Here is a 57,671-nt window from a genome sequence, read left to right as displayed (position 1 = left end):
ACATGTTGAACGCGGATACGTTGAAAGAAGACTTGAAAACAGCGTCTGACAGTGCCGATACTTTTTATCAGGAAAATGTCAAGCTGGCTGAGGCTAAAGTGAAAGAAGCTCAGCAAAATGTCGACAATCTGAAAACAAAAATAAGTAATTTTGAAAGCACCATCCAGAGTATTGAAAGCGGAGAATTTTATCGTGGCCGTAGTGCTGATATAAATTCGATGAAGAATACGATCGAAAGCACAAGACAAGAACTTGCCGTAGCTGAGGAAGTGGTCGTTCAACGTCAAAATGCGGTCGATGTAGAAAATGAAAAACATGACCAGCTCAAGAAAAATATTGAGAAAAATATTGAGGACAAGAAATTTGCATTGGACGTATATAATGAAGCTCTGCAGAAAAACGTCGATATGCTTTCAAAGCTCCATGAATCTCCTAAATCCGAAGATATTAAGCGAAATATTGACGTAATAAAAGATTGTAAAGAGCTTTTTAAACAGAATATATACAAGCATCAAATACCTGAGCACCTCAGCAAGCTTAAAGACAAGATGGTTTATATAAAGAATAAACTTGATAACAAGCACACAGAGAGGGGTGCCTATGAAGGTGATACATCAAGCTTCGAATATCAAAATCTTTCGAGGTATATAAGCTCTGCAGAAAGAGTATACAAGAAAGCGGAAGCCGAATTCACAGCGGCCGAAAAGGATTACGCAGCATTTGAAACTGCAAAGAGTGCCTATATTAAACGCCTGAAGGGTGTGAAAGACGCTTATACCGCATATAAAGACCCTAGTGTGGCCGATAAAGAGACGGCTTGGAACAGTGTTGCCGATAAAATCGGCTTTGTATCAAACCTTGCTAGGGCGGCAGACTATTCGTATAAAATCATGCTCAAAGGCATAAATTATGAAGGGCCAAACAGAGATAAAGTTAGAGAAGTATGTAATTTATACTTAGCAAGAGTAGAGCCCCTTTCGAGGACGGGAACTACAGAAGAGATAAAAAATCTAGCGAGTGACGGTCAAATGCTGTTAGGTAAAGACGGTTTCTTTGCAGTAGTAGAAACCAGCAAAAACAGCGCTAAAAAAATCGATCCGAAGCCTGATAGTTTTAAAGGCGATAAGAGTGCGTATCCAAAGGCGAAAAAGTGCCAGGATATGGGCGAGGGATATATTGCAGATGCAGCGGATAAGGCGCTTCTGCTTATTATGGGTAAGGACAAAGAAGGTGTAGCACTCAGCGAGAACAAACGTGAAAAACTTCTAGAGGGTCTTCAGGAAGATGTCAAACATGCGGCCCGTGTTTCAAGTGCTTCAGAACAGTTTCTGGGTGTCGCGCATAATGCTGATCCAAGACCTGAAACAAGGGCAATGTTGAAAGAATTTATAAAATCGCCTAAAGCATTCCTTAATAGTGATAAATTCCGAGATCTGAAACCTTATCAAAAAGCTGCACTTCTTAAAGCGCTCGATACGCTCACCGACAAAGAAATCGTAATGAGCGACGGTACGAAGAAAAAAGCGACGCATAAAGATCTCTTAGCGGCACATTTCAAGAAAAACTTTAAAGAATTCTCTAAGAATTACGGTTCGATGAAAAAGAATCTGGATACTATATGGGGAGAGCTTAATAAAAAGGATATAAACTGGGATATTGTTGGCCAGAAACTAAAAGAGAATAAAGAATATCAAAAGGGTATCGGTAAAAGTAATGATTTTAGTAATTTTGTCGCAAATCTTGCGGTTCTTCCTTTATCAAATGTTAAAAAAATCAGTATTATCAGCGATCCCCCTGACACAAGTATGGATTTGCATAAATCATCAAAACACAAAATGGATGAAAAATATACAGACTTTAATTTCGGCAGTGTCAGTGATATTGCGGCACTTGCAGGTATAGGAGTAGATTTTACATCTGCCGATGGCAAGAAATTCGATTCGAAAAAAGGCAAGGAACGTGGTAATTATCTTAGCAGGAGGGCCAAGGCATATACTATTGGGATGGGACATGTATCTAATTACAGTAATGACAGCAGCAGAGAGCAGGGAGTAGCGAAGCGTAACATTGTTAAGGTTACATATGATGGCGTAGATTACACAATAGATGTGTCTAACGACGATATTAAGAACGATAACATGTTTAAAAATAAAGTCGCCGGAGGCTTTTGGTTCCATTGGGATCATGAATGTACAGTGACAGTGACAGGTCGGGGTGAGCCGGTAAAGAAATATATTTCTGAGGAATATATAAAACAGCTTATTCAACGGGGTCAGAATGTAAAGAGTTCTCGAGGTGAACAGCTCGTGAGATATACAGACGCTGACGGCAAAGTAAAAAATATGCTTATAAAACGTGATGAGCTTTTGATAGAAACACCGGCATGGTTTGTTTCTGAGCATGATTTTAATTCTATACAGAAGCTGGGTAGAGATACGGCCGCAGGGGAAAAACCTTTGGTTCCTAAAGATTTTAGACTTGTTGCGACAGTTGATTATGCTGACAGCCTTAAAGAACGTGAAACGGTTACCGGCGGTAAGACAACGTATTACCTTATTAAAAATAAGACACTTGATAAATATTCGGTAAATCTCAACATACATTATAAATCTACCGTTCTTAATATGAGCGATGTTGAAGGTGATATACTTACTTATAAGGCCGCAGAAGGCCGTAAAAATGACACATGGGAATCTATAAGCAGTGGAAAAGACTTTTCCGAAGTAGCTGATGATAAAGGAAGATTTAGTGCTGCATGGGCGGGATTTGTCGCCGGATTTAAAGACGCTGGCAGAAAAACTGTCGGGTTAGTTTCAGATGATGAAGCAGAATATTTCTTCGGTATTAATTACGAAAGGCCGGATTTAAATCTTATAGAGAGCGCGGACAGGACCGAGAGCAGTTATGACGCGTCAAAGAACGGTGCTGTAACAAAAGTACAGGATGCTCAACGGTTGATAGATCTGTTTGATTATCTTGATAAGAGCAAGGCCAATGAAACCGCTAAGGCCATGGTCGAAGAGAAAATAAACAATTATGTTAAGGAAGGGATCATTGATCAAAAGTATATTAGTTATGGGTTCTATAACAATGTTGTGCCGTGGTTTGGCGGTGGAGATAAATATGCGGTTTCAGCTATGGCTAATGAAGGCAGGGTAGGTACGGAAATCCTTAAAACAGACATAGGCCACAGTGATATTGTTTCTCTACTGAAGGAAAAGGGCGGTAAGCTTGACGCAAAATTGCTCGACAATCTGGAGAAATTCTCAGAAGGTCTTGATTTGCGTGCCGGCAAGAATACTCAATTTGAGGCATCTAATAAACTTGGACTATATCTTACAGCAGATGCCTTGAAGTCAAAACAGACTCAAAACAATCTGTTTTGGGATGCGCATAAACTGCAAGTAGAAGGCCAGATAAAGCTGCTGGTAGGTGATTATAAAGCGGCAGTCGGTCTTTTTGAAGAAGCCGAAAAAATCGCTAAAAAATCATCCAAGATTTCTTCAAAGGTTGATCCGTTGTTTGAACAGCTTAAGTCGCTTAATGCTTCGATCGGTGACTGGGGATATACAAACAGGACAACAGCCGTACTTTTTGATCCTACTCTTCGTAAAGTTTCTATCGAGTACAGAAATAATCTTATAGAGGCCGCATTACAGCTTCGTTATGACAATGATGGCATGCTTGACCTTGACTCAATAGATGCTATGGAAAGTAAACTCAAGGATATAGCGGGAGCTTCGGTTGTTGGGTTTAATACAAATACAAATGATATTCTCGCGCGGTTGGGTGCGAACAAAGTGGTAGCGGAAATTGGTTCAACAGTAATCGAATTTGTTGCGGTCGTCCTTGTGACATTGGGAGTGGGTGCTGTTGCAAAAGCCATTGTTCAAGTAGGGGCGAAATATAGCAAATTCTTGTTTGCTGTATCGCTTATGATTGAAGGGACAACGATTCCTCAAGCGATGGCGTTAGCAAAACTTACTACTGAAACGGGTATGAAAGCAGAGCTAATCCGTAAAGCTCTTCAGGTGATGAATAAGTTTAGAGGGTTATTAGGTGCGTTAAAAGCGGCGGAAACATATGGCGATGAGGCGGTAAAACTATTTAATTCAGGTGCAGATCTTGGAGCTATATTCAAAGTCCTTAGCGCTACGCAAAAATCCAGTCTTTTGGCTAATCTGGGAGTTGGCGCTAATACGCTTGACAAGATGTTTGATGTGTACAGAACTATTAGTACACTGGTTCAGAGCTCAAAAGGATTGGCTATGTTCGGTTCAGCAGCAGCTGAGACCGCACGAACGGGTGGGGCGCTTAGCGAAATAATAACTTCGGGCGGTAAGCATTTATTGAACCAGGGATCTTGGATCAGTGCGGGCGGTAGGAAATGGGGTACAAAGATCGGATATGAAATGATGTTGAGATCTTCTTTGAAAGGTGCATTATATAGTACCGGGCATGGTGCTTACAATATGGCTAGGATAGGTGTTGCGACCGAGATATTCACAAGTATTGCTAATGGGAAAATGCCAACCTTTGCACATTTGGTAACAACATTTGCTAATGGCCTAAAAAGCGGTATTTATATGGCGCCTCTATTTGCGTTAGCTCCACCCATGGATTTTTATATGCATATGGCTAAAGCAAAAGGATTTCTTGGGATAGTCCCGCGTTTTGTTGGAAATTATGTAACTGCTGTTGCTGGAAAAGGTTTTGTCAAAGGGACAGCAAGTTGGATCGGACAAACTACGATAGGTAAAGCTGTTACAGCGGGATTCAATGCAATTACCCGTAATCTCTTGGCTAATCTTGCAAATAATAAGTTAATCGGATGGGCTGTGCGTGGGATAGGAGATAAGGTTATATTTCCGTTAATATCAGGATATAAGGCTTTTGCGCAAAGTGGGTTAGGGAGACTTCAGGATCAGTTTTTCTCTTTTAATTCAATCCAGCGTTTATGGACATTTAGTGCGGCGCATGCGGTATTACACCAAAGCGCGAAAGTTATATTAACACTTGTTGCCCGTGTTATTAATAAGGGGGATAAATTAAGTAATTTTCAGAAGAATTTTATTGAAAATGTTGCCATGAAGATAGGTGAAATGTCAATCCTTCTGATTCCTATGGCTACTTTGGTGCAGATCCGTCAGCAGTATGTTTTGGGCGAGTTCACACGAAGAATAAAAAAGAGTACTAAGATGAAAAAGATAAGCAGGGTGCAACAGAGAGAAATCTTAAATAAGATTGCAAGTCCTGAAAATCAGGGATTGACACTTGAACAGGTCTTATCAAAGAAACAGGCTCAGGAAATATTCGGTGAGATGTCAAAGATGGTAATTGACAGGCCGGTATTTGATCAGATATTAGACTCTGATTTAGCGAAAGGATTTAAAAAAGAATTTAATAATAAACTTAGTGGAAAAAGCAATGGAGAACAATTAATAATTCTTGAAAAAATGCAGGAAAAAATTCTGGAAAAGCACAGTGAAGGTAAAAAAGCTGATTGGCTGGAACATAATTTTGCACAAGCGAAACAGGCTCAGATAATGCATGAGCAGGGTTCGTGGAATACCAGATATATGACTGAAGATAAAAAGTTGGATTATCTTAAAGACTTGTCGACCGGCAAGAATAAAACTTTTGCGATTGATGGAGTTGAGGTAAAACTGCATCTTAATAAGCGCCTGAGTTCTGCGGTAGAGAAATTTGCAAAAGGCGAATATAACCGTCTTAGCAGGATCAGGTATGAAAAAGTAGTAGAGTTAGGAAGTAAAGAAAAAGGCCATGAACAGGAGTTGATCAACCAGGCGATTACAGAAGAAATTACGATGGAGAAATTTAAGGAAGACATGACAAAAATTAAAGGCAAAAAGAAGACCAAAAGAATTAGTGATACGATAGAAAAAATACTGACAGGTGAACATAAACAGCATAAAGAGGCTTTTAAGACATTAGCTGAAAGTGCACTCAGCGATTATTATATCGCACAGCAAGTAAGTAAGATGGCTGAGATTACTGAGGAGCATACTAAAAATAAAGACATAATGACACATAGCGATAAAGTAAAATTGGCTGAAAAACAGGTTGAAGCGTTGAAAACAGAACTTGGTAAAACTTCTGAAACAGCGCAGATTAAAAGACGGGCACTAAATAAAATGCGTAATATGGCCGAGGTTAATGAGATACTTCTAAGAATATCCCCTCTTGGAAGAACGTTGAGTTCGACTCAGAGAATTCAAATACTTACAGAATTGAAGGGCGCCCTTAAAGGTGATGCTAAAGCAGTAAAACAGCTGATCAAAAAAATAAATCAGCACACCAGGGTTAAATCTAAGCTTGAAATGAATAAGGAAAAGGAAACCAAACTCGATACAGACATAACAGAAACAACGAAGAGCCTGAAAAAAGCCGAGAACAAGTATAAGAAACTATTGCAGGATAGATCCGTCCCGCAAGAAAAGGTAAATGCTGCTGAAGCAGAAGTTAAATTATTGGAAAAACGTGTCAGTGAATTAAACGGCCAGAAATCCAGGGCAAGCAGAGTTTTGAAACGCCTTAATAAAATTATTGAGATTATTGAGACAATTGATAATTTTAAGGCGCAAAAGAATGCATTTGAAGGTCTTACTGCACGAAACAAGATAATTGATATGCTGATTGAGGTCGAGTCAAGTAAAATGGCCGAGGAGAGTTTTGAAACCAAGCTCGCTCAGGAAGCTAAGGGCACGCAGGCATATACCAAGTATAATGCGGAACGTACCGAGTTAGAGAGAAACATAGAAAAATCTCAAAGAAAGATAAATGCTCAGGAAAAAATCCTTAACAATGAAAAAAAGAGTACTGCTAATAGGTCTGAAGCATTGAAAAAGATCCAGCTTGAAACCACAAAAATAAATATGATTGAGAATGCAATATCTAAGTTAAATTCCAAGTTTAAATCAAAGTTTTCTGAAACAGCGCTTGAAAGAAGGACAAAAACAGCGAATAGAAGGTTAACGAAGGCTAAAAAACGTGCTAAAAACTACAACGCTCAATTGGAAACCATTAATAAAAAAGAATCCAGCGGCACGAAACTTACACCTGAGGAAACAGCTAAGCGTAATAAAATCAAAGAAAATATTAACCGTCAAAATAAGATTATAGAGTCATCGACATCCAAGTTAGGAAAGCTAAACACCTTAAATGAAATTCTTAAAAATGCAGGAAATAATAGTGCCTTAAGGAGCCAGGCCTTACAGCTTATTGAGGCAACATTTAAAATGAATTACTTAGCTGAGCTAATCAATAATCCTGGCACTCTTGAAGGATTGAATATCAGTAATGTAGGCAAACGTGTGGCAGAAGCCGCATTCAAAAAACTTTATAGTGAAACACTCAACAATGTTGAGGATATTGCTTTAAAGTTAGAAACTCAGCAGTATCAAAGGGATACTGTAGGAAAACAGATAAAGGCATCGGAGAAAATATATGAAGAAAAGGTTAAAACAAAAACGGAATTGAAAAGCAAACTTAAAAAGGCAATTGACTCAAATAATATGAAGGACATAACTAAATATAAAAACAAGCTAAATGGATTAGAAAAAGAGATGTCTAAAAAGATGGCGGAGATAAAGGTATTAGAGGGAATAAAAGAAAGAATTGATAGTGGTGATGTTAGTATTATTGAAAAGATAGAATTTCTCAATAAGTTCCGTGACGGGGATATATCATTTTTGGGGCAGTCTGTTGGAGAAAGTCCCGGAGGTATAGATATTGTAAAGAGCTATGCTCGTTCAAAGATGAATAAACTTTCTATTGAATATCGTCAAAAACAGCTTGATGCGGCAAAGACAGTTGGTGAAAAAGCAATGCTTTTGAATAAGTGGAAACAATCGGGGCGGCTTGATTCTGAAATTGCCGATAAAGTGAGGACTAACGGTGAGCTAAACAATGATAGGATTGCCGATCTTACAAATGCTGTAAATGATTTTGTGGGAAGAGAGCTTTCAAAACTGTCTTACGAGCTTTTCGGTCCAATGGAAGTAGGGCGTTTAGCAGGGCTGCTTGCTGGTGCGCAAACAAGAAAAGTATATGTTGAAGGGGCCAATAATGAAAAGATCCTTGTTAACGAAAGTCTTAGAGTGGAAGCACATAAGATCCTTGATTATAAAGTGCAGGTAGAATATGAAATAGTCCTGTATAAAAAATCACTTATCAATAAAAAGAGCGCTGTTATTGCTGCGGCTACGGAGATACTCGAAGGAAAGGATTCTCATCGATTTCATCAACTAGTTAAAGAACTTGCTGCATCATCAATAACAGGTGTTATCTCTGAAGCCAGAGAAAATGCCGGCGGGGCAAAGACTTCAGACGTGGAAATAGCAAGAAAAGCGCTCAATCTTCTTAAAGAAGCTAGAGCTCTAAACGTAGAGTTGATTAAGGAAATTGCCGATTCTTACGGTGTTACAGTGAAGACAGTTAAAAATCTGATTAAAAATAAAACTGTTGATAAAGCTATTAAGAAAGGAATCCGCGAGATAGAAAATAATATATTTAAAAATGATATTACAGATATCGCATACCGTGTATCCGTTGAAGTAGTGAGTTATATGGGATTCATTGCCGCTGCTCCAAATATGACAGAAGCCCAGAAAAAAGATGCAATTGAAGAATTCAAGAGCGAAATAGAAAAGTTAAAAAGCGAAGATGGTAAAACAGCTAAAGATGCAGAGAATGCGCTAAAAGAAAAAATGAAGAATAAAGGCATGGATGCTCATGCAATTGAAAGGGCTATTAAGAGCCTGATGGAAAACGGCAAGTTGGTGATTGAAGGGCTTAAAACTGACATGATCAATAAGAACTTCTTGAAGATGCTTTCTGAGAATGCAGATACAATTATCCTTAATGTAGCGGAAAGAAAACATGCTGAAACACAGACTGAACAGTTTACGGAAGTGCTTAAGAGCATACTAAAAAATAAAAATATAAAAGTTAGCTCGGTTCAACAACTTCGAAAAATGACTAACAAACAGTTGGAAGAGATTCTAACAGTTGAAGAATATAAAAAGATAGTTGAGGAACTGAGAAGCGAAAGAGAAACTGCAAAAAATGAAATTGATACGAAACGGGCGGAAATGCTGAAAAGAGAAAACAAAGTAAAAGAAATGGACAAAGGATCTGAAAAAGACGCGGCAAAGAAAGTCCTTGAAGTTGATCAAAAGGCTGCTGATGAGTATATTGAAGCGCGTGCAAGTAAAGCAGCGTTTGAGTTTGAGATCGCAAAAGGTCTGGAAGGTAAAGGTCTTGAAAAGCTGTTCATGGAAAGATTTAAACAGTTTAAATCTACTTTGAAAAACCATATGGAACATGTAAAAGCGGGAAGAAAAATTAAATTAGAGATCTTAAGGAAAATAAGGAGTTCTGACAAATTGAAAGAGATCTATAGGCGCGTTAAAAGAAATAAGGAAGCAGTGTTTAAGAGCGATGAGATTGGAGAAATATTTAAGTTGCTTAAGGGAGAAGGAATAATTACACCTGATAAAACAATGAATTTCCAAAAGGCCAATGCGCTTGTCGATGCGGTGTTTGAAACTTTCTTATTGATAGGTGGCAAAGGATTTAAAATGTCCACTGTCGGTAACCGCGTTGTTGACGGTCTTTTAAGAGGGTGTGATGTTGCTGCGTCTACGGGCGCCGGGAAAACCATTGCCGGTTTAAAGGCCATTATAATACAGAGCTTAACTAGACAGGGGGGAAGCAACTCAATATTCTCGGTTGAAAATTATGACGCGGTATTGAAGATTACTGCTGGTAAACCGGGAGGCCCGGCACAGTTCTTGCATAAACACATGCTGGAATTATTTGGCATTGAGGTAATGGACGTAAGATCTCAAATAAAAGCCGCGAGGAATGGTGATCCCACAAGTCTTCTCGAGGCATTGAAGAATAAAAATGTAGTTGTTGTAATGGATTATCTGACTCAGTCCCATCTTAATAATATGTATGCGGAGCATCCAGATATAGTCAAGGCGTTAAAAAAACAGGATCTGGTCATTTTTGATGAATTTCAGCGCGTGGTAAATGAACAGACATCGGTTGTTCAGGGAAGCGGTAAACAGGGCCTTACCGTGACCCAGATGAGGACACTTGATATGGCTATTGATATTATTGATATAGCGGAACTGGGGACAGCAGAAGAGGTAAACGAGGCTTTTACAAAGGGTAAAAAAGCGCAGTATAAGATTGAAGAAGGTGAGGTCCATATAAATGAAGCCGCTGCACTTAAGATCCTAAAAAAATTAGCCCGCGCCGGTATTACCAATCTTTCCGCGCAGAACATTAGATCTATAGTAAAGGGAAAAGTACTTAAATATAAGGGACAGAAGGATTTGATACTTTCTAAAGGTGAGCTGTTTCCAACAAATGAACTTTATGGTGTGCAGAGAGATCAGATAATGCATGATTTTGAATATATTTATACTATCGGTAAAGGATTAAATAGAAAAGCTGCTGCCAAGGGTAAAGAAGCGCCCGTAAACCTAAAAAAGATCGGGACCTCAACAACATCACGTGAAAGTTCAGTTTTAGATCTTTTTAAAACAAGCGGCCACAACCAAATACGTGTTGGTATGTCAGCGACTATGCCTGAACTGGGACGGTATATTACCGGCAACGAGCAGGTTGTGGTCAACCGTTCAATATTTGAAGCGTCTAAGTTTAAGGTGAAACTAACTTCAGGCGGACAGCCGGAAATAATAAATTCTTTTGCTAACCGTATTATGAAATCTGCGAATAGAGGACAACCTGCCGGGGAATATAACGGTACGATAGTTCATATAAGCGATAAAGGAATGCGAAAGGCGTTTATAAATGAACTGAAGAAAAGAGGTGTGTCCTCAGAAAAAATACGTTCGATTGATGATCTGTCAACTGCTGAACAGATAGCCGGTGATATTGCCCCTAAGATAGCTGAAAAAGGATATATCGTTGTAACAACTGAACGTGGTGGTACAGGCGTTGACTATAGCGGTAAAGTAATAGATTCATTCAGACTTAATGCGGAGAGAGGGACATCATCCAGTCTTGCGCAGTGGCGCGGTCGTATCAACAGGGGTGGTGCCGCGAGATTGGCTCTTGGCCAGGCAACGCTTTTGGTTAATGGAAAAGCACTTGGTGAAAGTCTCACTAGGTTGCTGTCATCTAAGAGTGATTTTGCAAGTATTTCAAATAAGTGGAAAAAACTTGGAAAAACTGATGCGCATATGAAGAAAATGCATAAGAGTCTAACCCAGCTCCAACAGGATTTTGTTACTAATAAGGGGAAGATCAACATTACGGAAACAGGACTTAATAAACTCCTTGAAATAAATGCTCAGTACCTCGAATCGAAAGCTACATCTCTTGCTGTGGATTCTCTGAGAACAAAGATGTTGCGTGGTGAGCTGGTGTTGAACCCTTTTAAAGAGCTACTGATGTCGGTTGCGAGTAGTGATAGGGCCATGGTACAGAGTATGATTGAGGCGACTGTTGGCGGGAAAGGCGGATCGGACAATATCTTCCTTTCAGAGACAATGAAAACGGGTGAAATGCTTGGTAAGGAATCTTTCCAAAAATACAAGCAGGAAGCTATTGAAAAAGCAGAGTTGTTAAAAAAACTGTTTAAAGGAAAGGGTAAAAATTATGATGCGCTGATAGATCAACTTTTTAGAGTTGAGCAGTTAAGAGAATTTGAAAAGGAAGGCGTATATGAGTCGGTGAAAACACGAGAAGATGCATCAATCTTAAGAGCCAGAACCATTAGAGATTTGGTGTCAGTAAATAGAACATTGAGTACTTATCAGCTTAAGACAAGAGAAACAGGCAAGGCGCCTGAAAAAGCTAGTGTCTGGACAGAAACCATTGCGAGGTCAGCGGTCTCGCGTCTGCATGGTATTGATACCTCTAATATATCTGAATCGGAATTTAGCGAAGTTGTTGAAAGTCTCAAGAAGACAAATAATCTGCAAGGTGCACCGCAGTTTGTGAATAAATATATAATCCCCGCCCTTTCCAAGTCCGACAAGGAAGAAGACAAGAAACTTCTCCAGGGATATAATGAATATCAAAGATTACAGCTACGGGAAGATTTTGCCACTGCGGACATATCAGTGCAGTTACCAATGCTGTTAGAAAAAATTCCTAATGCATCTGTTCTTGCCAAGATATTGTTCACAGGCACGATGATGGAACCCGACCAGATCGCCGATCTCTTAAACAGCGACAATATTGCCAATATAGACAACAATGATGACCTGCTGATACTTATGGATGTTGCAAGAAAGGTATCTGATATGGCTGATCAGTCAGGGTTTGTCGGGGTAAGCTGGATAAATACCGATAATATGGGACAGATCGCTGACAGGCTGTCAAACCTTATTGATGTTAACGGGAACGTAAAGGTTGATAAATCGCTGAGCAAAAAGAACCAAGATAGCCAGAGAGAACTTGTTCTATCGGCAACAGCAAATTTCTTTAGAGGGATAAATAAGGATACGGATATTGCTTCAGATACAAGGGTTATGAATTTGTCGGCAAAGGCACTAAATATGGCATCGGTTGATACAGGGACAGATGAAGGAGATCTGAACCGTATGGAGTTGCTTTCAGCTATGGCCAGTAACCAGAGTGCCTTGAAAGATCATCTTGCAAGTGTAGAGGCGCGTATAAATGATCAAATTACAAATGTTGAGCTGCAGCTTACCGACGCAACGCTGGATGCGGCTGAACGAAGCAATCTTAATAAAAACAATATTGAGCTTAACAAACAATTAGATAATGTGAGAAGACAGCAGGATGAAGCAGGAAAGATTGTTGGAAATATGGTAAAACTTTCCAATAAGCTTAATCCTACAAAAATGAATCCCGCACAGCTTGAGAAGGCGCTTAACATATTTAATGCGATCGCTAGAGATGACCTGCCGGGTTTTGCTATTACCTATGACGTACAACTGCTGGTTGGTTCACTTACTAGGCAGCTCACCCTTGCTATGAGTGCTGTGGGCGGAGTGATGGATGTTAATGTAAGAAGCGGTTCTCTCGAGACGGCCTTACGTGTGTATAAGAACTTAAAGTCTACTGTCGAGAATACGCATTTAAACAAAATAATAGATAAATCTCAGTTGAATACAATTGCACGTAAGATTGTTTTGCAGGCAAAAAACCTCTCGGATGCAGATACCATAAAAGAAGCGCCTGATAGAGAAACAATTATGGCAAACGCGATAAATATAATGGTCGAATTAAGTGGCATTGCTGATACAAGCGGTATAATGAACAATGTTACCGCGTTTATACAAGATACTAAAAATTCCAGGCAGGATAGAATTGTTGTTGCCGCGCAGTTTGTTGCCGCTGATCCTGACGCTGCTTTATCTCCTATAATACAGTCAATCATTACCGATTATGTTTCTTATTTCAGTGATGAGGAAACTCTCAGGGATCCTGAAAGATGGACAGCTAGAATGGGTAAATCCTTAACCGCGATTATTAGTGCTACACCGATCGAATTTATTATACCGTCTGTTTTAACTGGGATACATAGCCTTAATTTGAATGAAGAGCAAAAAGAGCAACGGGAAGACCAGCTAGAACAGTGTCAAAATGTATTGATTATTGCCCGAAGAGGAAATAAGGATCTTGTAAACGCGCTGGTATCTAAATTGTCAGGCCTTGACGCAGGCACCGCATCTGTTAACCAGATAGCAGTGGCCTCAGATATTATGGATACTGTGTTGGGAAGAAAAGATATAAATAAAGATACGCTTAATGCTGCGGCGATAAATCTCATTAAGGTAGCCGCAGAAGCTAAAGGCCAGGAAGGCGAGAAACAGGTTGAGCTTTATAATACAAAAGCCCGGCTGATCGTTGCTGTTTCTAACACAGTCAATGTTCCGGCTTTAATCTCAAGCGGAAAACTTGATAAGGAAGGAGTGGAACAGCTTGCTCGCGCTTCCAGAGAGACTTTTGAGATTCTTGCTCGTCAGGAAGCAAAAACACCTGATCAGGTACTATTGATGGGTTATCTGGTAAATGCCATGATAAAAACCGGAGCGGTAAAGGATGCAAAGGAACTGGTTGAAAATAACATGGTTGAATTGGTAATGGCAGTTGATAACGGATACGATACAGCCGATTCAGCAAAGAAGAGGGAATTCATAAACGTATGGTCAGAACTGAGAAACTGGATAAATTCAGACTGTTCTACCGATGTGTTCGGGGAAACAACTGTTGCTAAATGGAATGATTTGCTGGAAACATCTCCGATGAAAACTATTGTCGCAGAGGCAGAGAAAACTAAAGTTGATCTTGCATCGCTCTCGCTGGCAGTAAAGCTGGCATTTGACAGTGAAGAAGGATTATCGGATGAATTGATTGAAATGCTTGAAAAATTTGGGGTAAAGGTAACTGAAGATACAACTTATGCAGATATCGCACAGCAGATCAATACGAGTGACGCGGCAAAAGATAAGTCGTTCAAATCCGCTGATTTTGTAAACAGTATTGTTGAGATGGCGGCACAGCCTGAGAATTCAGTTGAATATGAAAATGCTGTTAAAACTCTTACAAAGGTATTTGGTTTAAATGAAGCTGATGTTAAAGCTGCTATTAAAAAAGCAAGGACGATTTCTAAAAAGCAAAAGATAGATTTTAAGACACTTCTTAGAGACACAATTGTTGCAAGCATTGTTGATAGTGATGTAGTTAAGAAGATTGCCGGAAATGAACGTAATCGTAATGTAACCGTTGAGATAAGAGACCTGAGCAAAGGACAACGTCAGGGAAAGACAGGAGACGTGGATCTTGATCTTAACGAGGTAACGCCGGAAGCTTTCAGGGATAATGAGACGTATTTATCTTATGTGCTGAATGCAAACGGTTATAACGATATTATGGCCATTCTTCGTGGGGCCGCTCTTGACGATTATACATTCGATGAAATGGCACTTTTCTTAAATGAATTCATTGACTTTAATGTAGGAGAGGTTGGAATACCTCCTGAATTGCTTACACAGCTTCATATATACGATGATCAAACCAAACAGGTGTCACAGTTAGCGCTGGCAAAAAGAGATGTAGCTAAAGCTATAAATAATGCCAAAAAAGCGAATAAGAAAAGAATTGGCAGTGGTAAAACAACTGATGGCCGTACATACAAAGGTATTGGTGATCTGTATATAGGCGAGATCATCGATATCGCGGATAAAAGAGGTGTTAAGACGGAAGATGCATTAATGTTTGCCGGTTACGCTTCTGCTGAGGCAAAGGCCATCGTTAAGGCGCTTAAACGTGTGTATAACATACAGAAAATAATGGGTAAAGAAGTTGTTATAAAGAAGGTAATAAAGAGCATACGACTTGAAAGCCTGAAAAACGCCCTGAAAAAAGGCGGTATGGAGGACTTGATAGATCAATGTATGTTTGGCCTCAAGGATGTATTTGCAGATCGCGAGAAACTCAGCGTTGATGATTTTATAGTGAAGTATGAGAAGAAAAATCCAAATGCCATTAAGCTTGTTGCGTATCTGGAAGCACTGGAGAAAAAAGAAAAAGCTGTTGAGAAACCAAGTGTACGTAAGATTGCTGAAGTGGTAAATCTTGAAGAATATCGTAAAGAGAGAGGTTTTGCAGCTGGTTTGATAAATAAGGTATACAAAAATAATAAACAAGTCGCTGGTTGGGTTGCGTGTGCAGGTATTGTTCTCGGTGCATTGTTCTTAACTGCAACGCCTGTTTTGGCTGCGACGGCTGTGGGTACTGCTGTAGGTTCTATTGTGTTGGATAAAGTGTATACATCACCGGTTACATATGTAATGGGTCTTGCTTTAGGCGGGATTGCAACTCACTATGCCCGTCAAATTGTGCTTAATGCCGATTTGGCTGTTGTAGATACTGGTATTGCTGATGTAAAAGGTGATTTCGAGGAATTTATCAAAAAAGAGATGAGAAAAGACAAAGATAAACGTGCTGACCTTACGCTTATGGTCACATCCGGCCGTTATTTTAAACAGATAATACACACACTAAAGACAAGTAAAAATATTGAAGTTGTTCAGGAACTTATGGATATTATCTGCGGTATTCCGGATGTTGCCGTGAAGACAAGGGGACTTGTTGAAAGTGCTGTTTCTGCTGTAAATAATAATGAAAACTTTACGGAAGGTGATAGAGAACAGATTATTGCCAATGGTTTTACTTACGCAAAAGATGGTTTTTCAGTTACGATCGATTTTGCCGGTACCAGTCGTGAGGATTTACCGAATATCATTGATGATAGGGCAAATGTCAATGCACGGAAAATTGGGAAAGAGCAGATAAGGCAAATAAGAGTGGCACTGAAAGGTATTGCCGATGTTGATAATATGGATATCAGCGAACTGACAGCATATCTTCATGCTGAATTTAAGAAGGAAAGCAGTGCCGCTATCGATGCGATTAAGAAACTGCTCGGGGCTCGTACAGATGATCTTGAAAAACGCATACAAGAGCAAAGGCAGAAAGGCGAAGAGCTCACGGATGAAGAAATAATCGATGCTTCGGTAAACGTTAATATTGCTTATATGCTTGCAAACGGCTGGGAAGGTTTGCGTCCATTGCAGTTATTAGGCGGCGCTCTTATGGGGCAGGGTAAAGTGGCAAATATAGGTACGGGACAGGGGAAAACTGAAATCTATGTATTGCCGCTGTATATTAATGCGCTTACCGGTGATCCTGCTGTACAGGTAACAGTTACAGATGAATTTGCAAGATCGGATTCCGGTAGGAACAAGCCGGTCTTTGAACTTTTGGGAGTTAATGTGAAGGCCGTAGATAAGAAAGATAAAGATGGTATGAGAGAACTCTTTAAACATGGAAAGAAAGGCCGCACAGTTGTATATATCGGCTGGGCGGATCTCAACTTTACTCATGTTGAGGATCTTGATAGAAGTGATGAAGAAAAAATCCTTCCGGAGATGTTCTCTTATGTAAATTTAGATGAAATAGATGCGTTGATATGTGAAGGCGGCGCGACAGCGTTTATACTTGCTGTCGGAGGGCGGCCTCTTACAGAAGCTGAAAAGGCGCCGGGTATTGCCGCTGATGATACCGCTTTGTCACTGCTTCCTCATGTCACTATGACAAGACCAAAGTTTGAGACTGCGGAAAAGAGGATAAAAAGATTAGAAGCAGAAAAAGCACTTACTTTAGAGAAAAAAATAGCGAAAAAGCACATGGATAAACGCCTTGAAGATGTTGGCGATCTTGTTGATATTAATCCGGCAAACCAGTCAATAGAGTTTAAGTCTGCCGCTGAGAAATTCTTAAAGGAGCGCTATGAAGACGCAAAAGCGCTCGGCGCTGATATGCCGAGCTTTGAAAGGTTTAAGAGTCTCGTAAAAACGGCTATTCACGTGAGAATATTTACTTTAAAAAATACCGATTATAATCTTGCCTATAAACCAAAGACGGTAAACGGTGAGGTGCAGAAATATGAAAACGGTGAGGTTATTTATGAGACTGATTCTGACGGAAAACCGATCATGGTAATACGTCTTATCAATAAGGGATCAGGACAAAATACCGATCAGCGCCAGGAGAGAGATCGCGGCATAATGCTTGACATTAAGGAACGACATGAGGGTGTTGTTGTATATAGCGATAACAAGACATCGGGTAAGGTAAGTGGACGAGATATACTTAATAAAATAAAATTAATCTCAGGGTCTAGTGGATCAGCTATAAGCGAGGCGTTTGAAAGAGAGCTTAAGGGGCTCGGGATAGTGAGCGCTTATGAAGGGGTGTTTGACGTTCCAACGTTTAATTCGGTTATACGAAGGTTTGACGGTACAAGGTTCTCACAAACCGTGGAGGAGAGATTTGAGCAGATTAAGAAGGAAGCGGATAAGATGTTTGAGAACCATAAACAGCCCGGCCTTAACTTTTATAGCACGGGCGGGCAGGCTGTAAATGACTATATTAAATATATTGATGAGATGGTTGAAAGGACGCTGAAAGACGCTGGATTTGAAAAAGATACGGAAAAAGGCAAGAAAGAATGGCGTGAAATGGAGATAAAAGTCAGAACAATGGTTGCTCCGCATATTGATGTTGATGCTACTATTGAGAAGCTGCTTAAGGAATCAGAATTTGATGAGGGAACAAAGGAATGGGATACATTGAAAGAGAAATTGACAAAAGACCTTGAGCCATACAGAACATTTGAAATACCGGTATCTCCAGCTATAAAAGATGAGTTGGCGAAAGCATATGGAACACAAAGCCTGGATGCCATAGAAAAAGCGCTTAAAAAAATGAAGCAGGCACGGGATAAACACCGTAAAGAAAATATTGATGAGCTTGTTAAAAAAGGGTTAGACAAAGGGCTTTTAACAAGATTAAGCCGTATCCATGTTTTAGATGACAGACAGAGCGATATACAGCGGTATGAGGCATATAGCGGTGAACCCGCAAGCATGGTTTTTGCGACACCGATTGCGGGCCGTGGTAATGATTTTGGGCTTACAAAATTTAAAGAAATTAAAGAGCGCTTAACGAAATTTCTTAAGGGAAATAATATGCCGGTCAGTATATCAGAAGATCTTGAGAAATTGAGAGATGAGCTTTATTCAATCAGGGATGATGATTATGATACCTGTATGAGGTTAAGAGAACCGGTTATGAAGAAGATAAAGAAATTGTTTAGTGCGTTAAAATCTGATCCTAGATTGGCCGGTGTCCTTGAAGATCTGCAGGACCTGGAAGACAGGTTCTATGGCGCGGAAGTGAATGGGTATCATGTCATTATTTCCGGTCCGCCTTTATCTGACCGCGTATATTTGCAGAATATCGGCCGCGGTGGTCGTGCCGGTGCCCCGACTTCTACAGTGACACTTTTCTGTTACGAAACTGACAATCCGGGTGTTATTCACAAAGGCTTGCTGGTAGAAAATAAGAAACTTGCCACTAAATTTGAGACTAATTTCGGGAAATTGAAAGGACTCCGTGACATTTATATGATCCCGCAGCTTGAAGAAGAAATGGCACTGCTTGAGAAAGAAATGGCACCGCTTTGGAAAGAAATGGCGTCTCAAATTGACAAAAAAGCTGCTGATAAGTTAAAAGCGCTTTATGAAAGGCTGAAAACAGCTAAAGAAGTACTTGATGAAAGGCTGAAAACAGCTAAAGAAGCATTTGCAACAATATATAAGAATAAGAGTGATAGGGAAAAAGAAAAGAAAATACAGCTGAGTGAGTCTGATTTGAGCAATATTATGCTGTGGAAAGATCTTAAAAATAAAATAGAAACAACAAAAATCGTGTCTACAAGAAAATCCTTAAAGAAAAAATTAGTATTACTTGAGAAGAAAATGACGCCTGTGCATATTCAAATTGCTTCAATTGAAAAAGACTTGGCTGATATTGTAAAGCAGGGTCAGGATGCGATAGATCTCTTAGAAACTGAACGGCGACTTGCCGATAAGCGTTTTGAAGAGCCGGAATATGCCAAAGCTGAATTATTTGGAGAGATAAAGCGTGGGGTTGTTAGTGATTCGGCGTCTGCTTCAAAGGCGTTGTTAGACTACGTATTTGGCAATTACGAGAAATCAAAAGATATTAATCAGCCTAAGGCTCTTAAGTCTCTTAAGGCTGATCTGGCTGTCCTTGGAGTGGATACCAGGGGTCTTACGGCCGACAAGGTAAGTGAGCTTAAGGATAAATTGGTCGGTATGCAGCTTCCGCTGTTAACTTCTAAAGCCATAGAGAAGACGTTTGTTGATATTAAGGATGAGATACTTAAGGAACAGGGTAAATTAAGTAAGTATGATCCGTCAAAATTGGGTAAGATCTCCGATAAGAAAATGAAAAAGCTGGTAGAGAAATTCAATAAAAAACTGGATGAGATTTATTCTAAATTGCAGGGCGATGTCTTTGAACGTGTTGCGAGAATTGCCTTTGAGATGTTGAAGACACAGCAGGAAGAAAAGGAGACCGAAACACGCTTTGACGAGGATAAATTTGTAAAAAATACCAAGAAAGCAGCCGATGACCTCGCTAAGGAAACAATCAATAAGCGTAAAGAAGCGATTGCTATAGCTGAAAAAGAACCTGTTAAGGTTACACGTCTTGAAAGGTTAATTGATAGTATTACGCGTTCCCCTGTAGTTCTTGGAATTGTTGCACTGAAAAACCGGATATTTGGTGAACCGGTTATAGGGGGTAGCATACAGACATATAAGGAGAAACTATCAGAGAAAGAGTTTCAAGCTTATCAGAAGGTATTGGATATCCAAATGGGAGAAATTGCAAAGATCAATCCTATAAATGCGGTCAGGATAATTGCAACGGCTGAAGAGCAGGAGGACCTCGAATTTGCCGGAGCAGGTATTTCAGTTGACCTTACAAGCGGCGAGATTGTTGTCACGAAAACCGAGAAGGCCGCTGAAAAAACGGCTGCAAGAGAGATTGAAGCCCCTGCTGTTGAAGAAGCAGTTGCACCGGTTGAATTAATGGGTGTTCCAGAGGTTAAGGGGGCGGATATCACTGTACGCGTAAGTAAAACAGAAACTCGCACGGGAAAGATTGCGCAAGAAATGTTGAAGAATAGAGACTTAACTGAAGGCGAAAGGGTGGAGATAAACATTCAGCGTGAGAATGAAAAAGGCGAAGTTGTGGGAGAAGAGAATATCAGTATTGTACTTACTGACGCAATGATCAGTAATTTGCATGATGATCCTATGATCCTTGAAAAGGTGCTTTCAGGTGAAAATTATACTCTGAATGAGACTGATAAAGGTACAGAGCCCATGAACCTGATAGTTGTAGAAAAAGACGGTGTGAGAACCGTTGTAGATGTGGGTCCTGAGGTAAGCACTGAATACAAACAGGCACTTGATATGGTTAGAACGGGCAAGGCAGGCAAAGTTACCGTAACTGATAATGGCGCTATACTTGTTGGTGATGTGCTGATTACAAAAGATGCGAGTATCGCCGCTGGTGCGATAATAATGAATTCACGTCTCTTGGGCAATGTCAATGTTGCTCCTGGAGCCGTTGTTTGGGATTCTGAGATTACAAGCGGAGAAATAGGTATGGGGGCCGTTGTAAAAGGTGTTACGTTTACAAATGTAAATATTGGGGCTCAGGCGCTGGTAAGAAACGGAGCCGGAGGAGAAGGCAGCGAGATTAAGGTCGGGGAGAGATCTCATGTCGTAAATGTTCGCGGTAAGAATGTAACGATAGGTATTGCCGCCACAGTTGAAGACCTTGAAGTCGATGAAGAAAAGGGGTCAGTTACAGTCGGTGATGGAACAACTGTTAGCGATGTGAAATCGGAAGAGGATGTGCTGGAGCTTAGTGCAACAAAAGACGAAATCATTGTCGGTATATTTGATGAGAAAGGATTCAACAGGCCACATACTATTAATCTGGCGGATAAAGCATTGACTGAAAAGGCATTGAAAGAACGTATGATGCCGGAAGTTGATAAAGATGAAGAAAAATTTCGCAGACGGTTACAAGAACTGCAGTTTAAGTCACAGCTCGGAGAACTCAAGGGAAAGAAAAAGTTCATTGAGTATTTAAAGCTTCTGAGGCAGTTCAAGGGCCTTGCGAAGTTAATTGGCAGATCTGTTGCCGATAAGATTGGCGCTTCTGACAAAGCTGTTGAAAAGAGAAGTGAATTTAAAAAGGAACTTGCCAAAAAGATTAAAGCACCGGTTGATCTTCTTAATAAAAACTATGAGAAGTCGAAAGCGTCTTATGAAAAGTTGGTCAAAGAAAGTCCTACAGCAGGTAATCTGCTTGGTCTTGCAAAGTCTATCTTTGGGCAATGCATAGCAACTAAGCTATCAGGATTGATCTCTCTCTTTTCTGAAACAGATGAGAAGGCAATGAAATCCGCTGAAGCTGAAGTTATCAGGCAGACCGGTATCTTGAAGGCAAATGAGGTAAAATTGGCTGAGATGGAACACATGCTTGCTAATCCTAGTGCAGCAATAGAGGCTGAACGCAAATCGATCCAAGAGGAGCTATCGGCAAAGATTGCCGAGCTGCAAAAAATTCAGCAGGAAATAAACAGATCGAGCGAAGGGGTCAAAGACTGGCGTGAAATGTTGAAAGCGGCAGGAGAAAGGGTTGAGAATGCTCGTATTGCAATGAATAAAGAAATACAGGCTTATAATAAAGAGCTTGAGAGATTGAAGTCTATTTACAAATACACTGAAAAGAGTGATGGATCGACATTGTTTACGAGTGAATTACAGCCGTTTATAACTGTCCCGAGCTATTATAAATTCCGGAATCGTCCAGAAGAGTTGCGCGTTCAATTCGAAAAAGATTTAGCAAACGCTAAAGCCATAGGTAAGCAGCTCGATGATATGCGGAGTGAATATGACGCAGCCAAAACAGCATATGATGAAACATCAAAGAAGGTTGACAGCCTGCAGGAGTTAAGTAACAAAAAAGCGTCGCTTGACCGCGAGATAAAATTGCTACAGGAAAAGAATGAACGACAAGCCGATGTGGTTAAAAATTCACTTGAGAAGCAGTTGGAAGCCAAGAAAAACGAGATTGCTGCTACACGTGAAGCGTTGAACAAGGCTGTTGAGAACAAAAAGAAGGTTCTTGCCGACCGTGCAGGAACGAAGAAGAAAATAGAAGAGTTTGAGAAAGAGCTGTTCGAAGCGGAATTAGCATTTAGGAAAACGCTTGATATCGATCCTGAAAATGCCGAGGCGCTTGAGGGAATTGCCCAAATTACATTGATACGTGCATATATTGAAAATCCCGGTAGTGTCTCTCTTATGGATATCCAGCAGGCATTTATCAGTACTGAATCAAAAGAAATTGCCCGTCATAAAGAGCTGGAATTGATCAAATCGTTGAATGTTGGGGTAACAGATAAGCAGGCTGAAAAGATGTACGCGTTGATTGATGCACTGGAGAAAGCGGGCTGGAGCAAAGAGAAGCTCTATGAGCTCAGTCTTGATAAGCTTGTTGCGACCGTGACAGACAGTACAGAAAATAGAGTAAAGAATATTGTTGCATTACTCTCTGAGACACCTGAGATGACACAAAATAATAAAGACATGATAGAATTTTTGGTTACTCTCGGTGAAAATCTGACCTATCCTCATAATCGAACGACTGGATTTATCAGAAAATCTATTGCGGACAATCCTGAACGAGAGGTATTTGTCAGTATGCTATTTACTAATGATCCATTCTCTAAATCTCATGTTGACAGTCTCTATAATAAGATGACAAAGGATGGCAAAGTTGACACAGATAGATTAACCATAAGCGATGTGTACGATGTGTTGAGTGATCTGGGTGATAACGAAATCGAAAGAGATGTGTTTGCGAATGCGTTGATTCAAAGACTTGGCGCAAATGAGTATGAAGCGCTTGATGTTAGAAATACTGCTCAAAAGATGAAAGAGGCAGGATATACCTGTTCATTGACTTCAATTCTGCAGGCAATGAATATGCTTAAAGGCGATGAAGAAATGGAGAATAAGATCGTTGATGAGTTTATGAAAGACAGACCTAAACTTCTCGCCAGGTTAAAAGTAATGTCCGGCGGTGTTTTTGATCCTGATACTCTGGTCAATAAGCTTGAAGATATGCGGAAAAAAGGATTGGCTACAACTGCTCTGGCTGAAATACTGCTTGCGCTTGAGCTTTCGCGTGAAGCTTCGCTTGCATCAGTTGTGACAAACCAGGTAGCGGGTATCACTAGTAGCGTAAAAGATGAGGTGCCTGAGGGTGATTCTGCGTTTGTCATTGATATTGATGAGGCTTTACAGAAAGATTCATTGGTTTTAAAGAATATGAAAAATGGTGTTATGGACAAGTCACATATTGTATGGTTCTCATCTACAAAGACAGCAGTAGAAATAGAGGCATTATTAAAAGAGAATGAAATATCTCTTGTTAGAGAAGATGTTGAAACGTTTGTTGTAGGTGTTAAGTCGAAGGCCGAAGCAAAACTTCTTAAAAATAAGATGAATAAGAGAGTAGCGGCAGCTTTTGCAGATAGAGTATTTAATGCGATAAGTGCAATAAATGAGAATTTGCCATCGGGCAAGAAAATACCTGATAGCAAGGTGTTTATACTAACTTCAGCGGAGAACTTCAAAAACTTATTCTACACTGCCGCAAAAGAGTTCCTATATGCAATATTCTCGAGTGACGGTAAGGAATTTATTGTATCATCTGAAGCAATATCGCTTTTGGAGAAGATAGCTCCTGACACCTATAATGAAATAAAATCTATTGTCGGGGATGCTCCAGTCTATTTCTTACCCGAGATGACGAAGGATTCCGACGCAATAGATGAATATGAGAAGATGAAGACAACGGAGAGACACGCGTATCTTTGGTTGGAGACGGAGCTGAGAGTGGCATAAACCCGGCTTCGCCACCGCGCAGGAGTCACTGCGTGCCACCTACGCGGTGAAGGGTGAGGACGCGGTGAAAGAAAAGAATGATGAAGGGCGGCTGAAATGCCGTCCTTTTCTATGCCCGCTTCGCCACCGCCCCGATTTATCGGGGCGGTGAAGGCGGGGAAAGACGTGGAATAAAATAGGTGTATATGCTATAATATACGCTGCATTATGAGGTAAAACATTAGTATAAACCTTTAAAAAGTTAGGTGCGTTATATGAAAAAGAATATGTCTATTGGAGTTGGTATTGGCATAGCTGTTTTAGCGGGGGTTGTATTGGTCACGTTATTTCTTTCAAAAGAGGAATGGAAATCTGGCGGGAAAGAAGCAATTCAACCGGCTGCGTTGTCAGTTAAAGGAAAAAACTATCAAGTTGTGTTGCCGTCAAAGCTGACAAGAAAAGATGTTTTACCCTCTGCGATCACTATTTCTGATATTGAAGTGCTTCCTCTTTTGGATAACGAAAAAAATGATGTTGTGAAAACATATGAAACACTTAAAAAGTCGTTGGCAAGCAAGGATACCTCAAATGTTGTTAATGCCGCCAACAAGCTTCGATATTATGGGCTTAAAGAAATATCAGATTCAGGATTTAAAGCCATTGCCGCAACGTATCCTGACATAAAAGATAAAGAAAAGCTTGCTGACGATCTTGATAAAAATACAAATCCTGGTGCGGGAGTTATTTACGGGTGTGTTGTCAAAGAAGCAATAAAGAAAAATGCCTTTGATACGGTCTCGAGAGTTATAAAGAAACTGGCAGTGCTGCCGAGCGAAAGAGAGTCATGGCATAGCGGTATGATGTATCTTTTGGGAGAAGCGAAGAAGAGAAAAGATATCGGGATAATAACTGATCTTTCGCGTGATATGTTTTTTAACGCTGATTATGACGGTGCGCAGGCAGGATTTCAGGCACGTTTATCACTTGCTAAGGATAAGAGCCAAAAGCTTGATACGGCGTTGGAATATGAGTCTTTTGGCTACAATATTTTTTCTAAAAAAGATCTTATGATGTTTATTGATGATGCACGCGAGATGAAAAATAATGAGGCCGCGATACGTTTTATTGGCCAGCTGTATGGTAAGGACAAGAAAAAGGCGGTAGAAGTTATGTTTTCTTTTGTTGATACAGCGGTTAAGGAAGATGTGCCGATTGAGGACATTGCCGAAATGACAATGCCGCTTGCGTATTCGACTGATGATGATGCCAGGTCAAGTCTTTTTAAAATGTGGCGGACACTTGGGGCCTCATATGTAAAGGCAAAGGATCCGCATGGTATTGAGATGGTTGCTGAGTTTGTGGGTGCTCTTCCCGGTGATGAAGGAAAAAAATATGCGTTTGAATTGATGAACATACTTTTAAAAATAGAACCAAAAATAGATATACAGCAAAAAGTAGCGGTTTTACAAAAAGCGGTGTTTTTTGGAGAGTCATCCAAACAGTTTCTTGAAAAGCAAGCGCCTGATATATTTAAAGAGGCCATTAGAGATAATAATGCGCAGGATATTGAGTCGCTATCATGGGATTTTATTAATTCTGATTCAGAAGCGTTGCAATCGCTGGGGATCGAAGGGTATACCGAAATTGCTGAAAAGCTCACTGCTAAAGGGGATTATGTTGAAATAGTAGGGCTTTCTAAAAGGTTTGTTGGTTTCAAGGATGACGAAAAGATCAAAAAGAAGGCTATGGAACTATGGAAAAACGCATTTAAAGAAATTGTTGCAAGTGGTGCGAAACCCGAAGATATTATTTTGGAAGCTGTTGATGGTGCTGCCTTTTTTAGGGATCCGGAGGTTTCTAATACAGCAAAAGAGGGTGTTAATAGCTGTAGGAATAGTATAAAAAATGACAGTGTGTTTGAGAGGTGCGATTATGCGGGGCTTCTTATGAATAGCCGGGATAAAGACATGGAACAAATTGGCAGGACAATATTAAATGGAGCTGTTCTGGATATGAAAAATGAGGATGATCCCGACCAATTGCTGAGCTTTGCCGAGCTTTTAATACAAATGAATGACCCTCAATATAATAGAGAGGGTATAGATATTTTGAAGAAGTTGTGGGATATTAATGTTAAAGAAAAGAGTTTTACGAATACCTTTGTTTCAGAATTAATAAGTGTGATTTATAATTCTGAAGACGAAGCTCTTATAAAAGCAGTGAAAAAGACGATGGAAACGGCCAAATCAAATGAACCTGCGGATGATGTTTTGCGCCTTTTGCCACAGGAAAAAGCGGATACGGAATAACTTTTACCCCGCAAGGGATAGGGATTTAATGCTAGGAAACATCACATGTTTCCTGAGGGCGACAAACAAAAGCCGCTATGCTTTTAGCGAGTGGTCTTTTGAGTCTCATTAAAAAAGGAGGAATTATGATAAAGATTGCAGCGAAACTTTTTTTTATAGGAGTATGTTTATCGATTGCTGTTATATCGTATGCGGAAGAAAAATCTGGTCCTAATGAAACTGTTGCAAAAGTTAATGATACGGTTATTACGGTAAAACAGGTAAATAATATTATCGACAGTGTCCCCGGCGATTTTAGGAGTATTATTAAATACAAAAAAACCGGTTTAGTTAATGATATTGTTGACAGAGAGATTCTCTATCAAAATGCCATTAAGAAGGGATATGAAAATGATAGTGATGTTCTTAGTTCCCTTAAGATGATCAAAAAACAGCTTATTGCCGAGTGGTACTTGAAGAAGGAAGTTAGTGATAATGCTGTGGTGAGTGATGTTGAAGTAAAAGAATATTTTGATAAAAATCCGGATGAATTTGGTATTTCAAAAGGTCAGGCTCAATCATATATTGATAAAAAATTTATGAAAACAAAAGACAGTATACGGGAAAGCCTGCTTATGCAAAAACGGGTTGATACAGTAAGACTATTTATTGATGAGTTAAGATCAAACGCCGATATTACGATCAATCAAGATGTGATCGACAGAATAGAATAATACACACAAATAACAGCAGCGACCATTGCGCATAGAGGGCGGCATTTCTGCCGCCCTCTATGCGCAATCTTAGCTTACATCGCCGCGGTGGGTGTGTGTGTAAATGGGTTGCAGCAACCATTTAGGAGAGGGCTCGATTAGAGAGCACCTTTAAGGGGCGAACTGCACGAGAAAGACCGCGGAGTAATCAAAAAGAAAAATTACTCACAATGCTTGATAAGGCAAGATGGCAAAAAGCGATCAAAGAGGGAAGTATAAAAATAATGGGTAGAAGAAAGATTGCCATGACTATTTAATAAATATGGGATAATTAGTTTATGAATAAAGTGGATGGTGTAAAATATTTATACATAAAAAGCTTGACTAATTTGCGTTTATAAAGTAAATTGGCCATATGTATAAAAGAAGATATTTAGAAGATATTATTGTTAAACTGCATAAGGGCTGTAAAGTTCTTTATCTTGCGGGTCCTCGCCAGGTTGGCAAGACGACTCTGTTAAAACATCTTTCTAAAACAATTGGCATGAACTATGTGTCTTTAGACGATCTTTCCATAAGAAAGCTTGCACAGGAAGACCCTCAATTGTTTCTGCAAAATTATTCGGCACCTTTGTTAATAGATGAGGTGCAATATGCTCCGCAGCTATTCCCTTATATAAAGATTAACGTTGATAATACAGATAAAAATGGCCGGTACTGGTTAACAGGGTCACAGCAGTTCTCAATAATGAAAAATGTGAAGGAATCTTTAGCGGGTAGGATTGGCATTGTTAATTTACTTGGTTTCTCTGTGGCTGAGGATAGACAATTACCAGGCAATAAAAGTCCTTTTACCCCATCAGCGAAAAATCTCAACGAGAAACCTATAGATGTGAAAAAGTTGTTTAAGATTATTCACCGGGGCTCGTTTCCACTTTTAACCCACAAAAATCATCCTCCCTTGGACGTGTTTTATAATTCTTATTTACAGACGTATATAGACAGAGATCTGAGGGAGATTTTCCATATATCAAAAATATCTTCCTTCCATAAGTTCCTGCAGCTGTGTGCAGCTCGAACGGGTCAATTATTAAATTATAGTGATTTAGCACGTGATGCGGATATCTCAGTAAATGCCGCAAAGGACTGGATAAACATATTAACTGCCAGTTTTCAAATCTATTTACTTGAGCCGTATTACAAAAATATATCGAAAAGAATGATCAAAAGTCCCAAGCTGTATTTTCTAGATACCGGACTTGCCGCGTATTTGACAAGATGGAAAACTCCGGAAACATTATATCATGGAGCTATGGTGGGTGCATTTTATGAAACCTTTGTTGTAACGGAAATAATAAAAAGTTATTGGTATCATGGACAGGAGGCTCCGATATATTATTATCGTGACAAAGAGGGACATGAAATCGATGTATTGATTGAGAGGGACAATATACTTTTTCCTGTTGAAATTAAACTGGCTTCTGCTTTTCATAAAAGGGACTTGAAGAATATTTCGTATTTCAGAGAAAGGTTCTCCGGTGTTGGAAAGGGAGCAATAGTATCATTATCTCCTCGACGTATACCGATTGATAGAGAAAATGATGTTATTCCTTCCTGTATGATATCATGATCTGACACCCACAGCTTTTATGCTGATATAAATGGTTGCTGCAACCATTTAGGATTATTTTCGCAAAACATGTAAAATAGGCTTGACAACTCCATATATATATGTAAAATGGAGTTATGTATTCCAGAATAATTAAATATCAAAAAGAGAAAAGTTTCTTCTTATTTGGTCCTCGTGGGACTGGTAAGACAACGTGGGTGAGGTCTACGTTTCCAAAGGCGATTTACATAGATCTCTTGGAAGCCGAAATATACAATGATCTTTTAGCAAGCCCGCAAAGGCTAGAAAATTTTATAACAAAAAATTTTAAAGAGTACATTATTATAGATGAAGTTCAAAAAATCCCTGAACTTTTAAATGAAGTCCATAGATTAATTGAAAAGTACAAATATAAATTTATCTTAACAGGATCAAGTGCCAGAAAATTAAGACGCCATGGGGTGAATTTGCTTGGGGGACGTGCTTTAACATGTGCTTTGCATCCTTTTACGGTTATTGAACTGGGAAGAGATTTTGATATAAGTCATTCTCTATTGTATGGGCATCTGCCATGCGCATGTACGGAATCTGACCCCAAAGGATATCTGGAAAGTTATGTAAGGACGTATTTGGACGAGGAAATACGTCAGGAGGGGCTTACAAGAAATTTGAGTGCCTTCTCAAGATTCCTTGAAGCTGCTAGCTTTTCTCAGGGGAGTGTGTTAAATGTTGCAACTGTCGCGCGGGATTGCGCAGTTGAACGAAAAGCTGTCGAAAACTACTTTACAATACTAGAAGATCTATTGATAGCATATAGATTGCCTGTCTTCACGAAAAAAGCAAAACGTCGTTTAGTTTCGCATCCTAAATTTTATTTTTTTGATGTTGGAGTTTATCGTACGTTGCGACCAATGGGGCCGCTTGATATGCCTGAAGAAGTAGAAGGCATTGCATTTGAGACACTATTTTTACAGGAGCTTATTGCGATTAATGATGCACTTGATTTGGGGTATACCATATATTATTGGAGAACGTCAAATAATATGGAAGTAGATTTTGTGTTATATGGAAAAAGAGGTATCCTTGCATTTGAAATTAAACGTACAGGTAAAGTTAAAAGTCATATGTTGAGTGGCTTGAAATCTTTTCTGAGAGATTATCCTATTGCAAAAGCTTACTTTATCTACGGCGGAAAACGTTTAATGAGAGAAGATAGAATAGAAGTTCTTCCCTTAGAGAAGACATTAAAGGAGCTCCCAAATATTCTGGCATGAATATGTAATATTGGATAAAGAAAAAGGGGTCTTGAATTGTGAATTTGATTTTATTACAAAACCGGTAGCCGCAGGTCTTTAGCCTGCGTTGAAGAAATAAATCGGGACACTCCTTTAAACTTGTTAACAAGCAAATAGTTACAACGTAATTACAATAGTGATCGGTTACTATTTTCTACAAAATCAGATAAACCTCAAATGAATACAGTTTGATTGCACATAAAAAAAATGAATGACACGAAGTGTCTTATTGGGGATTTAATTATTATGTATCGTGACTACATAAAGAAAATAGCAGTTGTATCGTGCATGCTGTTTATCCCGTTTGTGCCATTTGGCGATATAACTGATTCACACCTTGAAAAACGATCTAAAGAAGTATATAACACACCGCTTTCCGATAATGAGGTCAGCTTTCAATGGCTTGGTACCGCTGGATTTAAAGTGCAAAAAGCAGATATGATACTGCTCTTTGATCCCTATGTTACCCGTGTGCCGCTCATATCGTTATTTATCGAACCATTAAAGCCAAACAAAAAACTTATAGAACAGATGTTTCCAAGAGTAGATTATATTTTTGTCACTGATACTCATTTTGATCACTTTATGGATGTTCCTGATATAGCTCTCAATACAGGCGCTAAAGTTATTGGATCTGTTATTTGTGCGAAACTGCTGCGCATATGTAAGGTTCCTGAAAGCCAGATAATCGAAGTGAAAAGCGGTGATGAAATCACACTCGGGAATATGCGTATTAAAGTGGCATTTGCAGAACACGGACTTGTGTTGTTTCATAAACCGTTTTACGGAGATCAGGTTAGGGATACACTGCGTCCACTACTTAGAGTAGGTGATTATGTGTGTAAAGATACGCTTAGCTATCATGTATCCATTGATGGATTTCGTTTTTTTGTGATCTCGGGATTGAAATTCAATGATGATGAGATGGTAGGTGTTGAGTCCGACGTTGTCATATCAAATGTTATGACCCATACCGAAGGCTTTGTTGAAAAATTGTTACAGGCAACCAAGCCGCGTATTTTATTTCCTTCACACTATGACAATTTCTTTGAGTCATATTCATCCGGTGTTATGACCTGGCCGATAATGGATTTTTATACCTATTGTGAAAAGGTAAAGGCTTTTGACCCAGAGATAGACATTATCACTTTGGATTTCTTTCAAGAATACCGTGTTTCGATCAACGATGCTTCTCATGTAAATAATAAACAGTGATTATAGTATTCCCAAATGGATGGTATTGGTGCCGCTCGTTTTATACGTAAAGATGAGCGAACAAAAAATATTCCTATTATTTTTGTTACCGGTTATGTTCACGGGCAAGATACTAATGAAGTAAGAAATATCCCAAACTGTGGGTTTCTTCCAAAACCTTTCCAGATGCAACAATTATTAGATATGGTAGGGCAATATATTGGCGGATAACATTAAATAACGGGTGTAAAAGGGCATATTCATTTTTTCTGAATATGCCCTTTTTTTTGTTTAATTTAAAGATTAAATTATATTTATATGCTATACTTTCTACATATAAAGAGGTCTTTTAATGGCAGATAGTAAACGATCAATGAGTAGTAAGATCATCAAGGAATTAATACTACCGGGATGTATACTCGTATTATTAATTGCCTCATATATATATTATAAAATAGAGTATTATGGATTGCTTTCTAATGAACTGCAGCTTGAACTGGTAAGATATGAGACGACATTTTTCATCCTTTTTGGCGCATATATTCTGCAAAAGGTTTTAAAAGCTGTGGCGAGTTGGTATCACGAGAATATTGCGTTAAAAACACAAACATCTTTTGATAATGATCGACAGGCCGTTTCGGGTAGGTGACAGGATCAGGCTTCTTTCGGGAGAGAATGTTGTCGTAAAAGATATTGGTATTCGGCGCAGTAAGTTCGTTTTTGATGACGATAAGGCGATTATTATTATGCCAAACCAGGATCTTAGTAAGAGTAAAATTGTAAACTACACATTTGCAGAAGAAAATAGTAATGAATCTTGAGGGGGGTCTCGTATGAAGAATATCTATTCATGTTATGGGGATGACGAAACGTGGAATATCAGAGAATCTGAATGGGTGACCAAACTTCAAGCTGTTCGTGAATCTCAATTCGCACTTGGAAACGGATACCTCGGTATGCGGGGTGTCTTGGAAGAAATTCCGCATGGAGCGCAGCCAGGAACCTATCTTTCCGGACTCTATGACAAGATGGCTTCGCAAGTGGATGAGCTTGTTAATCTGCCCAATCCGATCAATTTTAAATTCACCGTTGAAGGAGAGAAACTCGATCTTTATGCAATGGATGTTACTGACCACACCCGTGTTCTTAATATGAAGAAGGGAATGCTTCTCCGTCAAACAATGTACAGTGATACAACAAAAAGACGGTATGACTATCAATCTGTGCGGTTTGTATCAATGCATAATAAACATATCGGTGTTATGCAAATGACGCTAACCCCGCTTGATGGTGCGTGTGTTTTAGATATTAATACAGGAATTGATACATCGGTGGATAATGTTGAGATCTTAAGTGAGGGGAGTAAAAAACATTTTAGAGTAAAAGAACTTGGCACATCTCATAAAGCAGGGTATCTCACCGTGGACACTATGGAGAAGCATAATACAATAGTTTTCTGGAGCGGTTTCTACTATGAAAAAGATGGGAAGAAAGTGTATGCAAAAGATAATATTTTTAGGCTTAAATTAAGGAAAAATCAGACGGTTACTTTCACAAAGATATTTTGTATAAAACATTTTCCGTATAAGCATGACTGTGAGAGTTACAGAAAAGAAACATTCAAGGTGTTTTACAATGCTTTTCACGGTAATTTTACGACACTTGCCGCAAATCATATCAAGGCATGGGAACGTACATGGAAAAAAGCCGATGTTTTAGTGTTTGCAACAGAACATTTGCAGATGAGAATCCGGTTTAATATTTATCATATGCTGATATGTGCCCACTACGATAGTGGGTTTTCAAGCGTTGGCGCACGAACATTAAGCGGAGAAGGATATCGAGGCCATATCTTTTGGGATGCTGAGATATTCAATATGCCCTTTTATCTTTTTAAGTTTCCTAATATTGCCAAAAATATGCTGATGTATCGTTATCGGAGACTTGACGTGTCACGTGAGATTGCCGAGCGAGATGGTTTTAAGGGTGCTCGCTATGCGTGGGAATCAGCACGTACCGGAGAAGAACAAACACCTGAGTGGGCTCGCGATTTTGATGGAACGGTCATTAAGATTCATACGCATGATTATGAAATACACATAACGGCTGATATCGCCTATGCATTATATAAATATTATGTTGTGACCGGTGATGAAGAGTTTATGAATCATTACGGGTATGAAATGCTATTTGAAACCGCACGGTTTTGGGTGTCCCGCGCGCAGTATAATAAACGCAAAAAACGTTATGATATCAATAATGTTATAGGACCGGATGAATTTCATGTTGATGTAAACAATAATGCGTTTACGAACATGATGGTAAAGTGGCATCTCCTTACCGCCGCAAGAATGTATAAAGCCCTAAAAAATAACAAAAAAGTGGCCAAGACATTAAAAGAAAAACTAAAATTAAAAGATGTAGAAGTGCGTGAATGGGGTAAAGTCGCTCGTGGGCTGTATTTTAATATCAATAAAAAAACAAATATCATCGAGCAGTTTGAAGGATATTATAAACTGAAGAATGTTGAGGTAGAAGAAACGGATGAAAATGGCATGCCGATTCTTCCCTCGCGATATAAAGCCGAAGATTTAGATAAAACCAAGTATGTGAAACAGGCTGATGTTGTTATGCTCTTGTGCTTATTGGATGATGTTTTTAATCTCAAGACAAAAAAAGAGAACTACAACTATTATGTACCAAAAACATTGCATAAATCTTCTTTGAGTTGTTCTATGCATGCGCTTCTTGCCTGCGAAGTCGGGGACATGAAACGCGCGTACGATCTTTTTAATGTTGCCCTCAGAACGGATATTAGCGATTCCTACGGTAATACAAAAGAAGGGATACATGCGGCATCACTCGGTGGGACCTGGCAGGTTCTTGTGCACGGTTTTGGTGGGGTTGGAATTTTTAAAGAAACGCTGTCAATAAATCCTCGCATGCCTCGATCATGGAGCAAAATGTGTTTTGCCGTTTCATGGAAGCATCATACTGTAAAGTTAGAATTGACGAATAATCTTATTAAAGTACGTATAGGAACAAAAGATAAAAAAATGATAGAGATAGGTATATTTGGAAAACGTGTACAAATAAAACCTAATAAAGTCCATATCTTCACACGTAAAAACCTTAAATCAAATGAGGAGTATTATTACTAATGAAAAAGAAATTATTACATATTATGCATTTGCATTGGGCATTTCCACCGATCATTGGTGGCGTTGAAACACATCTTACCGTTATTCTTCCTGAGTTGGTAAAAATGGGCCATAGCGTTAGCTTACTTACCGGTTCTGTAGCTGGAGCAAAAGATAGGGAAGATTATTATGGCGCTACTGTTTTAAGGACGCCTCTTATGGATTTAAACTGGCTCTATAAAAGAGGGTTAGATGCGCTTGAAGATGAGCTGTATGAATTATTCTCATCATTTTGCAAAGAAATGAAACCTGATATTATTCATGCGCATAATATGCACTATTTTAGTGAAGTACATGTTATGACACTCAAGCGTGTTGCAAATGAACGCAATGTCCCACTCATTCTTACCGCACACAATGTATGGGATGATAATTTGTTTCTTGAATTAACTCATAAAGTCGAATGGGATCATATTATTGCGGTAAGTCATTTTATAAAAAGAGAAATTATCGGTATCGGAATAGATGACAGGGACATTACTGTTGTTCATCATGGTCTTGATCAAAATAGGTTTTCTCCGAACACAAAACCGGGAAATATCCTTAAGAAATTCCCACGACTCAAAGGAAGACGCATTATATTTCATCCTGCGAGAATGGGCTTGGCAAAAGGGTGCGATACAAGTATTAAAGCAATTCAAATTGTGCGAAAAAAGTTTCCCGATGCGCTTCTTGTTTTAGCAGGGTCAAAGAATATCGTTGATTGGGGAGAAACACAGCAAAAAGATATAGCCTACTTTGTAAATCTCATAAAGCATTTTAAACTTGAAGATCATATTATGATCGATTTTTATTCTCTAGACGAAATGAAGAAAATATACGCACTTACGGAAGTAGTTCTCTATCCATCAACGGCATCAGAGCCATTTGGCCTTACCATGCTTGAAGCAATGGCCTCAGAGCGCCCGATCATTGTTACTCGAGCAGGCGGAATGCCGGAAATTATAAAAGATGGTATAAATGGATTTGTTATTCCGATAAGAGATTTTGAAATAATGGCTGCAAAAATCAATACGCTTCTTGAAGATAAACGCTTGAAAGAACGTCTGGGGTATACCGGAAGACAGATGGTAATGTCTCAGTATACAAAAGAAAAAGTAACTGAAGATACGGTTCGTGTATACGAAAATGTTTTGAGAGATAGAAAAAAGAAGAAGAAAAAATAATTAAGCGGTATTTCATATAATTCATTGGTTCTCAAATGTATGCGAGAATATCTATTGTCATATATCTCATCAATATGGGGTAAGGAGACTCGTCCCTATGCAGGGTCTGCAAAAAGCAGCGCAAATGATCCGTAAAGCAAAAACTATCATGGTTGCGTGCCATATCAATCCTGATGGTGACACCATAGGATCGCTTTTATCTCTTGGTTTGGCGTTAGAGAAGATAGGTAAACGTGTCCATTTTATCAGTCAAGACGGTGTTCCTCACAGGTTTCGGTGTTTACCCGGCGCACGTCGCATCAAAAAAAAGCTCTTAAAGAAAGTCGATTTGGCTATATCTGTTGATTGTAATTGTCCGGAAATGCTTGGCAAGCCGTTTGATAGTGTTATGATTGCGGATCAAGTATTAGAGATTGATCATCATGAGTATCGCAGACCATACGGTGATTTTGCGTTAGTTGATTTGAAGGTATCATCTGTAGGTGAATTGATCTACATGCTCCTTAAGAAGCTCAATATAAAGATAACATGCGATATTGCACAAAATATACTGACTTCAATTATAGTTGAAACAAATTCTTTTTCATTGCCAACTACTAATTCTTCTACATTCAGAGTGAGCGCAGAACTGCTTGAGACCGGTCTTGATTTTTATAAACTGACTGATATGGTGTATTGGTCAAGAACAAGAGAAGTAGCACTCTTGTCAGGAATATGTCTTGCACGATGCGCATTTTTAAAATGTGGAAAGATTGCATGGTCGATTGTGCGTGCAGAGGATTTTAAACGTATAAAAGGTAAAGACGAAGATGTTGACGCAGTTGCTGATGAAATGCGGTCAATAAAAGGTGTGAAGATCTCAGTGTTGTTTAGAGAAAAAGGCAGGGGTCTTTTGCGTGTCAGTCTTCGATCCAAAGGAAAGATAAATGTCGCGCACCTTGCAGAACTCTTCGGTGGCGGAGGACATGCCGATGTAGCGGGATGCTATATTTCTAATAGGCCGTCTCTTATCCAAAATCTTTTAAAACAAGCGGCAAAACTTGTTCGTTAAGAATCTACGATTTCAGATTTGTGACAAAATCTTCATATTAAGTGGTTTTGCGACTGCTAAACATTAAAGAGATAATTAAGTATATATTCCACATCTTCTCGAGTTATTTTCTTTGGATTTGCCGCAGTTGATCCCGAGGATAGTGTTTCGGAAATTATCATTTCCTTTTCAAGAATAGCCATTCCTTTTAAAGGCGAAGAAATATGTAATGTCTTTAAGAGTTCCTGGCAACGGATAATAATGTCGTTTTTCATTACCGAGGAGAGAATATCATATTTTTCCCCTATAACACTTTTGTTTATTTGTATTGAAGGGATAAAACAAAGTGAACAGAGTAATCCATGTGGAATTTTGTATAGATAGCCAAGCGGATGGACAATGCCGTGTATGACGCCTAAGCGAGAGTGAGAGAATGCGATACCTCCCAGATAGCTTCCCAAGAGTAATGCCGAAAGGTGTTCAATAGTCGGTTTAGTATATGCAGGAATGATATTATTGTTAATGAGCTCTATAGATTTAAGGGCATATGTTTCAGTGAGCCACGAGGCATTTTTAGATATATATGATTCATAACTTTGAACGAGTGCATCCATGGCAGAATAGGCAAGGGATTCTTTCGGAATTCCTTCAAGTAGTGATGGGTCGAGAATGACGGTCTTTGCCATAAAGCTTTTATCTCGTATAGAAAGCTTTGTTTTTCTTTCAGGATTACTAATGACAGAGTTTGAGGTTGCTTCTGAGCCAGTTCCAGCAGTAGTTGGGATTGCAATAAAAGGGATGCCGGGCTTTTCCAGTCGTTTGCCCTTCTGATACACAACGGGTGACTCTTTTGCATTAAAGAGTCCGGCGGCAGCTTTTGCGAGATCTAAAACACTTCCTCCACCTATTCCGATAATCCACTGTGCTTTTGATTCTTTTGCTTTTGCGATAACCGTTGATACTTCCTCAAGTGTTGGTTCTCCTCCGTTTCGGCAGAACAATGCAATATGTTCGGGGTGAGAGAAATTTTTCAGGATGCGTTCTTTTTTGCCATGAGCGTCAAGAGAGTTTCCATGGACAATAAGGCCGTGTGAACCGTATGATTGTGTTGCTTTTGCAATTTCGCAGGCAGCATTCTTTCTAAACAATGTTTGTTCCGGTAGAAGTATGTTTTCAGGTATAATCATATTATGAGTTATATTCAATAATTAATGCCGTTATAATAAGATCGGTAGGGGACGTTCATCTCATCTTTTTTGAAATAATGGTTAATAGTAACCTCACCCGGCGCGACACGCATATTCTTTCTTATTTTACTTACACGTTCATCTTTACGTTTTATCATGGTAAGTTCCTCCTTGTAATGACTTATATTATAAACTGTTATATAAAAAAAGAACATTTCAAAATAAAAAAAGTACGCTATTATTGAAAAAAAGGGTATGATTATAAGGGTCGAAGGGAGGACATATATAATGAAAGATGTATTAAGTGTTATTTTAGGTGGTGGAAGAGGTACTCGGTTATATCCTTTAACAAAATATCGTTCAAAGCCGGCTGTTCCTTTAGCAGGTAAATATCGGTTGATTGATATTCCTATTAGTAATTGCCTTAACTCCGGACTGCGTAAAATTGCAATTCTAACACAATTTAATTCAGAATCTTTAAATAAGCATATATTTCGCGCATACAAACTTGATGCTTTTTCACACGGTTTTGTGGATATTATTGCAGCCGAACAGTCTCCTGGTCAGCAAGATTGGTTTCAGGGCTCTGCGGATGCGGTAAGAAAGTGTTTTAAGCATTTCAGCGATCCGCGGGTAAAGTATATCATCATATTGTCCGGTGATCAGGTATACAAAATGGATTTAGCAGCTTTTGTGCAATTTCATATTGAAAAAGATGCGGATATAACAATTGCGTGTAATACCGTTCCTAAAGAAGAAACTCCTGATTTGGGAATAATGGGTATTGATGATAATTGCAAAATTAAAGAGTTTATTGAGAAACCACAGGGAAAAGTACTCATTGACCATTTAGCAGTTGATGTTGACGGAAAAGAGTCGTTTTTGGCATCTATGGGTATTTATGTTTTTAAGAAAGATGTCCTGCTGCAATTGCTTACTCACAATAAAAAGGCCGATTTTGGTAAGGAAGTAATCCCTGATGCGATACAATCCAAAAACACATTTGCATTTACCTATAAAGGTTACTGGAGAGATATCGGAAATGTAAAAGCGTTCTACGAGGAAAATCTTGCGTTTACGAAATATATACCGCCGCTTGATATGTTTGATGAAAACTGGCAGTTTTTTACTCGGCCGAGATATCTGCCGCTGTCAAAAATTCAAGATAGTTTTATTGATGCTTCAAATATCGCTGAAGGTTCAATTATTGAGAAATCCCGTATTACTCACTCTATAATTGGATTAAGAAGTATTGTTCGTGAAGGATCAACGGTTGATGATTCAATTATCATGGGTAGTGACTATTATGAATCACCTAACGATCAACCTGCGGGTGTTCCTCCTCTTGGTATTGGTAAAAATTGCGAAATAAAGAATGCAATTATTGATAAGAATGTCAGGATAGGGGATAATGTAAAAATTGTAAATAAGGACAATCTCGATGAACTCGAGAATGAATATTGTATGATACGAGATGGTATTACCGTTATCTTAAAAGGTACAGTTATTCCATCTGGAACAGTAATATAACAAAGGGGGCTATGAATGGTTCATTATACTGATGGCGACGAGAAACTTATTTGTGCATTTTCACACCGGCTTGACAGTGTCAACTGCACAAAGTGGGAACAAGGTTTATATGAAAAAGTACGTAACATAAATAAACCTGTTGTATTTGATATGACCGAGGTCAATTATATAGCATCAGCGTTCTTACGTATTTGTATCGCAGTATCAAAAGAGATCGGGGCTGAGAACCTTACCGTTATCAAGGTACATGATAATGTGATGAAAGTGTTCAGATTAGCCGGGTTAGACAGACAATTAAAAATTAAATAATATTTTAGTGGTCAGAGTTTTATATCGAGCAACACAGTAAAACTCTGACCATTTTTTTTTATGTATTGGGATACAAGATGAAAAAGCTTCCTTTCTTTATTCTTTTAATGGCCGGTTTCTCAGCGATGCTTGGCCTTGGTATCATCTCACCCTTTCTTCCCGAATTTTCCGAACGTCATGATGCAAATGGTTTCTGGATGGGAATGATATTTGCAGGTTTTGGTATTTCCCGCGGAATTATAATGCCCTTTGTCGGTAAAATGTCTGATAAGAGAGGAAGAAAAATATTTGTTGCCTCAGGACTGCTTCTCTACGCAGTGATATCTTGTTTTTATCCGTATACGGATTCGGTATTCCAGCTCACCCTTGTTAGAGTGATACACGGATTTTCAGCTGGGCTTATTATTCCTATTGTAATGGCATATGTCGGTGATATAGCTACCGAAGGGAAGGAAAGTATTGTTACAGGTACGCTTAATATGATGTTTTGTCTTGGGCTTGCTACCGGGCCATTATTTGGCGGCATACTTTTTAAATTGTACGGGACTCATGCCGTATTTTACATGATGAGCGGTTTGGGAGTCCTGAACTTTTTGATTGTTGTTTTTTTCTTACCCGACTGTAAAAATGTAGAGCTTGCACCACCGGAAAATCCTTCTGATTTTCACAGTCTCATAAAATATAATTTCATTAAAGCGATACTCATTATTACCGTAATCATTACATTAATAATGGTTGTCTTTATGTCGTTTTTACCATCTCTTGCTGAAAATATACATGTTGATGCATCACATGTCGGTATCATATTGTCAACGGGTGTATTGCTTGCGGGGATTTTACAAATACCGTTTGGATGGGTTGCTGACAAACTGGATCGCGTGGAGAAATTAATTCAAATAGGTGTAGGGACCACAATTAGTATGTTTGCACTCGTTGGAATGCCGTTTTGTCCTGATTTTATCGCATTATTTTTTGTCGGAGCGTTTCTTGGGGTAGGGCTTGCAATTGCGTTACCGCCACTTACGAGTCTTTCGGTAGGCATTGGGAAAAAGACAAGTATGGGTGCTTGGATGGGTATATTTAATGCAGCCCGCAGTATTAGTTTTGTAATTGCCCCGATATTGTTTGGCATAATTATGGACTTCATAGGGATTAATTATGTGTTTTATTTATCTGCTCTTGTAGTATTCTTTGGGGCGTTAAGTTTTGGGCATTATATACGAAAACGTTTAAAAGGATATAAGACAGGATAGCATTCTCATCTCTGACATTGTGATTGAAAACTTTACATATATACGGTATACTGTGTACGTGAAAAAAATAAAAGCATCTATCTTAGTAGCATCCTTTCTGTTTGCCGCAATTTTGCCTAATATATCTTTATCTGAAAATATCCAAGAAGAAGATCCGTTTGGTGCTGTTGAACAGATTGAAAAAGCGTGGGGGCTGGTTGCTTCCGGGCAGTTCAAAGAGGCCATTCCTTTATTTGCAAATATCATTAACGATTATCCCGATTTTAGTGATGCATACAACGGGAGAGGGTTGTCGTATCTGACCATTGGTGACTATGATAATGCCATTAAGGATTTTAATAAGGTAATACAATTAAATCCGGATTTTGCGGATATATATGAAAGCAGAGGGTATTGCTTTTACGCAAAAGGTGATCTTGATAAGGCGTTACTTGATTATAATAGTGCAATCAGTATAAGTCCTACTATGGCAAGCGCGTACAGTGATAGGGCGAACATCAAACGGATGAAGGGGAATATCAATGAAGCCTTAGATGATTATACAAAAGCAGTAACACTTGACCCAATGCTTGATGAGGCATTTTTTTATAGGGCGCAGTTGTATTCAAGTATTGGTGGTATTGATAACGCTATAAAAGATTATAACCAGGTTCTTACACTAAACCCGAGATCAGCGGAAACATTTGCATGCCGAGGTCTGGCATATCAGCGTAAAGGTGATATGCAAAAGGCTTTGGATGATTACAATGCGTCACTTGAGATCGATCCAGAGTTTGATCCGGTATCGATCTTTATTAATCGTGGAAATGCCTATAAAGCGGTTGGGGAAAACGAAAAAGCCTTTGCAGAATTCAATAAGGCGGTGGTTATCGATCCTGAAGATGTTGATGCCGTTGTGTATCGCGGTATTGCGTATAGTCAAACAGGTAAGATTAAAGAAGCAATTACCGATTTTAATAAAGCGATATCTCTTGATCCAAAATCCGCGGGTGCATACTACAATCGCGGTAAAATGCATGCGGTGAGAAAAGATTATAACAAGGCGATAGCTGATTATACTAAGGCCTTAAAATTTAAGCCTGATGCGGCAGTTTTCTATTTTAGGAGAGCTCAAGCCTTTCTTTTAAAGAAACGCTACAAGAAAAGCTATGATGATATGAAGAAAGCCGAGTCGCTTGGCTACAAAGTGCCGAAAGAGTTTTCTGAAAAACTGAAACAAGCAATGCAATAAAGAACGTTTATCGATTTTCGTTGTTCGTTGTTCGCAAATACCATAGAAAAAAAAGGACTATCGCGTTAGCGATAGTCCTTTTTTTTAGATAAAGTCAAAAAGTTAGTCGTTCGGATATTCTAAGAATATCAATTTACATTTAAGAGCGTAATCAATAGCTATTTGTGTGGGACCAAAATCATATGGGCCACCGCCATCGATCCAACTGTTCGGGCCATATTCCCAGCAGTTACCCCAACCTCCGAAACCGTTATATGGGTAATCTTGCATGCCCCACGTAGTTGCACCGGTTTTTACTTCTGTTGTTTTTCCGACGAGTACAGCGTTAGCGCCTTTAGATTCTGCAGAATGCATTAGTTGCATACGTGCATCTTCACTATTCATGCCTTCAGGAATGGTTGCTATCCCACGGCCAATGATCTTAGCGTCTTGAGGGACATCGCTTTGATTATAAAAGATGTCAGCATGTGTTGTTTGCGGGAGTGTGTCTCCGACATAATCAACATTTACTGTTTCACATCCGGTAACACAAAAACAAGCTAAAAGTACTGCACAGATAAGAGCTCTCATATTCTCTCCTTTTGTTAGTGTGTAATAACAGTAGTCCATGAGAGACAAAAAAGCAATATTTATATAGAATACTATGAACACTGCGGTGCTGATGCGTATATACCCCGTGGATGTATTGGATATATTGAATGTAAGCTTATCCAAACTGTTGAAACAGAAGATGTGACGCTGTTTATCGGTGAAGGCGTATACGCGGCATGTCTTGCGGGTGTTTTTAATGAAAGACTGCTCGTTGAAAAACCTGAAGGAAAGACGTTGCATCATCTTGGTAACACTGTTTTTGCTATTCCTGCTGATACACTTAATGTGAAGAAATAAAAAAGGCCCCCGATTTAATTGGGGGCCTTTTTTATAGTAAATATTGTTTATTGATTGTCTGTAGGAATAACTGGTGTTTCTTGTGGCGTCGGTATTTCTTCACTGTCATTAACACTGATCCCATATAGAAGATAGAGCATTGCAAGAATAATGCTTACCAATCCTGCCAGAGGAAATTGTATGTTGCATCCCTGAAGAATTGTGCCGAGGACTATTCCCGGTGTGATTGCGATAACACTTATGCGTACGAGGACCTGGTAACCGAGATTTTTCTTGCCCATTTTTGTAAACAATTTACCGATAGCGCCATAAATCAAAACTTGTATAACATGGAACATAAATGACAGTATGACGATCAAAGGATAAAGACTTAATGCAAACCATTTGTTGATCAGGTGCAGCCAATCAAAAATCATATTTTTGTTAATTGAAAACTGTTTTATTTTGTTGAGATCATATATAGTTGTCTCATAATCATTCTTTTTTGTCATAAATTGTTTATCTGTAACGAGTATTGTTGCTTCGCTGTCTTGAAGGTTCTTAGTTTTTCCTGAGGTATCAATGATAGCTAAGTTCCTTCCTGTTTGCGGATCTTTTATATAGTAGGGAATAGGCTTGTCTATTGAGACAGTACCGTCTGTAACGGTTATTTTTGGAAGTTGGTTTATCAGTTCGGGGGCTTCTAGAGAAAAGAGTGCGGTATCTTTTTGTAGTTCAATTATGCTTGGGATTGTACAGACTGCTAGTAATAGGAATAAATAGAAAAAGGATACCCCTTTCCAGTTTTTTGCAACGTCACGATAGAGGTTTTTTGAGAAAAACGACATAAATACAGCAGATATTTTTGAATATTCCTTCATGCATATGTCCTTTCTTTAAAGATAACAGATAATTCTTATTTTTAGATTGCAATAAGTATAGCATATATTATTATTGATTAAAACAGAAAATGACTCTAAAAAGGGGACTGTCCCCTTTTTTAACAGTTTAGTCTCGGTAGTCTGAAACATTTAGGATTTAATAGTTTATGTCGTATAGAGATTTAAGAGAATATATACATACGCTTGATCAAAAAGGTGAGCTTACCTATATTGATGCTGAAGTGAGTTCTGACCTTGAAATTACTGAGATCACTGATAGAGTGAGCAAAAAACAGGGTAATGCGCTCTACTTTCGTAATGTAAAAGGTTCAACATTTCCCGTTGTGACAAATCTCTTTGGTTCATATGGGCGCATGGCGCTTTCATTATCAGTTGATTCAGTTGAAGAGATCGCTACGCGAATTCGTGAGCTTATTAATCCCGAAATACCCTCATCGCTGATAGATAAGATTATGATGCTTCCCAAGCTGAAAGAACTTGCCGTATGTGTTCCGAAAAAAATGAAGAATGCGCCATGTAAAGATGTGGTAATAAAAGACAGTATAGATTTGGGATTATTACCGGTTTTGAAATGCTGGCCGAGTGATGGCGGGGCATTTGTTACTCTTCCACTGGTTTTTACTAATGACCTTGAGAATAGCACGAGAAACTGCGGTATGTACCGCATGCAAATCTTTGATAAAAACAAAACGGGGATGCATTGGCATGTAAATAAAGATGGTAAGACACATTATGCCCAGTATAAAAAGGCGGGAAGGAAAATGCCTGTTGCGGTAGTTATCGGGGCTGAACCTGAAGTGATATATGCCGCTACCGCACCGTTGCCATATGATATCGATGAGATGATGTTTGCGGGATTTCTCAAGAAGAAACCCGTTAAAATGGTGAAATGCGAGACAATTGATATTGAAGTTCCTGCATCAGCCGAATTTGTTCTCGAAGGATATATTGATCCGGAAGAGACAAGGACTGAAGGCCCTTTTGGTGATCATACCGGTTTTTATTCCCCCGAAGACACGTTTCCGGTGTTTACGGTGACATGTATCACGCACCGGAAGGACGCGATCTATCCGGCGACTGTTGTGGGTAAACCTCCCATGGAAGATTGTTACATGGCAAAAGCGACAGAACGGATATTTTTGCCTCTTATGAAAATGCAGCATCCAGAAATAGTGGATATCAATCTTCCTATAGAGGGGGTGTTTCATAACTGTGCGGTAGTATCGATAAAGAAACAGTATCCGGGGCATGCACGAAAAGTTGTCTACGGTCTGTGGGGTATGGGGCAGATGAGTTCAACAAAAATCATTATTGTTGTTGAAGACGATGTTGATGTGCAGGATCTTTCAGATGTTGCGTGGCGTGCATTTAACTTTATTGATCCGAAACGTGATGTCTTTTTTGCGCAAGGCCCGAGCGACGAGCTCGAACATGCGACAAGTCAGTTACGTCTTGGAACAAAGATCGGCATTGATGCTACACGTAAAACACCTGAAGAAGGTATGGCGCGTCCGTGGCCGGATGAAATAAAGATGAGTGAAGAAGTAATCGAAATGGTAAATAAGAAATGGGAAGAATATGGAATTACACTGGATAAAAAAGTTCGTTAAGTTAGTTAAGTTTGAGCATACGTTGTTTGCATTACCGTTTGCCTATATCGGGCTATTACTTGCACCGGGCGAAGGGAAGATACTGATATTTGTATGGGTTACGATCGCTATGGTCAGTGCACGTACAGCCGGTATGGCGCTCAATCGCATTATTGATCTGAAATACGATAAGCTAAATCCTCGCACACAAGACAGAATTCTTTCCCGCGGTGATATGCATGGTATGACGGTTGTAGCTATTATCATTGTCTCCATTCTCGTTTTTGAGTGTTCTTCATACATGCTTAACAGGCTCTGCTTTGTTTTGTCTCCGGTGGCCTTAGCACTTCTTTTTATCTATTCATATTTAAAACGGTTTACTTGGGTAGGGCATATAGTTTTAGGGGCCATTCTTGCCTGTGCACCGGTCGGAGGATGGCTAGCGGTAACTGGCAGTTTTTCTTTTTCTATACTTGTTTTGGGTTTTGCGGTGATATTATGGGTTGCAGGGTTTGATATTTTGTATGCGTGCGGTGATTATGATTTTGATAGAGAACACGATCTTCGTTCAATACCGATACGGTTCGGGATTGAAGAATCACTCCTTATTTCATCAGCGTGTCACTTTATGATGACTTTTCTTCTTTTTCTTATTGGCTTTACACTTGATTTAGGGATATTCTATTTTTTAGGTGTTACAATATGTTCGTTATTATTGATATATGAACATATGCTTCTCAAGAAAGATAGGGTGAAAAATATGAGTACCGCATTTTTTACCGTGAATGCATGGATAAGTGTTATCTTGCTTGTATTTACAATAGCCGACAAAATTGCATATTAAAGGAGTGTAAAACATGAATAACTATATTGTTAGTATTAGTGGTGCAAGTGGCATGGTGTACGCAAAGCGCCTAATTGATGTGCTCCTTGAAAATAATTGTCATATAGAGTTATGTATTACTGATATGGCTAAGTTCATCATGAAAGAAGAACTTGGCATTAATCCCAAGGCCCTTTCAGATACAAGGTATCTTTCTTCGCTATTTGGAGAGATGTCCCATAATGTGAGATTTCATGATATTCATGATCTTACTGCGCCAATAGCAAGCGGTTCGTACAAAACAAAAGGTATGATCGTTGTTCCCTGCAGCATGAACACGCTTTCTGCACTTGCAGTGGGGAGATCAGAAAATCTTTTAGAGCGAGCAGCTGATGTCACTTTAAAAGAAGGGAGACAACTCATTATCATTCCTCGCGAGACACCGTTTACTGCGATCCATCTCGAGAATATGCTCAAGCTCACACATGCAGGGGCCGCGGTCATTCCTCCCATACCGGCGTTTTACCACGATCCACAATCTATTGATGATCTTATCAATTATGTTATTACAAAGATACTTGATCGTATGGGTGTCGATACCAATATCATGAACAGGTGGGACGGGGTAAAGAACAAAGGAACAATAAAAACAAATATTTCACAAGCCCCTAATGGATAACACATGTCACGCATACTCAATGAAATAAAAGAAAAAGTTTTCTCAGGTGTACGGCTTGACCGTGACGAGTGTATGTATCTTGGCAACAGTAATGATATACCCGCGCTTGGAAAAATGGCTGATTTTGTGAGAAAGAATAAAATTGGCAATAACGCATTCTTTTCACAAAACCTTAATATTAATTATACCAATATCTGTGAGTTAATGTGTCCATTGTGCGCATTCTCAAAAGAAAAGGAAGATAAAGAATCGTATATTCTGTCACTTGATGATATTGAGCTGAAGGTACGTTCATTATATGAAAAAGGTTTGTTTGAGGTTCATATTGTCGGTGGCCTTTCACCCGATATACCGTTTAGCTATTTTATCGATATGCTTTCCCGGATTAAGGACGTTGATCGCGGTATACACGTGCAGGCTTTTACTGCCGTTGAGATAGATTATTTTTCTCGTATCTATAGCATGGACATTAAAGACGTATTATTAGAACTGCGTAATGCGGGACTCGGTAGTATGCCTGGCGGTGGGGCCGAGATATTTTCTGGACGTATCAGAGAAAAGATATGTCCTGATAAGATATCCGGAGACCGGTGGCTTGAGGTTATGGAAACAGCACATAGCATGGGTATTCAAACAAATGCAACGATGCTCTATGGGCACTATGAGACTTTTAAGGAACGGATAGATCATATGCTTGCATTACGTGATCTGCAGGATAAGACAAACGGGTTTTTAGCATTTGTGCCGCTTGCATTTCATCCAGAGAACACAAAAATTGAATCAATCCCATATGGTACAACGGGTATAGATGATATTAAGATGATATCAATCTCACGTATAGTTCTTGATAACGTTCCTCACATTAAGGCGCTTTGGATGTATTCAGGAATGAAAATGGCAGAGACCATGCTATTTTTTGGCGCTGATGATATCGGCGGTATCTCGCTTGAAGAAAAGATCGTGCATGCAGCGGGAGCGAAAACCGCACGAAGCGGTGATAAAAAAGATATGATCCGCATTATTGAAAATGCCGGAAGAATTCCGATCGAATGTGACAGTGTTTATAGAAAAAGACATGCACAATCTGAACCTGTAACGCTAAAGGTCTGATATATGAAAAAAATAAGAATAGGGTATCCTTCGTATATAAATTGTCTACCGGTATATTATGGCCTCTCGCAAAGTGAAAAAGGCAGTAACTACGAACTCGTAAAAGGAACGCCATCTGAGTTAAATGCACTTATGCGCAAAGGAAAACTTCATGTGAGCGCGGTATCTTCTATTGAATATGCGCGTAACCAGGAAAAATATCTACTATTACCTGAGCTGTGTCTTAATTCACGCATCAAGGTGATGAGTGTCTGTTTGTTTAGTAAATATCCGTTAGAAGAACTTCATGATACACATATAGGGCTTACTGATACGAGCGCGACATCTCACGTGCTTCTCAAAATAATTTTAAAACAATTCTGTGGGTACAATAATACTTTTACCGTTATGCAGCCTGATCTGAATGCAATGTTAGAAGAATTCGATGCGGCGCTATTAATAGGTGATGATGCGCTTAAAAACCGGTATCGAAAAAATATCTATATTTATGATCTTGCAGAGCTATGGCATAATGCAACTCAAAAAGAATTTGTATTTGCGCTATGGGTTATGGATCGCGAGTGGGCCTCTCAGAATATTGAATATGCATCATATATATTACCGTGGTTAAAAGATTCGCTCTTTACCGGTTTTTATAATCTTGAAGAGATAATAAAAGAGGCGGAGCGTCAGGTGAGCGGCATAAACTTTACAGAGTACTTTAAACACGTGCAGTATGATTTCACGTATTCATGTAAAAAAGGGTTAGAACTTTTTTACCGATATGCACGGCAAAGCGGACATATCCAAGATAAGGTAAAGCTTAATTATCTTACCCCGCGTGTATTGCTTCAAGAAGAAATGAGTGCAGTATGAATCTAGACTCAATATTAACAAAGGCACGAGAAGGGAAGCGTCTATCAATCGATGAAGGGACACTTCTTTTTAATGCTGATCTTGTCACACTTGGTGCGATTGCCGAGTCTAGAAAAGCTGTTCATCATAAAGAACCGATCGTGACATTTGTTATTGATCGAAATATTACGTTTACTAATGTATGTGTCTGTCAGTGTGATTTCTGTGCGTTTTATGTTTCTCCTCAGTCAAGAAAAGCATTTCTTTTAAATGAAGATGAGATACTTAAAAGTGTTAAAGAACTTGTAGATATGGGTGGGACTCAAGTCATGTTGCAGGGAGGGCTTAATCCAGAGGTTGATCTTGAGTACTATTTGTCTATTCTAAAAAAAATAAAAGAAAGTTTTCCGGTACATATTCATTCGTTTTCAGTGGCTGAGATTGTATATTTATCTAAAAAGGAAGGTATTTCAGCCGAAGAAGTTCTAAAAAAAATGCAGGAGGCAGGGCTGGACTCACTTCCCGGTGCCGCGGAGATCTTAGTTGATCGTGTACGGAAAAAAGTAAGTCCTAATAAAACATCAACAAGCGAGTGGATAGAGGTGATGAAGTCAGCTCATGCGCTTAATATGCATACTACGGCAACAATGACTTTTGGTATGGTTGAAACAACACGTGAACGTATGCAGCATCTTGAATGTATCCGAAATCTTCAGGATGAAACGGGCGGGTTTAAGGCGTTTATACCATGGACATTTTCCCCGCGTAATACAAAGCTCTCATCACTTAAAGCTGCAGGCGGCGTTGATTACCTCATGATGCTTGCGATTTCGCGCATATATCTTGATAATTTCCCGCATATACATACCGGTTGGGTAACCGAAGGCGAGAAACTTGCACAGATCGGTCTTATGTTTGGGGCAAACGATATGGGTGGTATTCTTATGGACGAAGTTGTGGTAAAAGCAACAGGAATTAATAACTCTATGACAGTAGATAAAATTGTCCATCTTATACAATCTGCAGGGATGATACCTGCACAGCGAAATTCAAAATATGAAATCATTCGCTACTTTTAATTCACATGATCCTCAAAAGGGAGATTATATACGTAATCTCTTCAATAACATTGCATCGCGATATGATCTTCTTAACTATATTCTCAGCTTTGGTATTTATCGTTTGTGGTACAGGCGGGTTTTGAAAGAGTCCGGCTGTCCAAAAAATGGGACGGTAATAGATTTTTGTACCGGGACAGGAGAACTTTTAATCTTATTTAACAAGAAATTTAAATTACATCGCGGGATAGGAATAGACATATCAGAACACATGCTTGATGTGGCACGAAATAAGATTAAAGATAATACTATCTTCGATTTCAAATGTGTTTGCGCTGAAGATACCGGAGTAATGGAAAAGTGTGATTGTGTGACAATGTCGTTTGCATTGCGTAATGTCACAAATGTGGATCATGTATATAATGAAATGGCCAGGTTAGTAAGGCGTGGAGGTAAAGTCCTGATACTTGAACTTACTGCACCACAAAATCCAATCATGAAATTGTTCCATAAAATTTATTTAAAAACTGTCTTGCCTTGTATGGGATGGTTGCTATCAGGCGATAGTAAGGCATATACGTATCTTGCTGAATCTATTATAAATTTTCCGACAAATCGTGTTATAACCGGGCTTATGCGTAAAGCTGGCTTTAGAAATATCAGGGTTGAACCTCTTTCCTTTGGTATCGCATCTCTTTTTATTGCTGAAAAATGACAACCAATACAGCAAAGATAATTCCTTCACCATTACATTTGTATAAATATTTGCTGTAACCAAAGTAAAGAGGGACACTCTTTTTAACTTATTCACAAGTAGATAGTTGCGACGTAATTACTGCCTGTAATTGCCAGTGTTAAATAATTAACGTGTAAGATGTTGAGTATGAGTTGGATAAGAAGAATGTCCCGATATAGTGCGATAGAGTGTATTGGGCTTGAGAATAATTACAATTAAACTTTACTTTACTTTAAATTAAATGTATAGTAAAATGTATATTGTAAAGGATTGTAAAAATGCACAAAAATATTTATAAAAGAAGAGTTGTTGATGAGGTTGTAGAATACTTAAATACAGACGATATAATTGTATTACATGGCGCAAGACAGGTTGGTAAAACATGCATACTGTATTTTCTGGAAGATTACCTAAGAGAGAGAAATGAAGAGGTGTATTTTATTGATCTTGAAGATTCAAGATATGTAGCAATTATTGATGCGGGAATAGAACAGTTTTTAAATCACCTAAAAGAAGAAGGTTTTGATTTAGAAAAAAGGATATATGTATTTATAGATGAGATACAATACTTAAAGAATCCTTCTTCGTTTATGAAATTGCTCTCAGACCACCATAAGAATATCAAACTGATCGTTTCGGGTTCATCAAGCTTTGAGATTAAAAGTAAATTTAAAGATTCACTGGTCGGAAGAACAGTAGATTTTGAGGTATTTAATCTGTCTTTTGAAGAATATTTGTTGTTTAAAGGTAAAAAATATGATGAGAAAATTACCGGTGAATTAACGGATAAGAAAATAGATGAACTAAAACTTTTGTACAAAGAATATGTACTTTATGGCGGGTATCCAAAGATTGTGTTAATAGATGAACTTGATAAAAAAGAAAGGTACCTGCAGCAAATAATTGATACATATGTACGGAAAGACATTCGTGACCTTGCATTGATAAAAGATATAGATAAATTTAATAAATTGTTGGAAGTTTTGGCCTCTCAAGCAGGACAGATGCTCAATATAACGGAGCTGTCAAATACGTGTAATATTGCAAAACAAACTGTTGAGCACTATCTTTTCATACTGGAAAATACATATATAATTAAATTGGTACGGCCTTATAGCAAGAATTTAAGGTCAGAACTTTTTAAAGTCCCTAAAATCTATTTCTATGATTGCGGTTTAATGCAAATGCTTTGGTTGAAAAGTCTTCAGAAAGAGATTATTGGGAATGTTTTTGAAAATAGCATTTTTGCAGAGCTTGTAAAAGAATATTCAAAAAATAATGTTTGTTATTGGAGAACTATGGATAAAAAAGAGATAGATTTTATACTCAATGTGAAAAACAAGATCTTGCCGATTGAAGTTAAGCTTAATTTTGAGCGTTTTAAAAATAAGGCCATAGATTATTTTGCTGGAAAGTATAAGATAGATGAATATAGGATCGTAGGTTTATTAGGTCAGAAGAAAACCCCATCATATATATATCCCTGGGAAATAAAAGGGATATTTACGTAGCTAACAGTATTCTACACTCATACATTCCATCAAAAATCATAACTAAAAACAGTAGTTCTTAATTCTGCATATTGTTTAAATTGTTAGTGTAGCCCACAATTTGTCCACTCAAATTTTCCTACCTTCTTGACAAAAGGATATTTATGGTGTATACTTCATAGTAGGTGAATACATGAAAACGCGTCTTATTGAAGTGCTTGAATCCGCTGAACTCTCGCGTGTCGGAAGAATGCTTTTTTCAGGCAAAGTGTTGCCGTATCCTAAAGATGTTAAGATTGAATTTCATAAGAAACTTGATTGTTTAAATGACATTGTAAAAGAAACTACGGTGTTTGATGATAAATCATAAATTGCATAAAAATTTGTTATGGCCCCATGTTAAAAACTGCATGAAAAGCTTTGTGCATATTTCTATTCTCGTATCGTTTTTATTATCTTCCGTTGTTCCCCTTGGGGCACAAACTATAGAAAAAAAGACACTTGCCCCTGATTCGATATTTTCTGAAAAAGAGCTTGATGTGATCAATCTTGAAGAACCAGAAGAAACCGTACGTTTACCGGATACTGTTCAAAGTGAGCGGGAAAAAGAAAGAGAAAAAGAAGCGGTTAAACGCGGTGCACGGTGGCCGTGGCTGACTGTGTTACTTTTAAAATATGGGTACAAAGAGACAACACTTGATGTTGTGCAAGTATTGATTGAGCAGTTATTCTGGGGTGTTGGGGCAATATCCGGTGTGTGGTATGGTATGACGTATCCTCAGAGTCTGACTTTATCTGCACTGATGTTTGGGTTCTTGCATGTGTTTACGGGAAAGATGGGCGAGCGAGTAAAACCGAGGTTTAGAGATATCGTTTTTGTCTCAATTTTAAATCTATCGGTGATCACATTGTATGGATTAACGCCGCTTTCAGTTCTCTTTTCCGCTCTTTTCATAGCCGGGCCGATGCATTATATGTATAACAGATATCTGGATGAGAATGAATGGATGTATCGTGAGATTGCACGTATAAATGGTGAGTATTATGTGCGTTTAGTTGAGATATTTTCCGATCGTACGTTATCCATGCCAACAAAAGAAGCAATGATAGATGATCTCGAAGACAAACTATTAGATGCTGTCCCAGAAAAGTATCAATCGTACTATATTCGGGGGATAAATAGTTTTAATAACGAATTGCCAAAAAATAATAATCTTCTTATGCTGCACAAAGGCTCGGAAACTCAATATCTTTTAAATGATTCTGTCGATAGAGAATTTGCAGACGATATTGATAGGGATGAAGTGCTGACACGTTCTCAGGGGAAGGTAACGTACCGTGAACTGTATCCTGGAATACCGGTCTTGTTTATGGATCCGGGGTTTTACGAATATTTTGATAAGACCGTGCTAGATAATGATGTTATGACTTACGGGTTTACCCTTACCAAAGGTAACAGGGGTATAAAACCCACCTATTGCATAGTGCCGGATGATAAGAACCAATTAATTAAACAAACAACACTAATTCACGAAGTCCAGCATTTGGTCTGGGGACTCCTTTTAGAATCCGGTTTAGTAAAAGAAATCAATGAAACATCAGAAGAACGATTAAGGTTATTCAAGCGGTTTAGAAAAGAAATGTGCTCTGCGATTGTAAGTCGCGAAGATATCTTAGAGGAATCTCCCGAGGCGTTAGTTGTTACAAGAGACAAGAAAGATCTTGATTTTGCCGAGATAGAAAGGGATTTTATTGGTATCTGTATGAAAGTAGCCCGTGCCGGCGGTGTAGAGCACGAAGCGTTCTTCCATGCGGCTATTGCCTCAGCAAACTTCAATGAGCTCAGAAAGAATTGTCTGCGTTTAGTTCCATTGCATACGTTAACCAATGATGAAATCATAAGGGTTTTATCTGATAATAAACTTTTAAAGAATGATACGGAGTATGCGGATAAAGCAAAAGAGTTTATTAAAGTTTCCAATATCACAATTACCCCAGAATATTTAAAGGAGTATGTCGCGCACTATAAACAAAGAGCACGAAAAATGCCAGCTGTACCGTTTACTGAAGGTCTGAACGCACAGTTAGAAAAAGATAAATCGAAGAAAGAAGAAGTAAAAAAAGCGGAATTGCCGCAAGTAGATAGAGGAGAGGCCCTTGAAGATGAGATAGTAGCAGATGAAGATACTGAGCCAGTAAAAGCCGACTATATGCAGGTGAAGGCCCCGTATTACAGTAAAGAGTCTATAAAAGATGGAAAGAAGATTGAGTTTGAAACGCCGGATGATGCGAAGAAGTTCGGGAAGAAACTTGTTTCTAAAAATAAAGCGGTGGAGCACCGGATCGATGTTCTTGGCAGGAAGTTTGATGTAATTTTAGAAAAAGGAACGGGAATTACAGATGCGGCTGTGAAAGCAGCGATATCTGAGGCTGTATCCAGGACTAAAACCGTTGGCGGTGATATAGCGAAACTTCCTTCCACAATCGTTTTTTCTATCCTAGACAAATCATCACACATGTTCGAAGACCATATACGAAACGGTTTTATTGGTATCAATAAAGCGCTGTATGAAATAAAAGATAAAAAAATACAAAATCTTCTTTTAGAGGTTGGTGTATTTCATGAGCTGTGTCATGAGGTGACTGGCAAGGGCGGAGATACGTTTGAAAAAGAGCAGATGAAACGTGACGCAGTGTATGTCAATAGTCTTATGAATACGCTTGGTATTGATATTGAAAGTATCTTACCGATTTTAAGGGATAATTTTACCCCCCCAATACAGAATTTCATTTTTGCATTACAGTCTGCCGCTGTATCCAGCTACTTTGATATTCCAGATTTCGACGGTAAGTTCTCCCGGTTTTCCGACTGGCTTGACCGCGAAATAAAAGACGGTAAAATAATTCCAAACGATAAGCTCAGAGCTCTTGCCAGGTCTCTACCAATTTCGGTAACGATCTTTGAAGAGAAATATCCTATTGACCATAATGTATTTAGTTGGTTGTTCGATAGCGAAGAATATAAGCGTTTTAAGGGTGCTGTTAAGAATGTAAATAATCTATTAAAAACAGGCAGAGAGATTAACTTTGAGGATGTGCAGGAATGGAACAAGCTCGTCGGAAAGACACGCATGCCGATACGGCCTATGTTTTTAAAGAAGAAAAAATACGGGGATTTCCGTTCAGGTTATCAGTGGTTTATGACATGGTGGCTGACAGGTAAGATAAATGCATATTACAAAAATGGGAAGATACCTAGAACTCCTATCCGTTTAGCTACTGATGCTTTTTATACAGTGGTTTCCAGTCATCCTTTTTATGATGGAAATCACCGCACAGGGCTTCTTATCATGATGTATATTCTTGCAAAATCAGGTCTGAGCGTGCATTTTGATCAAGTAAGCCTCTCACAGTTCAGGATTATTACCGAGCACGACAAACTCGATAAAAACCAGATATATCAGTTTATCAAAAAACGGGTTCATAAGCTTCCGGGACCCTCTACCTCTAGCTATAAATCTTACCGCAAAAATATTGACCACATTACTGAAACATTTCAACGCACCGGTACGTCTGAATAATTAGAAATGGCGGATAAGCGGCCATCTGCTGTGTTACGTTTCCGCGCTTCCTTGTACGAAGTACTATACTGTACGTCTCCCGCGGTCGCTTGAACGCGCCTTGCATCTGACCACTTCTTCGCCATTTCTTTAAATTGATAGTGAGAGAATATGTAAGAATGTTAGAAAACGAAGTTTTCATTTTAGAAGGAATGAAGTATACTTATTCCATAAATGTTATATGGAGGTTTATAATGAATAAAAAGATAACTGCGGTATTAGTGCTACTGTTTTGTGTTTCATTTTTTGGTAAGGTTTTTGCTGATTCTGAAGGGGTGCAGATGATTCCGATGGGGGATGTTGACAGGCGCCTGGTAGAGACTATCGCTAATATAACCGACAAAGTGATGGGAATACCTGTTGATGTCGGTAGGGGCGTATCTATGCCTTCTGTGTCGTACGATTTTAACTCCGAGAAAGTTTCCGGGAATATGGCTATGAATGCGCTTGAAGGGTATGATGAGGGTCGAAGGGTCTTTAAAGTTACCTACGAAAGAATGTTTGCTATTCTTAATAAGCCTCTCATGGGGCCGGAACCGGTTTTTGGCAATATAAATAGGAGCCAAAAACGGCTTATTATGTCTCTTACGCCCTTACGTGAGCAGTATTACGGCCGGAAGCCTAACAAGCAGTTATTCAAACAACGGGCGTTCAAAATGGCCGTTCATGAGTTAGGGGAATCATACGGCTTAAAAGAATGCGATCATAAAAGATGTATTATGGGGCCGGTTAAATCAATAGAAGATCTTGATGAAATGATCCTTGAGTTATGCCCAAAATGTAAACGCGAGTTTAAAAAACTCAGAAAATAAAAGTGGGAACTTTTTCATATAGCCTGCGTTGTAATGTGTGTGGGAGGGGAGTATGAAAAAGTTAATGATTGTCACTCTTTTATTGAGTTCTTTTGTGCTGGTGTCTTCCCTCGGTTTTGCGCAGGGTGTAAAAAAACCTGTTCCACCCGCAACATATCCTGATAGTGTTTACAAAGGTCCTGTTACTCCGCTTGAGATTATTGAGATGAGTAACGCAAAGCTCAGTGACAGTATTATTATCAACAAAATCAATGATAGCGGTGCAGAATATGATCTTTCTGTAGCTGATATTATTAATCTTAAAAATGTCGGGGTAAGTGACAATGTCATAAACTATATGATTAGCGCAAAACCTACTCCTGTTGCAAAACGTGTTGTTCCACAGACAGTTGTAACATCCCCGCAAGTTACGTATGTTGTTCCCGAGCCGACTACAATATATACGTATGATTACTATACCCCGCCTGTGAACGTGGGCTTTTCGTTTGGTTCATGGGGAGGATGCGGTCCGTCGTGGGGATGGGGGTATCGTCGTAGAGGTTGGTATGGTGGTCGGAGATGGCGTGGAAGATGCTGGTAAGTCATTTCATTACAATTTATTTACAATATGAGATAATACTCAAAATCTTATAATTCGTAACCGGTGAGCAAAAGGGGGAATTATTTGGGAGGTAAGAGTAAATAAGGATCAATATCAGGATTATGAATATAAGCTTCTAATGTTTTCTTAAGCCATTCTTCTAAGGATCCGATCTTAAGACGT

Annotated in this window: 33 protein-coding genes (1 of these 33 running past the window's edge); 29 read left to right on the top strand and 4 right to left on the bottom strand. The window is 38.9% G+C overall.

The window, feature by feature from the left end; translation table 11 throughout:
* From P9M13_05375 to P9M13_05320, 12 genes are all read left to right on the top strand, one after another.
* Positions 1-24,404: the 3' portion of a hypothetical protein gene (locus P9M13_05375; GenBank protein MDP8262716.1), read on the top strand. 15,343 nt of this gene lie to the left of the window's left edge; only the last 24,404 of its 39,747 coding nucleotides appear in the window; the start codon falls outside the window, past its left edge; its stop codon occupies positions 24,402-24,404.
* A 254-nt stretch (positions 24,405-24,658) separates the two neighbouring features.
* On the top strand, positions 24,659-26,692 hold the full coding sequence (locus P9M13_05370) for a hypothetical protein (GenBank protein MDP8262715.1): 2,034 nt from the start codon (positions 24,659-24,661) through the stop codon (positions 26,690-26,692).
* 125 nt (positions 26,693-26,817) lie between these two features.
* Entirely contained in the window at positions 26,818-27,405 is a 588-nt protein-coding gene (locus P9M13_05365) for a hypothetical protein (protein MDP8262714.1), read from the top strand.
* Positions 27,406-27,799: 394 nt separating this feature from the next.
* Positions 27,800-29,014, top strand: a complete 1,215-nt coding sequence (locus P9M13_05360; protein MDP8262713.1) for an ATP-binding protein — start codon at positions 27,800-27,802, stop codon at positions 29,012-29,014.
* Between the two features lie 116 nt (positions 29,015-29,130).
* A complete protein-coding gene (locus tag P9M13_05355) occupies positions 29,131-30,267 on the top strand; it encodes an AAA family ATPase (GenBank protein MDP8262712.1) in 1,137 nt (378 codons plus the stop codon).
* 228 nt (positions 30,268-30,495) lie between these two features.
* Positions 30,496-31,503, top strand: coding sequence for an MBL fold metallo-hydrolase (locus tag P9M13_05350; protein ID MDP8262711.1), 1,008 nt, complete (start codon positions 30,496-30,498; stop codon positions 31,501-31,503).
* A 15-nt stretch (positions 31,504-31,518) separates the two neighbouring features.
* Complete coding sequence (locus tag P9M13_05345) at positions 31,519-31,713, top strand: hypothetical protein (protein ID MDP8262710.1); 195 nt, start codon at positions 31,519-31,521, stop codon at positions 31,711-31,713.
* Between the two features lie 121 nt (positions 31,714-31,834).
* Positions 31,835-32,131: a hypothetical protein gene (locus tag P9M13_05340; GenBank protein ID MDP8262709.1), complete on the top strand. Its 297-nt coding sequence runs from the start codon at positions 31,835-31,837 to the stop codon at positions 32,129-32,131.
* Entirely contained in the window at positions 32,103-32,303 is a 201-nt protein-coding gene (locus tag P9M13_05335; protein MDP8262708.1) for a mechanosensitive ion channel, read from the top strand. The genes P9M13_05340 and P9M13_05335 overlap by 29 nt, the downstream gene beginning before the upstream one ends.
* 12 nt (positions 32,304-32,315) lie before the next feature.
* Positions 32,316-34,643 carry a glycosyl hydrolase family 65 protein gene (locus tag P9M13_05330; GenBank protein ID MDP8262707.1) on the top strand — a complete coding sequence of 776 codons (2,328 nt, stop codon included), beginning with the start codon at positions 32,316-32,318 and terminating at the stop codon, positions 34,641-34,643.
* Positions 34,643-35,848 carry a glycosyltransferase family 4 protein gene (locus P9M13_05325; GenBank protein MDP8262706.1) on the top strand — a complete coding sequence of 402 codons (1,206 nt, stop codon included), beginning with the start codon at positions 34,643-34,645 and terminating at the stop codon, positions 35,846-35,848. The genes P9M13_05330 and P9M13_05325 overlap by 1 nt, the downstream gene beginning before the upstream one ends.
* Before the next feature lie 97 nt (positions 35,849-35,945).
* Entirely contained in the window at positions 35,946-36,899 is a 954-nt protein-coding gene (locus tag P9M13_05320; GenBank protein MDP8262705.1) for a DHH family phosphoesterase, read from the top strand.
* A 56-nt stretch (positions 36,900-36,955) separates the two neighbouring features.
* Here P9M13_05320 and P9M13_05315 read toward each other — a convergent pair whose 3' ends face one another.
* On the bottom strand, positions 36,956-38,065 hold the full coding sequence (locus P9M13_05315; protein ID MDP8262704.1) for an iron-containing alcohol dehydrogenase: 1,110 nt from the start codon (positions 38,063-38,065) through the stop codon (positions 36,956-36,958).
* A 14-nt stretch (positions 38,066-38,079) separates the two neighbouring features.
* Positions 38,080-38,223, bottom strand: a complete 144-nt coding sequence (locus P9M13_05310; protein ID MDP8262703.1) for a hypothetical protein — start codon at positions 38,221-38,223, stop codon at positions 38,080-38,082.
* A gap of 130 nt (positions 38,224-38,353) precedes the next feature.
* On the opposite strand from P9M13_05310, the gene P9M13_05305 reads away from it, so the two are divergent.
* The 4 genes from P9M13_05305 to P9M13_05290 all read left to right on the top strand — a co-directional run bounded on the left by P9M13_05305 (position 38,354) and on the right by P9M13_05290 (position 42,388).
* Positions 38,354-39,595 (top strand): glucose-1-phosphate adenylyltransferase, encoded by a 1,242-nt coding sequence (locus P9M13_05305; GenBank protein MDP8262702.1) that lies wholly within the window; start codon positions 38,354-38,356, stop codon positions 39,593-39,595.
* 15 nt (positions 39,596-39,610) lie between these two features.
* Positions 39,611-39,904: an STAS domain-containing protein gene (locus P9M13_05300; protein MDP8262701.1), complete on the top strand. Its 294-nt coding sequence runs from the start codon at positions 39,611-39,613 to the stop codon at positions 39,902-39,904.
* Between the two features lie 77 nt (positions 39,905-39,981).
* Positions 39,982-41,157 carry an MFS transporter gene (locus P9M13_05295; protein MDP8262700.1) on the top strand — a complete coding sequence of 392 codons (1,176 nt, stop codon included), beginning with the start codon at positions 39,982-39,984 and terminating at the stop codon, positions 41,155-41,157.
* A gap of 58 nt (positions 41,158-41,215) precedes the next feature.
* Positions 41,216-42,388, top strand: coding sequence for a tetratricopeptide repeat protein (locus tag P9M13_05290; GenBank protein ID MDP8262699.1), 1,173 nt, complete (start codon positions 41,216-41,218; stop codon positions 42,386-42,388).
* A 102-nt stretch (positions 42,389-42,490) separates the two neighbouring features.
* On the opposite strand, the gene P9M13_05285 is transcribed toward P9M13_05290, so the two are convergent.
* Positions 42,491-42,958 carry a hypothetical protein gene (locus P9M13_05285; GenBank protein ID MDP8262698.1) on the bottom strand — a complete coding sequence of 156 codons (468 nt, stop codon included), beginning with the start codon at positions 42,956-42,958 and terminating at the stop codon, positions 42,491-42,493.
* Positions 42,959-43,057: 99 nt separating this feature from the next.
* Between P9M13_05285 and P9M13_05280 the strand changes: the two genes are divergently transcribed.
* On the top strand, positions 43,058-43,276 hold the full coding sequence (locus P9M13_05280) for a flavin reductase (protein ID MDP8262697.1): 219 nt from the start codon (positions 43,058-43,060) through the stop codon (positions 43,274-43,276).
* A gap of 47 nt (positions 43,277-43,323) precedes the next feature.
* Here the strand turns inward: P9M13_05280 and P9M13_05275 are convergent, their stop codons facing one another.
* Positions 43,324-44,136: a DUF1189 family protein gene (locus P9M13_05275; GenBank protein ID MDP8262696.1), complete on the bottom strand. Its 813-nt coding sequence runs from the start codon at positions 44,134-44,136 to the stop codon at positions 43,324-43,326.
* A gap of 167 nt (positions 44,137-44,303) precedes the next feature.
* Between P9M13_05275 and P9M13_05270 the strand changes: the two genes are divergently transcribed.
* The 12 genes from P9M13_05270 to P9M13_05215 all read left to right on the top strand — a co-directional run bounded on the left by P9M13_05270 (position 44,304) and on the right by P9M13_05215 (position 57,488).
* Entirely contained in the window at positions 44,304-45,767 is a 1,464-nt protein-coding gene (locus P9M13_05270) for a menaquinone biosynthesis decarboxylase (GenBank protein ID MDP8262695.1), read from the top strand.
* A complete protein-coding gene (locus P9M13_05265; protein MDP8262694.1) occupies positions 45,736-46,590 on the top strand; it encodes a UbiA-like polyprenyltransferase in 855 nt (284 codons plus the stop codon). The genes P9M13_05270 and P9M13_05265 overlap by 32 nt, the downstream gene beginning before the upstream one ends.
* A gap of 13 nt (positions 46,591-46,603) precedes the next feature.
* Positions 46,604-47,248 (top strand): flavin prenyltransferase UbiX, encoded by a 645-nt coding sequence (locus P9M13_05260; protein ID MDP8262693.1) that lies wholly within the window; start codon positions 46,604-46,606, stop codon positions 47,246-47,248.
* A gap of 3 nt (positions 47,249-47,251) precedes the next feature.
* The gene (locus P9M13_05255; GenBank protein ID MDP8262692.1) at positions 47,252-48,358 is read left to right on the top strand and encodes a CofH family radical SAM protein; all 1,107 of its coding nucleotides are present in this window, start codon (positions 47,252-47,254) and stop codon (positions 48,356-48,358) included.
* Positions 48,359-48,361: 3 nt separating this feature from the next.
* Entirely contained in the window at positions 48,362-49,213 is an 852-nt protein-coding gene (locus P9M13_05250; protein MDP8262691.1) for a menaquinone biosynthesis protein, read from the top strand.
* Entirely contained in the window at positions 49,210-50,271 is a 1,062-nt protein-coding gene (mqnC, locus tag P9M13_05245; GenBank protein ID MDP8262690.1) for a cyclic dehypoxanthinyl futalosine synthase, read from the top strand. The genes P9M13_05250 and mqnC overlap by 4 nt, the downstream gene beginning before the upstream one ends.
* On the top strand, positions 50,249-50,965 hold the full coding sequence (locus tag P9M13_05240) for a ubiquinone/menaquinone biosynthesis methyltransferase (protein ID MDP8262689.1): 717 nt from the start codon (positions 50,249-50,251) through the stop codon (positions 50,963-50,965). Before mqnC ends, P9M13_05240 begins: the two co-directional genes overlap by 23 nt.
* A gap of 299 nt (positions 50,966-51,264) precedes the next feature.
* The gene (locus P9M13_05235; protein MDP8262688.1) at positions 51,265-52,497 is read left to right on the top strand and encodes an ATP-binding protein; all 1,233 of its coding nucleotides are present in this window, start codon (positions 51,265-51,267) and stop codon (positions 52,495-52,497) included.
* Positions 52,498-52,669: 172 nt separating this feature from the next.
* Positions 52,670-52,846: a hypothetical protein gene (locus P9M13_05230; GenBank protein MDP8262687.1), complete on the top strand. Its 177-nt coding sequence runs from the start codon at positions 52,670-52,672 to the stop codon at positions 52,844-52,846.
* The gene (locus tag P9M13_05225; GenBank protein MDP8262686.1) at positions 52,833-56,057 is read left to right on the top strand and encodes a Fic family protein; all 3,225 of its coding nucleotides are present in this window, start codon (positions 52,833-52,835) and stop codon (positions 56,055-56,057) included. The genes P9M13_05230 and P9M13_05225 overlap by 14 nt, the downstream gene beginning before the upstream one ends.
* A gap of 233 nt (positions 56,058-56,290) precedes the next feature.
* Positions 56,291-56,908 (top strand): hypothetical protein, encoded by a 618-nt coding sequence (locus P9M13_05220; protein MDP8262685.1) that lies wholly within the window; start codon positions 56,291-56,293, stop codon positions 56,906-56,908.
* Between the two features lie 52 nt (positions 56,909-56,960).
* A complete protein-coding gene (locus P9M13_05215) occupies positions 56,961-57,488 on the top strand; it encodes a hypothetical protein (GenBank protein ID MDP8262684.1) in 528 nt (175 codons plus the stop codon).
* Positions 57,489-57,671 lie beyond the last annotated feature (183 nt).

Origin of the sequence: Candidatus Ancaeobacter aquaticus, from assembly GCA_030765405.1 — a bacterium.
GTDB classification, from domain to species: Bacteria; Auribacterota; Ancaeobacteria; order Ancaeobacterales; family Ancaeobacteraceae; genus Ancaeobacter; species Ancaeobacter aquaticus.
The sequence above is the reverse complement of the archived record's forward strand: the minus strand, read 5'-3'. Positions and strand labels throughout refer to the sequence as shown.

What these genes read in the sequence shown, in the direction of transcription:
- P9M13_05330 (MDP8262707.1), top strand. Translation starts at nt 32,316, where the DNA reads ATGAAGAATATCTATTCATGTTATGGGGATGACGAAACGTGGAATATC.
- P9M13_05295 (MDP8262700.1), top strand. Translation starts at nt 39,982, where the DNA reads ATGAAAAAGCTTCCTTTCTTTATTCTTTTAATGGCCGGTTTCTCAGCG.
- P9M13_05370 (MDP8262715.1), top strand. Translation starts at nt 24,659, where the DNA reads ATGAAAAAGAATATGTCTATTGGAGTTGGTATTGGCATAGCTGTTTTA.
- P9M13_05250 (MDP8262691.1), top strand. Translation starts at nt 48,362, where the DNA reads ATGAAAAAAATAAGAATAGGGTATCCTTCGTATATAAATTGTCTACCG.
- P9M13_05320 (MDP8262705.1), top strand. Translation starts at nt 35,946, where the DNA reads ATGCAGGGTCTGCAAAAAGCAGCGCAAATGATCCGTAAAGCAAAAACT.
- mqnC (MDP8262690.1), top strand. Translation starts at nt 49,210, where the DNA reads ATGAATCTAGACTCAATATTAACAAAGGCACGAGAAGGGAAGCGTCTA.
- P9M13_05285 (MDP8262698.1), bottom strand. Translation starts at nt 42,958, where the DNA reads ATGAGAGCTCTTATCTGTGCAGTACTTTTAGCTTGTTTTTGTGTTACC.
- P9M13_05360 (MDP8262713.1), top strand. Translation starts at nt 27,800, where the DNA reads ATGTATAAAAGAAGATATTTAGAAGATATTATTGTTAAACTGCATAAG.
- P9M13_05355 (MDP8262712.1), top strand. Translation starts at nt 29,131, where the DNA reads ATGTATTCCAGAATAATTAAATATCAAAAAGAGAAAAGTTTCTTCTTA.
- P9M13_05315 (MDP8262704.1), bottom strand. Translation starts at nt 38,065, where the DNA reads ATGATTATACCTGAAAACATACTTCTACCGGAACAAACATTGTTTAGA.
- P9M13_05260 (MDP8262693.1), top strand. Translation starts at nt 46,604, where the DNA reads ATGAATAACTATATTGTTAGTATTAGTGGTGCAAGTGGCATGGTGTAC.
- P9M13_05215 (MDP8262684.1), top strand. Translation starts at nt 56,961, where the DNA reads ATGAAAAAGTTAATGATTGTCACTCTTTTATTGAGTTCTTTTGTGCTG.
- P9M13_05265 (MDP8262694.1), top strand. Translation starts at nt 45,736, where the DNA reads ATGGAATTACACTGGATAAAAAAGTTCGTTAAGTTAGTTAAGTTTGAG.
- P9M13_05300 (MDP8262701.1), top strand. Translation starts at nt 39,611, where the DNA reads ATGGTTCATTATACTGATGGCGACGAGAAACTTATTTGTGCATTTTCA.
- P9M13_05275 (MDP8262696.1), bottom strand. Translation starts at nt 44,136, where the DNA reads ATGAAGGAATATTCAAAAATATCTGCTGTATTTATGTCGTTTTTCTCA.
- P9M13_05220 (MDP8262685.1), top strand. Translation starts at nt 56,291, where the DNA reads ATGAATAAAAAGATAACTGCGGTATTAGTGCTACTGTTTTGTGTTTCA.
- P9M13_05305 (MDP8262702.1), top strand. Translation starts at nt 38,354, where the DNA reads ATGAAAGATGTATTAAGTGTTATTTTAGGTGGTGGAAGAGGTACTCGG.
- P9M13_05350 (MDP8262711.1), top strand. Translation starts at nt 30,496, where the DNA reads ATGAATGACACGAAGTGTCTTATTGGGGATTTAATTATTATGTATCGT.
- P9M13_05240 (MDP8262689.1), top strand. Translation starts at nt 50,249, where the DNA reads ATGAAATCATTCGCTACTTTTAATTCACATGATCCTCAAAAGGGAGAT.
- P9M13_05255 (MDP8262692.1), top strand. Translation starts at nt 47,252, where the DNA reads ATGTCACGCATACTCAATGAAATAAAAGAAAAAGTTTTCTCAGGTGTA.
- P9M13_05340 (MDP8262709.1), top strand. Translation starts at nt 31,835, where the DNA reads ATGGCAGATAGTAAACGATCAATGAGTAGTAAGATCATCAAGGAATTA.
- P9M13_05365 (MDP8262714.1), top strand. Translation starts at nt 26,818, where the DNA reads ATGATAAAGATTGCAGCGAAACTTTTTTTTATAGGAGTATGTTTATCG.
- P9M13_05335 (MDP8262708.1), top strand. Translation starts at nt 32,103, where the DNA reads ATGATCGACAGGCCGTTTCGGGTAGGTGACAGGATCAGGCTTCTTTCG.
- P9M13_05345 (MDP8262710.1), top strand. Translation starts at nt 31,519, where the DNA reads ATGGATGGTATTGGTGCCGCTCGTTTTATACGTAAAGATGAGCGAACA.
- P9M13_05325 (MDP8262706.1), top strand. Translation starts at nt 34,643, where the DNA reads ATGAAAAAGAAATTATTACATATTATGCATTTGCATTGGGCATTTCCA.
- P9M13_05270 (MDP8262695.1), top strand. Translation starts at nt 44,304, where the DNA reads ATGTCGTATAGAGATTTAAGAGAATATATACATACGCTTGATCAAAAA.
- P9M13_05225 (MDP8262686.1), top strand. Translation starts at nt 52,833, where the DNA reads ATGATAAATCATAAATTGCATAAAAATTTGTTATGGCCCCATGTTAAA.
- P9M13_05310 (MDP8262703.1), bottom strand. Translation starts at nt 38,223, where the DNA reads ATGATAAAACGTAAAGATGAACGTGTAAGTAAAATAAGAAAGAATATG.
- P9M13_05230 (MDP8262687.1), top strand. Translation starts at nt 52,670, where the DNA reads ATGAAAACGCGTCTTATTGAAGTGCTTGAATCCGCTGAACTCTCGCGT.
- P9M13_05235 (MDP8262688.1), top strand. Translation starts at nt 51,265, where the DNA reads ATGCACAAAAATATTTATAAAAGAAGAGTTGTTGATGAGGTTGTAGAA.